Source organism: Sphingomonas sp. QA11 (genome assembly GCF_028473665.1).
Taxonomy (GTDB): domain Bacteria; phylum Pseudomonadota; class Alphaproteobacteria; order Sphingomonadales; family Sphingomonadaceae; genus Sphingomonas; species Sphingomonas phytovorans.
Map to the genome: position 1 here is coordinate 2786525 of NZ_CP098774.1, position 57671 is coordinate 2844195.

The 57671-nt window shown below is 62.7% G+C and carries 49 protein-coding genes, 1 tRNA gene, 3 pseudogenes and 1 other annotated feature (2 of these 54 running past the window's edge); of the genes and pseudogenes, 26 read left to right on the forward strand and 27 right to left on the reverse strand.

The features are described from left to right. From NDN01_RS12925 to NDN01_RS12935, 3 genes are all read right to left on the reverse strand, one after another. Positions 1 to 1064: the 5' portion of a carbohydrate porin gene (locus tag NDN01_RS12925; protein WP_272627979.1), read on the reverse strand. It extends 334 nt beyond the left edge of the window; only the first 1064 of its 1398 coding nucleotides appear in the window; it begins with the start codon at positions 1062 to 1064; the stop codon falls past the left edge of the window. 296 nt (positions 1065 to 1360) lie between these two features. Next, positions 1361 to 2992, reverse strand: coding sequence for an NRAMP family divalent metal transporter (locus NDN01_RS12930; protein ID WP_272627981.1), 1632 nt, complete (start codon positions 2990 to 2992; stop codon positions 1361 to 1363). Continuing rightward, positions 2992 to 3192: a hypothetical protein gene (locus NDN01_RS12935; RefSeq protein WP_272627983.1), complete on the reverse strand. Its 201-nt coding sequence runs from the start codon at positions 3190 to 3192 to the stop codon at positions 2992 to 2994. Before NDN01_RS12935 ends, NDN01_RS12930 begins: the two co-directional genes overlap by 1 nt. Positions 3193 to 3485: 293 nt before the next feature. On the opposite strand from NDN01_RS12935, the gene NDN01_RS12940 reads away from it, so the two are divergent. From NDN01_RS12940 to NDN01_RS12960, 5 genes and pseudogenes are all read left to right on the forward strand, one after another. After that, on the forward strand, positions 3486 to 3764 hold the full coding sequence (locus tag NDN01_RS12940; protein ID WP_272627985.1) for a metal/formaldehyde-sensitive transcriptional repressor: 279 nt from the start codon (positions 3486 to 3488) through the stop codon (positions 3762 to 3764). A gap of 128 nt (positions 3765 to 3892) precedes the next feature. Further along, positions 3893 to 4802 (forward strand): annotated as a pseudogene (locus NDN01_RS12945) (IS630 family transposase); the annotation flags it as partial. 43 nt (positions 4803 to 4845) lie between these two features. Further along, a protein-coding gene (locus NDN01_RS12950) for an IS3 family transposase (protein WP_272627987.1) occupies positions 4846 to 6071 on the forward strand; the annotation gives its coding sequence in 2 pieces (ribosomal slippage) (positions 4846 to 5131 and positions 5131 to 6071; 1227 coding nt in all). Continuing rightward, positions 5124 to 5240: a sequence feature (AL1L pseudoknot), on the forward strand. Its footprint overlaps the gene before it by 117 nt. A 40-nt stretch (positions 6072 to 6111) precedes the next feature. Beyond that, positions 6112 to 6312: pseudogene (locus tag NDN01_RS12955) on the forward strand (IS630 family transposase); the annotation flags it as partial. Between the two features lie 166 nt (positions 6313 to 6478). Then, complete coding sequence (locus NDN01_RS12960; RefSeq protein ID WP_272621831.1) at positions 6479 to 7342, forward strand: energy transducer TonB; 864 nt, start codon at positions 6479 to 6481, stop codon at positions 7340 to 7342. 41 nt (positions 7343 to 7383) lie between these two features. On the opposite strand, the gene NDN01_RS12965 is transcribed toward NDN01_RS12960, so the two are convergent. The 3 genes from NDN01_RS12965 to NDN01_RS12975 all read right to left on the reverse strand — a co-directional run bounded on the left by NDN01_RS12965 (position 7384) and on the right by NDN01_RS12975 (position 9318). Then, the gene (locus NDN01_RS12965) at positions 7384 to 7731 is read right to left on the reverse strand and encodes a hypothetical protein (RefSeq protein ID WP_272621832.1); all 348 of its coding nucleotides are present in this window, start codon (positions 7729 to 7731) and stop codon (positions 7384 to 7386) included. Positions 7732 to 8155: 424 nt separating this feature from the next. Continuing rightward, positions 8156 to 8389, reverse strand: coding sequence for a hypothetical protein (locus NDN01_RS12970; RefSeq protein ID WP_272621833.1), 234 nt, complete (start codon positions 8387 to 8389; stop codon positions 8156 to 8158). Positions 8390 to 8721: 332 nt separating this feature from the next. Then, positions 8722 to 9318, reverse strand: coding sequence for a TetR/AcrR family transcriptional regulator (locus NDN01_RS12975; RefSeq protein WP_272621834.1), 597 nt, complete (start codon positions 9316 to 9318; stop codon positions 8722 to 8724). A gap of 55 nt (positions 9319 to 9373) precedes the next feature. On the opposite strand from NDN01_RS12975, the gene NDN01_RS12980 reads away from it, so the two are divergent. From NDN01_RS12980 to NDN01_RS13005, 6 genes are all read left to right on the forward strand, one after another. Next, positions 9374 to 10807 carry an 8'-apo-carotenoid 13,14-cleaving dioxygenase gene (locus NDN01_RS12980; protein ID WP_272621835.1) on the forward strand — a complete coding sequence of 478 codons (1434 nt, stop codon included), beginning with the start codon at positions 9374 to 9376 and terminating at the stop codon, positions 10805 to 10807. Positions 10808 to 10920: 113 nt separating this feature from the next. Next, the gene (locus NDN01_RS12985) at positions 10921 to 12294 is read left to right on the forward strand and encodes a class II 3-deoxy-7-phosphoheptulonate synthase (protein ID WP_272628194.1); all 1374 of its coding nucleotides are present in this window, start codon (positions 10921 to 10923) and stop codon (positions 12292 to 12294) included. A 198-nt stretch (positions 12295 to 12492) separates the two neighbouring features. Next, positions 12493 to 13512 (forward strand): hypothetical protein, encoded by a 1020-nt coding sequence (locus NDN01_RS12990; protein WP_272621836.1) that lies wholly within the window; start codon positions 12493 to 12495, stop codon positions 13510 to 13512. A 72-nt stretch (positions 13513 to 13584) separates the two neighbouring features. Continuing rightward, positions 13585 to 14748, forward strand: a complete 1164-nt coding sequence (locus tag NDN01_RS12995; RefSeq protein ID WP_272621837.1) for a YncE family protein — start codon at positions 13585 to 13587, stop codon at positions 14746 to 14748. Between the two features lie 70 nt (positions 14749 to 14818). Then, positions 14819 to 15961 carry an L-lactate dehydrogenase gene (locus NDN01_RS13000; protein ID WP_272621838.1) on the forward strand — a complete coding sequence of 381 codons (1143 nt, stop codon included), beginning with the start codon at positions 14819 to 14821 and terminating at the stop codon, positions 15959 to 15961. Positions 15962 to 16033: 72 nt separating this feature from the next. Then, positions 16034 to 16108, forward strand: a tRNA-Glu gene (locus tag NDN01_RS13005). Between the two features lie 202 nt (positions 16109 to 16310). Here NDN01_RS13005 and NDN01_RS13010 read toward each other — a convergent pair. Further along, complete coding sequence (locus NDN01_RS13010; protein WP_272621839.1) at positions 16311 to 16517, reverse strand: helix-turn-helix domain-containing protein; 207 nt, start codon at positions 16515 to 16517, stop codon at positions 16311 to 16313. Further along, complete coding sequence (locus tag NDN01_RS13015) at positions 16514 to 16726, reverse strand: DUF2274 domain-containing protein (protein WP_272621840.1); 213 nt, start codon at positions 16724 to 16726, stop codon at positions 16514 to 16516. Before NDN01_RS13015 ends, NDN01_RS13010 begins: the two co-directional genes overlap by 4 nt. Positions 16727 to 16988: 262 nt before the next feature. On the opposite strand from NDN01_RS13015, the gene NDN01_RS13020 reads away from it, so the two are divergent. Genes NDN01_RS13020 through NDN01_RS13030 form a run of 3 tightly spaced genes read left to right on the forward strand, consistent with a single transcriptional unit; the run spans position 16989 to position 19654 of the window. Beyond that, entirely contained in the window at positions 16989 to 17873 is an 885-nt protein-coding gene (locus NDN01_RS13020; RefSeq protein WP_272621841.1) for an aldose 1-epimerase family protein, read from the forward strand. 20 nt (positions 17874 to 17893) lie between these two features. Further along, a complete protein-coding gene (locus NDN01_RS13025; protein WP_272621842.1) occupies positions 17894 to 18661 on the forward strand; it encodes an SDR family NAD(P)-dependent oxidoreductase in 768 nt (255 codons plus the stop codon). Positions 18662 to 18664: 3 nt separating this feature from the next. Next, positions 18665 to 19654, forward strand: a complete 990-nt coding sequence (locus NDN01_RS13030) for a glycosidase (protein WP_272621843.1) — start codon at positions 18665 to 18667, stop codon at positions 19652 to 19654. Here NDN01_RS13030 and NDN01_RS13035 read toward each other — a convergent pair. The 6 genes from NDN01_RS13035 to NDN01_RS13060 form a co-directional block, all read right to left on the reverse strand. Then, positions 19575 to 19892, reverse strand: a complete 318-nt coding sequence (locus tag NDN01_RS13035) for a 2Fe-2S iron-sulfur cluster-binding protein (RefSeq protein WP_272628195.1) — start codon at positions 19890 to 19892, stop codon at positions 19575 to 19577. The two genes, NDN01_RS13030 and NDN01_RS13035, sit on opposite strands and share 80 nt — an antisense overlap. Before the next feature lie 223 nt (positions 19893 to 20115). Continuing rightward, complete coding sequence (locus NDN01_RS13040) at positions 20116 to 22416, reverse strand: TonB-dependent receptor (protein WP_272621845.1); 2301 nt, start codon at positions 22414 to 22416, stop codon at positions 20116 to 20118. A gap of 409 nt (positions 22417 to 22825) precedes the next feature. Then, on the reverse strand, positions 22826 to 23875 hold the full coding sequence (locus NDN01_RS13045; RefSeq protein WP_272621847.1) for an aromatic ring-hydroxylating dioxygenase subunit alpha: 1050 nt from the start codon (positions 23873 to 23875) through the stop codon (positions 22826 to 22828). A 74-nt stretch (positions 23876 to 23949) separates the two neighbouring features. After that, positions 23950 to 24615, reverse strand: a complete 666-nt coding sequence (locus NDN01_RS13050; protein WP_272621848.1) for a nuclear transport factor 2 family protein — start codon at positions 24613 to 24615, stop codon at positions 23950 to 23952. Then, complete coding sequence (locus NDN01_RS13055) at positions 24616 to 25965, reverse strand: MFS transporter (RefSeq protein WP_272621850.1); 1350 nt, start codon at positions 25963 to 25965, stop codon at positions 24616 to 24618. A 90-nt stretch (positions 25966 to 26055) separates the two neighbouring features. Continuing rightward, on the reverse strand, positions 26056 to 27285 hold the full coding sequence (locus NDN01_RS13060; RefSeq protein WP_272621851.1) for a Rieske 2Fe-2S domain-containing protein: 1230 nt from the start codon (positions 27283 to 27285) through the stop codon (positions 26056 to 26058). 84 nt (positions 27286 to 27369) lie between these two features. Here NDN01_RS13060 and NDN01_RS13065 point away from each other — a divergent pair, with 84 nt between their 5' ends. Both NDN01_RS13065 and NDN01_RS13070 read left to right on the forward strand, forming a co-directional pair. Then, positions 27370 to 28329 (forward strand): LysR substrate-binding domain-containing protein, encoded by a 960-nt coding sequence (locus NDN01_RS13065; protein WP_272621853.1) that lies wholly within the window; start codon positions 27370 to 27372, stop codon positions 28327 to 28329. A gap of 147 nt (positions 28330 to 28476) precedes the next feature. Then, positions 28477 to 29412: a VOC family protein gene (locus NDN01_RS13070; RefSeq protein ID WP_272621854.1), complete on the forward strand. Its 936-nt coding sequence runs from the start codon at positions 28477 to 28479 to the stop codon at positions 29410 to 29412. 111 nt (positions 29413 to 29523) lie between these two features. Here NDN01_RS13070 and NDN01_RS13075 read toward each other — a convergent pair whose 3' ends face one another. Next, complete coding sequence (locus NDN01_RS13075) at positions 29524 to 30393, reverse strand: 3-keto-5-aminohexanoate cleavage protein (protein WP_443025247.1); 870 nt, start codon at positions 30391 to 30393, stop codon at positions 29524 to 29526. Between the two features lie 152 nt (positions 30394 to 30545). Between NDN01_RS13075 and NDN01_RS13080 the strand changes: the two genes are divergently transcribed. Together NDN01_RS13080 and NDN01_RS13085 are read left to right on the forward strand one after the other, a co-directional pair. Then, complete coding sequence (locus NDN01_RS13080; RefSeq protein ID WP_272621856.1) at positions 30546 to 31724, forward strand: cytochrome P450; 1179 nt, start codon at positions 30546 to 30548, stop codon at positions 31722 to 31724. A 20-nt stretch (positions 31725 to 31744) separates the two neighbouring features. Further along, positions 31745 to 33301, forward strand: a complete 1557-nt coding sequence (locus NDN01_RS13085; protein ID WP_272621858.1) for an amidohydrolase family protein — start codon at positions 31745 to 31747, stop codon at positions 33299 to 33301. Between the two features lie 108 nt (positions 33302 to 33409). On the opposite strand, the gene NDN01_RS13090 is transcribed toward NDN01_RS13085, so the two are convergent. The 3 genes from NDN01_RS13090 to NDN01_RS13100 form a co-directional block, all read right to left on the reverse strand. Beyond that, entirely contained in the window at positions 33410 to 34459 is a 1050-nt protein-coding gene (locus NDN01_RS13090) for an aromatic ring-hydroxylating dioxygenase subunit alpha (RefSeq protein WP_272621860.1), read from the reverse strand. Between the two features lie 123 nt (positions 34460 to 34582). Then, positions 34583 to 36193 (reverse strand): FAD-dependent monooxygenase, encoded by a 1611-nt coding sequence (locus NDN01_RS13095; RefSeq protein ID WP_272621862.1) that lies wholly within the window; start codon positions 36191 to 36193, stop codon positions 34583 to 34585. A 24-nt stretch (positions 36194 to 36217) separates the two neighbouring features. Further along, a complete protein-coding gene (locus NDN01_RS13100; protein WP_272621864.1) occupies positions 36218 to 37081 on the reverse strand; it encodes a fumarylacetoacetate hydrolase family protein in 864 nt (287 codons plus the stop codon). Here NDN01_RS13100 and NDN01_RS13105 point away from each other — a divergent pair. After that, a complete protein-coding gene (locus NDN01_RS13105; RefSeq protein WP_272621865.1) occupies positions 37062 to 37877 on the forward strand; it encodes a GntR family transcriptional regulator in 816 nt (271 codons plus the stop codon). The two genes, NDN01_RS13100 and NDN01_RS13105, sit on opposite strands and share 20 nt — an antisense overlap. A 532-nt stretch (positions 37878 to 38409) precedes the next feature. On the opposite strand, the gene NDN01_RS13110 is transcribed toward NDN01_RS13105, so the two are convergent. After that, positions 38410 to 39660, reverse strand: a complete 1251-nt coding sequence (locus NDN01_RS13110) for an NRAMP family divalent metal transporter (RefSeq protein ID WP_272621867.1) — start codon at positions 39658 to 39660, stop codon at positions 38410 to 38412. Positions 39661 to 39922: 262 nt separating this feature from the next. Here NDN01_RS13110 and NDN01_RS13115 point away from each other — a divergent pair, with 262 nt between their 5' ends. The 7 genes from NDN01_RS13115 to NDN01_RS13145 all read left to right on the forward strand — a co-directional run bounded on the left by NDN01_RS13115 (position 39923) and on the right by NDN01_RS13145 (position 48867). Next, positions 39923 to 43351, forward strand: coding sequence for a response regulator (locus tag NDN01_RS13115; protein ID WP_272621869.1), 3429 nt, complete (start codon positions 39923 to 39925; stop codon positions 43349 to 43351). An 8-nt stretch (positions 43352 to 43359) separates the two neighbouring features. Beyond that, complete coding sequence (locus tag NDN01_RS13120) at positions 43360 to 44184, forward strand: CheR family methyltransferase (protein WP_272621871.1); 825 nt, start codon at positions 43360 to 43362, stop codon at positions 44182 to 44184. Then, on the forward strand, positions 44181 to 44756 hold the full coding sequence (locus NDN01_RS13125; protein WP_272621873.1) for a chemotaxis protein CheB: 576 nt from the start codon (positions 44181 to 44183) through the stop codon (positions 44754 to 44756). The genes NDN01_RS13120 and NDN01_RS13125 overlap by 4 nt, the downstream gene beginning before the upstream one ends. Then, the gene (locus NDN01_RS13130) at positions 44753 to 45907 is read left to right on the forward strand and encodes a hybrid sensor histidine kinase/response regulator (RefSeq protein ID WP_272621875.1); all 1155 of its coding nucleotides are present in this window, start codon (positions 44753 to 44755) and stop codon (positions 45905 to 45907) included. Before NDN01_RS13125 ends, NDN01_RS13130 begins: the two co-directional genes overlap by 4 nt. Before the next feature lie 285 nt (positions 45908 to 46192). Continuing rightward, on the forward strand, positions 46193 to 46369 hold the full coding sequence (locus NDN01_RS13135; protein WP_272621878.1) for a hypothetical protein: 177 nt from the start codon (positions 46193 to 46195) through the stop codon (positions 46367 to 46369). A 213-nt stretch (positions 46370 to 46582) separates the two neighbouring features. Further along, a complete protein-coding gene (locus tag NDN01_RS13140) occupies positions 46583 to 47170 on the forward strand; it encodes a hypothetical protein (protein WP_272621879.1) in 588 nt (195 codons plus the stop codon). Positions 47171 to 47346: 176 nt separating this feature from the next. Next, on the forward strand, positions 47347 to 48867 hold the full coding sequence (locus NDN01_RS13145; protein ID WP_272621880.1) for a carbohydrate porin: 1521 nt from the start codon (positions 47347 to 47349) through the stop codon (positions 48865 to 48867). 28 nt (positions 48868 to 48895) lie between these two features. Here NDN01_RS13145 and NDN01_RS13150 read toward each other — a convergent pair whose 3' ends face one another. From NDN01_RS13150 to NDN01_RS13185, 8 genes and pseudogenes are all read right to left on the reverse strand, one after another. After that, positions 48896 to 49267: a hypothetical protein gene (locus tag NDN01_RS13150; protein WP_272621882.1), complete on the reverse strand. Its 372-nt coding sequence runs from the start codon at positions 49265 to 49267 to the stop codon at positions 48896 to 48898. Between the two features lie 247 nt (positions 49268 to 49514). Continuing rightward, positions 49515 to 49733, reverse strand: a pseudogene (locus NDN01_RS13155) (IS481 family transposase); the annotation flags it as partial. 195 nt (positions 49734 to 49928) lie between these two features. Next, positions 49929 to 51185, reverse strand: a complete 1257-nt coding sequence (locus tag NDN01_RS13160) for a CaiB/BaiF CoA transferase family protein (protein ID WP_272621884.1) — start codon at positions 51183 to 51185, stop codon at positions 49929 to 49931. Further along, positions 51134 to 52699 (reverse strand): carboxylesterase/lipase family protein, encoded by a 1566-nt coding sequence (locus tag NDN01_RS13165; protein ID WP_272621886.1) that lies wholly within the window; start codon positions 52697 to 52699, stop codon positions 51134 to 51136. The genes NDN01_RS13160 and NDN01_RS13165 overlap by 52 nt, the downstream gene beginning before the upstream one ends. After that, a complete protein-coding gene (locus NDN01_RS13170) occupies positions 52696 to 54531 on the reverse strand; it encodes a glycoside hydrolase family 127 protein (protein ID WP_272621888.1) in 1836 nt (611 codons plus the stop codon). Before NDN01_RS13170 ends, NDN01_RS13165 begins: the two co-directional genes overlap by 4 nt. Further along, the gene (locus NDN01_RS13175) at positions 54515 to 56659 is read right to left on the reverse strand and encodes a formylglycine-generating enzyme family protein (RefSeq protein ID WP_272621890.1); all 2145 of its coding nucleotides are present in this window, start codon (positions 56657 to 56659) and stop codon (positions 54515 to 54517) included. Before NDN01_RS13175 ends, NDN01_RS13170 begins: the two co-directional genes overlap by 17 nt. 10 nt (positions 56660 to 56669) lie before the next feature. Further along, complete coding sequence (locus tag NDN01_RS13180) at positions 56670 to 57620, reverse strand: ribokinase (RefSeq protein ID WP_272621892.1); 951 nt, start codon at positions 57618 to 57620, stop codon at positions 56670 to 56672. Between the two features lie 17 nt (positions 57621 to 57637). Further along, on the reverse strand, positions 57638 to 57671 hold the final stretch of the coding sequence (locus NDN01_RS13185) for a TonB-dependent receptor (RefSeq protein WP_272621894.1). The gene runs 2177 nt beyond the window's last position; only the last 34 of its 2211 coding nucleotides appear in the window; the start codon falls outside the window, past its right edge; the stop codon is at positions 57638 to 57640.

Sequence of the window (57671 nt, forward strand, 5' to 3'; positions counted from 1 at the left end):
TCATAGGGTTCCACCCCGCCATCGGCCACGCCGGCGCGCGCGAACAGGCCGATGCTGTCGGTAACCGACTGTTCGACATTCACACTGGCGCCCAGGCGCGTGCGCCGGCCGCGCACCAGCGCGGTATCCGGGATCGTGCCGGTCGCCGCCGCCAGCGCCAGGGCATCGTCGAACCGGCCGAACTGCCCGCGATTGCGGAAGAGAGTGACACGCACCGCACCGTCGCGACCGGCGATCCGGTGGCGATGCTCCACCTCAGCATCGATCTGATACTGGCCGAACCCGGTCTCCAGCGTTTCGCCATTGGGGATCTTGGAGAGGTTGAAGGCGCCGAGCCGCAACGTCCACGCACCCTGATACCATTCGGCCGCGATGCCGGTTGAATAGCCCCAGGCGTCGGCGGCATAATCGAAGGTGCCGGCATCGACGAGCGACCAGTTGAGGAAATCGCCGCGCGGATCATGCGCGTAGCGGTTGGTGTCGAAGATATCGCCGACGCCGAATTTTCCGGCGGTGATCACCAGCCGGTTGGCCGTCCGCGTTCCGCCGAGCTGGTTCTGCGCTGCCTCGACCGTCTCGACCGAACCGCCGAGATCGACCGTCTGGCGGAAAAAGGCGCGCTGGAGCCGGAAATAGGGTGTCTTGCGGCCGACCTTATAGGCTTCGGCGCTGGGGAACCCCGCGACGCCGAGCGTATCCGACAGGCCGAAGCCCTGGTCGATCTCCGGGTTCGTCCAGATCTCAGCGCCCTTCCACGGCCGCACGCCGACGAAGAGCGTGACGTCGATCGTTTCCCGCGCCTGGTTCGGCGTGAGGCTGTTGGTGCCCGAATAGGGCGAGGCGAAACCAGGCGTTCCCTGCAGCGTGAAAGTCGCCTGGCCGTGGATCGCGACATCCTGCGTCGCGTCGCGCGAAGGATCGGTCGCCTGCGCGATCGCGGGTGACGCGGCGAGGCCGGCAAGGAGCGTGATGGCGGCCCGCCCGTGCTTCAGGGCCCGGACGCAGCGCGGCACAGCGGCGTCGATCCTGATGCCGGCATCCGGCCGAATGAAGAATTTGGTCATGACTGACTCCAGAAGGCTATTCGTTACGTGCCGATGACGGCACCTGATCTGGTGGAGACGAATGTTGCGGAAACGCCTGGCGCGGGACTTCACCTCAGCCAGTGCGCCGCCAGGATCAGGGCCATGATCAACAAAGCGAGACCCAATCCGAACAGGATGTTGAGACGATAGGCCCGGCGGCGCCGGCACCGGCGGCTGGACGGCCGATTATTCCGGACGGCTTGCCGCCGGCCGCGGCGACGCATGTCGAGATCGCGCCTCGATGACATGGCCATGATTTCCCCGCCCCGGTCGCATCACTGATGCCGGGAGAGGGCAAGATGGACGATGCGGAACAGCACGAGGCCGCCAGCGACGACCAGGTAGAGCCGCAACACGCCCATCCACAGCCGCTCGCGCGTACCGAGCCGGGGTGGCGCCAGGAGAGAAAGCGCCGGCATCCGCCAGTCCGCCCGGCCGGTCCGGTCGATCACCTGACGCCGCCCGCGCTTCATCATCGTCAGCGCGAACCAGATCGCGAGCGACGCTGCCGAGCCTCCACCCAGGATGGTGAGGATGACTGACGCCCCCATGGCAGGGAACAGGACCGAGACGGTCAGGATCACCGACAGCATCACCAGCACCGCAATGACAGCCCCGGTGAAGAGGTTGAGCCACGGCCCGTTGCGCCAGGGGCCAAGCACCGCCTCGTCATTGCAGAGCAGCAGCAGGAAGACCGTCGCGCTGGGCAGCAGCACGCCCGCCAGCGTCTGGACCGCATTGGTGAGAAGCCCCAGCGGCGTGCCCGGGACCAGCACGAGGACTGCCGCAATCGCGATCAGCCCCGCGAAGACAAGATAGAAGCCGATCGCCTGGGCCGGGCTGCGATGCAGCGAATGGTTGATCTCGAAGACATCGCCGATCGCATAGGCGGTGCTGAGCGAGACAGCCGCGGCGCCGATGATCGAGGCATCGATCAGCGCGATGGCAAAGAGCTTGCCCATCAGCGGACCGGCATGCGCTTCAAGGCCGTGGGCGACGGCGGCGGCATCCGTGAAGTTGCCAGCCTGGGCAGTGCCCTGGAAGGCCGCGGCGGAGAAGGCCATCATCGCTACGCCACCAATGATGACGAGGACGATACCGATCCATAGATCGACCTTTTCATAGGTGATGAAACGCGGGCCGATCCGCTTGTCGACGACATAGCTCTGCTGGAAGAACAGCTGCCAGGGCGCGACCGTCGTGCCGACAATGGCGATGATCAGCAACATCACATCCGCGAGATTGCCGCCCTTCGGCATGCCCGGAATGAAGAAATCGCGCGCGATCTGGCCGGCTGGCGGATGCACCTGAAGCGCAATCGGCACGAGCAGCAGACTGCCGAGCACCAGCACCATCATGAAGCGTTCGAACCTGCGGAAACTGCCCGTGCTTGCGGCAGCGATCACCATGACGGCTGCGGCGATCACGCCCCAGACCCTGGGCAGGCCGAGATAGTCGAGCCCAAGCGCCACGCCGATGAATTCGGTGACGATGGTGAGCGCATTGAGGAGGAAGAGATCGATGACGCTGAAGGCGCCCCAGAAGCGCCCGAAACGCTCGAAGATCAGCCGGGCATGGCCGACGCCAGTGACCGCGCCCAGGCGGAGCACCATCTCCTGGTTGACGAACAGTACCGGCACCAGCAGCAGCAATGTCCACAACAGGCCGGTGCCGTAATTCTGGCCGGCCTGCGTATAGGTGCCGAACGCACCGGCATCATTGTCCCCCACCATGACGATGAGCCCGGGGCCGACGATGGCGAGCAGCGTCATCAGACGCCGCCGCCAAGGCGCCCCGGCGACGGCACCGCTGGCCGCGATCGTGCCGAAGGCGCCCAGGATATCGCCGACATGCGCATCGTCGAGCTGCGCGCGCGGTGACGACGCGATACGTGCCTGGAGATTCATCACACAGACTCCCGCACCGGCGTCGACCGGCGCTCGGGCGACGACACGCCGGCGGCGCGGCGGCGATCGTCCCAGAGGCAGCGCAGCGATCCGTCCGCCGCGCGGACCCAGCGCGCGATCGGCCGCTTGCGGGCAATGGGCGCCACCGCCCGAGTATCATAATTGTTGAGGCGCACGAGGCGCAGTAGCAGGTGGGTCATGGCGACCTCCTTTCCTTCCGGGTTCATCAAGATCGAGCCCGGAAGAGGTCGCGCCGGATCAGCGGTATCGCTGCTCCCGGCGAAGCCATCCGGACCCGCGCAATCCACCGATCGTCGACAAAGCCGCTACGCGACTGTCGCTCTCGCTGGACAAGGGGCTAGATCGGGTCTTCATCATCATCCTGTCTTCGGTTCTGCAAAGCGGTTGCCATGCAGACCGAGCCGCGCTTGGCGACTCGATGGACACGCCCTATACCTACCGGGGGTATAGTATCAAGAGGAGAATTTTGGCCGTGAGCCATGTCGAAAAGGAAAAGAAGAAGCTGCTCAACCGCCTCAAACGGCTGAAGGGCCAGATCGAGGCGATCGAGCGCGCGATCGAGGAGGATCGCGAGTGCGCGCGCGTGCTCCAGCAGGCGACGGCCTGCCGCGGCGCGCTCGACGGATTCATCGGCGAGGTGATCGAGGATCATATCCGGGAGCACATGCTCGACCCTGCCGCGCCGCAGGGCGACCCGCGGACACAGGCAGCCGAGGAACTGATCGAGATCGTCCATGCCTATATCACCTGATCCGGCTTTCGCGCCGAGATCTGGCGCGGAAACGCTGGGCTGGAGCTCCGATCTACCAGCCATCACGGTCCAAGATGGCGGCTTTAGTTCGGCGCCTAGCACTACTCTGAACGACGGGAGCAAGCGAGATGGGGCGAGGTCGGCCTGTTGAGGTCCTGATTTTGACGGCGGATGAGCGCGAGTATCTGGAGCGTCAGGTACGACGCCATCGGGTGACGCGCTCGCTATCGGAGCGTTGCCGTATCGTTTTGCGCTGCGCCGATGGCCTGCAAAGCAAGCGAGTGGCAGCGGAACTGGGCGTTAGCGAGCATATGGTCGGCAAGTGGCGTCGGCGGTTTGTGGACGAGCGCATCGATGGGTTACTCGATGAGCCACGATCCGGCCGCCCTCGCTCGATCGACGACGATGCTGTCGCGGCGGTGATCGAACGGACGTTGCGAACGCTACCCGCTGATGCGACCCACTGGTCGATCCGTTCCATGGCGGCATCGGCTGGTCACTCCCATACGACGATCCGCCGGATGTGGAACGCCTTTGGGCTGCAACCCCACCGGGCGGAGACGTTCAAGCTGTCGACCGATCCGCTGTTCGTCGACAAGGTCAGAGACATTGTCGGCCTTTACCTTTCGCCGCCGACCCATGCCCTGATCCTGTGCGTCGACGAGAAGTCGCAGATCCAGGCGCTCGACCGTGAGCAACCCGTGTTGCCGATGATGCCCGGCATGCCCGAGCGACGCACGAACACCTATGTTCGGCATGGTACGACGTCGTTGTTTGCCGCCCTCGACATCGCCACCGGCGCAGTGATCGGCAAATGCTACAAGCGACATCGGGGCAACCGAGTTTCTCGATTTTCTCAAACAGATCGACGGCAATGTTCCAGACGGCCTCGACGTTCATATTGTCATGGACAATTATGCCACCCACAAGACGCCGACGATCAAGGCGTGGTTAGCGCGCAGGCCGCACTATCACGTCCATTTCACCCCAACATCGGCGTCGTGGATCAATCAGGTCGAGCGCTGGTTTGAACCGCTCCGGGTTTGCCGGAGGCTCCAACTCCTGAGAAGGTGGAGCCTGTATGAGCAAGACGACGAACAAGTTTGCACCTGAGGTCCGCGAGCGAGCGGTACGGATGGTGCTGGATCACGAGCACGATCACCCGTCGCGATGGGCAGCGATCATATCCATTGCCGAGAAGATCGGTTGTTCAGGCCACACGCTGCTGGAGGTGAAGAAGGCCGAGGTGAACAGCGGCAAGCGGGCGGGCGTCCCGACCGAGGTTGCCGACAAGGTGAAGGCGCTGGAGCGCGAGGTCCGTGAGCTGCGGCAGGCCAACGAGATTCTGCGCAAGGCGTCGGCATATTTTGCGCAGGCGGAGCTCGACCGCCCGTTCCGGCGATGATCGCTTTCATTGACGATCACCGCGATGCCTATGGGGTCGAGCCGATCTGCCGCGTTCTGCCGATCGCCCCATCCACCTATCACGAGCGCGTCGCGCAGCGACAGGATCCGACACGCCTGTCGGCGCGGGCGCAGCGCGATGTCGCCTTGAAGCCGGAGATCGCGCGCGTATTTGCCGAGAACTTCGCGGTCTACGGCGTACGCAAGGTCTGGCGGCATATGATGCGGGAGGGCTTTCCGATAGCGCGCTGCACCGTGCAACGGCTGATGCGCGAGATGGGCCTGGCAGGGGTGATCCGGGGCAAGCCGGTGCGCACGACCATCAGTGACAAAGCGGCGCCGTGCCCGCTCGATCACGTCAATCGCAGGTTCTACGCGCCAGCGCCGAACATGCTGTGGGTGTCGGACTTTACCTATGTCGCGACCTGGGCGGGGTTCGTCTACGTCGCCTTCGTCATCGATACCTACGCCAGGCGGATCGTCGGCTGGCGGGCCAGCAGGACGGCGCATGCCAGCTTCGTCCTCGATGCCCTGGAGCAGGCGCTTCACGATCGCCGGCCGGCCCATCGGGGCGGCCTCATCCATCACAGCGATCGGGGCTCGCAATACGTGTCCATCAAATACACCGAGCGCCTCGCCGAGGCCGGGATCGAACCCTCGGTCGGCAGCGTCGGTGACAGCTATGACAACGCTTTGGCCGAGACGATCAACGGCCTCTACAAGGCTGAGGTGATCCACAGGCGCGGGCCGTGGCGCAGCTTCGAAGCCGTCGAATACGCCACGCTCGAATGGGTCGACTGGTTCAACCATCGCCGGCTGCTGGAGCCTATCGGCAACATCCCGCCTGCCGAAGCCGAAGATCAATATTATGCTGCCGCAAGCAACCTCGATATGGCAGCGTGACTCACAACCCAAGGCCTCCGGCAGACCCGGCGCGGTTCAGTTCGCCGAGCTCACCCGCAAGCAAATCCAGCGCGGTGTTCACACCTCAACTGCCCAGTTGGAGGCCGATATCCGCAGCTTCATCGAGCGGCATAATGCCAACCCAAAACCCTTCCGATGGACAAAATCCGCTGACGATATCCTCGCCGCGATCAAACGATCCTGCCAAAAGACCGAGCAAAATTTATGTCCCGAACTTTAGATTCAGATGACTAGTGAGGAGCAGTTTGGCCCCTGCACCCGAGCAGGGTGCGATCGCCAGCGCCCAAAGCCAGCCATAGGCATCGCTGTTTAGCAGAAGCGACATTCAATCCTTAACCGGCGGCGGTCTATATTCTCCGGGTTAGGCTTAAGACGGGGTCGGGATCATGAATCGGTTTAGCTGCGCCTTGTACAAGGGGCTTGCGGTTACATGCAGCTCCACGCTGATGGCGGGAGGTCAACCCGTTGCAGCGGAAAGCGGCGATGGATGGAAGGTATTTCAGAGACCCTACGGCTGCGGAATAAGCCGATCCGGAACGAGTGACCTGTCGCCTGATCCCGTATTTTGGCGGCCCTTCCGAGGCAAGACCACAATCCTTCTTAAAATTGATATACCCAAGGGCGAAGTTGCGACGTCGGGTAACGCCTATGGTTTTGTAGAGCTGGATAAAATTCGACGCATTCCAATGCACATTAGCTGGGGAAGTGAGATCGACCCGTCAAAGACAGACTGGCCGTCGAAAAAACTATTTTCGATGAAATTGGAAAAAGACGCTGAGCGCGATTTTGGCCATGCTCTAACAATTGCAAATTCTGGTCGAGTAATAGTGAAGAACGATCAGATTGCGATTACTCTTCCCGACTTGGCAGCATGGCAACAGGCGGATGGATGCCTCGAAAGAGTAGGTTCAGCGCTTCTCACGTCCGCACCCCCTCCATATCGCGACGGCTCGCGACCCGATCGCAATTTGCCAGTGCCGCGCGGGGCTGGATCTTGGATCAATTCCAATGCCTATCCGCCGAAAGCATTGGAAAATAACATGGAGGGCGATGTCAGAATAACGGTAATAGTAGATAAATACGGGTATCCATTGGAATGCAATGTTACTCAGGGCTCTGGGACAAACATTCTTGATGATGCCACTTGCCCGCATATCATTAGGGCAGCTCACTTTTATCCGGCCCTTAATACTGTAGGCATCGCTTCGGACAGCAAATGGGAAACCATCATTAAGTGGCGCGTACCATGAAACACACGAATTTACGCAGCTCGTGGCTTTAATTCTCACGATTATTCTTCTACAGGTATAAAGTCACACCTCCCCAGAAGCTGGCAGTTGCCTATTCGCCATTTTTGCCGTTCAGCAACACGAACAACGAGCGCTGCATCTGATAGCGGACCGGTGGGATTCGGCAGGGCAAGCTGCCCGGCCGGGTGCGCCCAAACCTTACCTTGCGCGAGTTGGACTGGGTTGCGCTGAACCTGCCCTTCGTTCACGTTCGAAAGATGGATCGACCAGCAAAACCCACGCGAACCTTTGCGGGCCCATTGATAGCAGTCGTGATCCTCGTGGTAGTTTTCGGCGGCACCGTCCTGCTCGCACTGGGTGACGCCTGAGATCGCATCGACCTCCAGCATTCAGTTGGGGTCGTTAAGTAGGCAAAAGTAATTGTTCGCAAGCAGACTTCCTTCGTTTCCGCGGCCGCGTTCGCTGACGAAGATTATCGGGGACCGCTTCAACATTGAGCGCTGAGCACTCTGAACCACTGCGTTGACGTAGTGAGCGTCCAGCCTCCGCGCGTTCAGCAAGTGGTGGCCAAGGACCGCTGACTCCTCTTTGCGGCCAAAAGCAGACAATTCGCCAACCACGAGTTACAGACATCCCGGCCCGATAGAGGAAACCGCGCGTGGAACGGAAACGCTCGTACGCGGCATCACCCGCGTCGGAGGACGGTCCTTATCCCGCCAGATCTGCAGACTATTCGGGCTGAGCTCTTACACCGCACGGGTCAGCGAGTAACGGCCAAAGCCACACCCAGCGTCGGAACGGCAACAGAAAGACTCAGTCGCGAATTTTGAGTGTGTCGCCGTCGCGCTCGATCAAGCTTGCGCCACCATTGTAGCGAATATGATTCAACGCCATTCGCAGACATTTCTTGTCGCTGTCGATTTGCCGCTCGACCCACCGACGCCACGCCGGGTCCGCGAGCGCGATGCGTTCTGCATCGAGAATGCTCGCATCGTGCTCGACCCGAAGGTCTTTGATAAGCATGATCCAGCGGTTGCGATCTTCCATACGACACACGCTAGATCACCGAATGGCCGCTTTCCATCACTCATTACCGTTCCCGACCAAGCTCTGCCGGGCGGCAAGCGCGAGGTTTTCACCATTAGGGCGGACCGCCCTTCAGAACCGGCCCATCGGTGACAGGGGTGGGGTTCGCGTAGCGGGCGCGGAGAATGCTGAGAAGGTCCTGCCGGCGACACAGGCGACTGGGATGACAAACACCACCACAAACAAACAGCTTGCCAGCGCAAAATGATTGAGGCCGGGAAAGACCTCTGCGCCCTCTGCGCAAACCCGTCTCGTTGCTGCGACCGGGGCAAGGACGTGAAGGTCGATCCGCCCTATTTGGGGTGAAGTGTCCGCACGTCGATCACCCGGTCGATCAGCGAATCGTCGACCGGAATCTGGCCGTCGAGCATCAGCATCGACAGCCCATGGACAAGCGCCCAGGCCTGGAGCGCGATGACCTGCGCGTCGCCGCCCTTCCCCTCGGCTACCATCGCCGCATTGGCGCGCAGGAAGGCCATCGCATCGTCCTCGTCCCGTTTCTCGTCTTCGTGCAGCGAATGCGGGGCCGAGTCGGGATTGGCGAAGATCAGACGGAACAGCCCGGGATTGGCGAGCGCGAAGCGGACATAGGCGGCCCCCGAGGCATTGAATCCCGCGACGCCGCCACTCGCCGCATCGAAGACTGCGTGCTGCGCCTCAGCCAGCCGGGCAAGCCCCTCCCCTGCCAGCGCCGCCATCAGCGCGCCCTTGTCCGGGAAATGACGATAGACCGCTGTCGCGCTTACCCCGACGGCGCGGGCGACCTCGCGCAGCGACAGGTCGTCGGCGGCGCGCGCCTCCAATAATCTGAGCCCGGCCTCGACCAGCGCCGAGCGCAGATCGCCGTGATGATAGGCCTTTTTCGGCGGGACGGATTTGGATGTTGACACTGTTACCTTCGAGCCATAATGTGAACACCGTAAACTTTGAGGCGTGGAGGCCATCATGGCAAGCATCATCGAAACCGCAATCCGCAGCACGGTGACCAAGGGCATCGGCGTGGTCGCCGAGTTCAACCGCAAGCGGATGGACGTGGCGACCGACCATCCCTTCCTGACCGGCATCCACGAGCCGATGCGCGAGGAACTGACGCTTGAGGACCTGCCCGTCACCGGCACGATCCCCGCCGCGCTCGACGGCCGCTATCTTCGGATCGGCCCGAATCCGATCGATCCGGATCCGGCCGGCCATCACTGGTTCACCGGCGACGGCATGGTCCACGGTATCGCGGTCAAGGACGGCAAGGCGCTGTGGTATCGCAACCGCTGGATCCGGTCGAAAAAGGCCGCCGCCGCCATGGGCGTGCCCGCCGCGCCGGGGCCGCGCCACGGCGTGTCGGACAATGTGAACACCAATGTGCTGGGCATTGCCGGGCGCACCTTCGCGCTGGTCGAGGCGGGCAGCTATCCGGTCGAGCTGTCGGACACGCTCGAGGAGCAGACCTTCAACCCGTTCGACGACACGCTGGCGGGCAGCTTCACCGCGCATCCGCATCTCGACCCGCTGACAGGCGAGCAGCACGCGATCGCCTATGACGCGACCAGTCCGGAAGTCGTGCGCCATGTGGTCATCTCACCCGAGGGCAAGGTGATCCGCGAGGAGCCGATCGCCGTGAAGCACGGGCCGTCGATCCACGACTGCGCGATCACGGCGCGCTACGCGCTGGTGCTCGACCTGCCAGTGACCTTTTCGATGAAGGCGCTGATCGGGGGGCACACATTCCCCTATCGGTGGAACCCGGAACATCAGGCGCGGATCGGGCTGTTGCCGAGGAACGCCAGCGGCGACGAGACGATCTGGGTCGATGTCGACCCCTGCTACATCTTCCATGTCGCCAATGCGTTCGACACGGCGGACGGCAAGGTGATCCTCGACGCGGTGGTTTATGACACGATGTTCGCGGACAGCGCCGTCGGGCCGGACGCAACGTCGCGCGGGCTTGAACGCTGGACGATCGACCCGGCGACGAAGACCGTCGAGCGCCGCACGATCGATTCGACGCCGCAGGAATTCCCGCGGCCCGACGAGCGGCGCTTCGGCCAGCCCTATCGCTATGCCTGGACGATGGGCCTGCCGAACAAGGACCAGGCATTCATTGGCGAGACCTTCATCCTCAAGCACGACCTGGAGACGGGCGCGCGCGAGGTGCACGAGTTCGGCGAAGGCCGCTATCCGGGCGAATTCGTGTTCGTACCCGCCTCCCCCGACGCAACCGAGGGCGAAGGATGGTTGATCGGGCTGGTCGTCGACCTGCCGAACGAGACGACGGATCTCGTCATCATCGACGCACAGGCCTTTGCCGACGCACCGGTGGCGAGCATCCGCATCCCGCACCGAGTCCCGCCGGGGTTCCACGGAAACTGGGTGGCCGCAGCCTAGCGCCTCCTCCCCGGGGAACCGGGGAGGAATGCCCCCAAAGTTTTCCTTGATTGCGGGAAAAGCCATTTTCCCGCATGGGAGCGCTCCAATTCCGCAATCACTGGACGAAGACCATGGCCGCAAAATGGGCCCCCGACAGCTGGACCAAGGCCGAAGCACGTCAGCTTCCGACCTATCCCGACACCGCCGCGCTCGATGCGGCGACCGAGACCCTGGCCAGCTTTCCCCCGCTCGTCTTCGCCGGCGAGGCGCGCAACCTGACCGCCGACCTGGCGCGAGTCGTCGAGGGCAAGGCATTCCTGCTGCAGGGCGGCGACTGCGCCGAATCCTTCGCCGAGCATAGCGCGAACAACATCCGCGACACGTTCCGCGTGATCCTGCAGATGGCGGTCGTCCTGACCTTCGCGTCGAAGCTGCCGGTGGTGAAGCTGGGTCGTATGGCGGGCCAGTTCGCCAAGCCGCGGTCGGCCGACATCGAAGTGCAGGACGGCGTCGAGCTGCCCGCCTATCGCGGCGACATCGTCAACGACATCGCCTTCACCGCCGATGGCCGGGCGCCCGACCCGCAGCGGATGATCCGCGCCTATAGCCAGTCGGCGGCGACGCTGAACCTGCTGCGCGCCTTTGCCGGCGGCGGCTATGCCAATCTGGCGCAAGTGCATCGCTGGACCCATGACTTCATGGGCCGCAGCCCCTGGGCGAAGAAATTCTCCGAGACCGCCGACCGGATCGGCGAGGCGCTCGAGTTCATGGCCGCCTGCGGAATCAACCCGGAGACGGTGCCGCAGCTTGCCGAGACTCATTTCTACACCAGCCACGAGGCGCTGCTGCTCAAGTACGAGCAGGCGCTGACCCGGCAGGATTCACTGACCGGCGACTGGTACGACACCAGCGCGCATTTCCTGTGGATCGGCGACCGCACCCGCTTCGAGGGATCGGCGCATGTCGAATATCTGCGCGGGATCGGCAACCCGATCGGCATGAAGTGCGGCCCGAGCCTTGAGCCCGACGCGCTGCTGCGCATGCTCGACACGCTCAACCCGGCACGCATTCCTGGCCGGATGACCCTGATCACGCGCTATGGCCATGACAAGATCGAGGCCGGCCTGCCCAAGCTGGTCCGCGCGGTGCTGCGCGAGGGCCATCCGGTGGTGTGGAGCTGCGACCCGATGCACGGCAACGTCATCAAGGCGGCGAACGGCTACAAGACGCGGCCGTTCGACCGGATCCTGGCCGAGGTGCGCGGCTTCTTCGCGGTTCACCGCGCCGAAGGCTCAATCGCGGGCGGCATCCATGCCGAGATGACCGGGCAGAATGTGACCGAATGCACCGGCGGCGCGGTCGACGTGACCGAGCAGTCGCTGGCCGACCGGTATCACACGCATTGCGACCCGCGACTCAACGCCGGGCAGAGCCTTGAGCTGGCGTTCCTGCTGGCCGAGATGCTGAACGTCGAGATGGCGGAGCGGCGCCGCGCTGCGGCCTGATCGCCGCATAATCATCACTGAAATCAATTAGCTGCATCCGGGCATCACGCCCGGGTGCAGTTTTTTCGTGCGCCCTCGAAAATAAAGTACACAAATCACAAATCTTGGATGCAATTCTTCCATTGCACCAGGCTCACTCGCATGACATTCAATATCCTATAGGTTCGTAAAAGAACCAGAACCAGGGGAGAGCATGTCATGAAGAGATTGTTCCTGCTTGCCGCCGCCGCTGCGCCGCTCGCGCTGCTGTCGATGCCGGCCCATACCCAACAGGCACCGGGCCAAGCTTTTGCCGTCGACGCGCAGCCGGCGATGCCGACCAAAACCACGCGCACCGGCAAGCACGTCAACCGCATCATCGACATGTGGATGAAAGGCCAGCCGGTCTATTACACCCAGATCTCCGGCGGCGGGTACGAAGAGGGCAAGAAGCAGGCGGCGACCAAGGCCGACTATATCACCTATGAAATGGAGCATGGGCCGCTCGATTTCAAAGAGCTGCACGACTTCATGCGCGGCCTGGTCGATGCCGGGCCGACCCGCACCGGCCACCGCACCCCCGCCGTGATCGTCACGCTGCCGATCCAGGGCACGCCCGATGCCGTGCGCGCCAACACCTGGATGATCCAGCAGGCGCTCGCCGCCGGGGTGCACGGCATCCTGCTGTGCAACGCCGAATCGCCCGAAGCGGCCAAGATCATGATCGAGGCGGCGCGCTATCCCTTCGCGCCCATAGTGCAGGGCCTCGCCCAGGGTTTCCGCGGCAATGGCAGCCAGGCATGGGCGTCGGAAGTCTGGGGCGTTTCGCAGAACGAGTATCTGCGCCTGGCCGAGCCCTGGCCGCTCAACCCCGATGGCGAACTGATCTTCGGCGTGAAGATCGAGAATCCCCGCGCCGACGCCAATGTCGAATCCACGGTGCGCACGCCGGGACTGGCCTTTGCCGAATGGGGACCCGGCGACCATGGCTTCTTCCTGATGGGCGCACCCAAGCCGCGCGCGCCCGGCGCCGCCTTCGAGGGGTATCCGCCGTCGATGCTGGCAGTGCGTGCGCGCGTGCTGGCGGCGACCAAGGCGAACGGCTTGCGCTTCCTGAATTCCTGCGGAGAGCGGGACGTGATCGACCAGATCAGGGATGGCGTGATGATCTGCACCGGCGGTGACACGCCGGCCGCTGACAAGGGCCGGGCCTATACCAAGCGGACCGATCCTTCCTGACCCGCCGCACCACGATATGGGCAGGCCGCGCCGGGAGGGCGCGGCCTGCATTTCAATGAAAGAGGGACGCCCATGATCAAGACCAGGATCAGCCTTGCCGCCGTCGCCATCGCGCTGGCGATGCCCGCCGGACTTTCGGCGCAGATCGCCGTCTCCGCCAATGACGGCAAGCAGCTTCGCCCCGGCGACACAGGACGGACCGCCGACAGCGTCTCCGTGATCGACCTGCGCAGCTATCCACCGAGGACGATCGGCACGGTCGCGGCACCAGCCAGCATGATCGGCGCGCCTGCCGCCGTGGCGGTAGCACGCAACGGCGGCTTCGCGCTGGTTTCCGCCGCGCAACGGCTGAAGACTGACGGCACGCTTGAGCTGAACGACCAAGTCTCGGTGATCGATCTGGCAAGCATAACCGCGCCCGCGGTGGCGCAGACGGTGCAGGCCGGCCCGGGCGCGAGCGGCGTGACCATCAACCGCGCGGGCACGCTTGCGCTGGTCGCCAGCACGGGCGACGACACGGTCTCGATCTTCACGATCAGGGGCAAACACCTGACGCCGGCCGGCAAGGTTCAGCTGGCCGCCAAGGCAAGGCCGACCGACGTGGTGTTCCTGCCCAACGGCAAGGGCGCAATCGCCGTCGCGCAGAGCGCCGGGCAGCTGGTGCGGCTTTCGGTGGCGGGCGATAGCGTAAAAATCGCGGGCGAGCCGATCTCCACTGGCGTGCAACCCTATGGCGTCACGGTGAGCCCCGACAGCCGCTACGCCTATAACACCAACCTGCAGGGCAATGCGCCGCCCGCCGGCACGACGACACCCCGCGGGCCGCGCGTCGGCACTGTCACCGCGACTGACCTCGCGACGGGCCATGTCGACTCAGTCGAAGTAGGGTTCACGCCCGAACACCTGACCCTGTCGCGCGACGGACGCTATCTGGCGGTCGTCGTCCACAACGGATCGGGTGGAACGCCGGGTTCGCCGGGCTATTGGCCGAACGGCGCGCTGAAGATCTATGGCGTGAAGGGCACGACGCTGACCCCGATCACCGAGGCGAAGACCGGTGCCTGGTGCCAGGGCGCGACCTTCAGCGACGATGCACGGACGCTGTTGCTGCAATGCGCGCTCCACAAGAACATCGAGGTGTACCGGTTCAACGGCAAGGCACTCACCCGGGACGAAGCGGCGACGCTTCAATTCGACGCGCGCCCGGGCGCGATCGCGACCGCGAACAGCCGATGACGAATGCCCTGCCCGGCCCCCGCGCAACAATGACATTGCCGGGGTCGGGCACGGTACCTAGACCTGTCTCGTGACACCGGCCTGCATCGACGATTTCCGACTGCTCGCGAAAGCGCGCCTGCCCCTGTTCCTGTTCGATTACATCGACGGCGGTTCCTACTCGGAATCGACCATGCGCGCCAATGTCGAGGACCTGCAGCGGCTGAAGCTGCGCCAGAAGGTCATGACGGACGTGTCGCGGATCGACCTTTCCACCACCCTGCTTGGCCGCCCCTCCTCCCTGCCGGTCGCGCTCGCGCCGGTCGGACTCGCGGGCATGTATGCGCGGCGCGGCGAGGTGCAGGCGGCGCGGGCGGCCGAGGCAGCGGGCGTGCCGTTCATCCTCTCCGCCTCCGCCTGTTGCGGGATGGAAGAGGTTGCGGCCGGCGTGACCCGGCCCTTCGCCTTCCAGCTTTACATGATCCGCGACCGCGAGTTCATGAAGGACATGCTGGCACGCGCCAGGGCGATCGGCGTCGAGACGCTGGTGCTGACGGTCGACCTGATCGTCCACAGCGCGCGCTACCGCGACGTGCGGTCCAGCCTGACCGGCAGGCAGGGCATCGAGGCGCGGCTTAAGCGGTTCTTTCAGATCGCGACCCGCCCGGCCTGGGCGTTCGATGTCGGCCTGTTCGGCGGACCGCATACATTGGGCAATTTCGCGCCGGTGATGCCGGAGGGCGCTGGGCTCGACCAGTTCACCGCCTGGGTCGCGCGCAATTTCGATCCGTCGATCACCTGGAAGGATATCGACTGGATCCGCCAGCACTGGGACGGGCGGATCGTGATCAAGGGTGTGATGGACCCGGCCGATGCGGTCGCCGCGTGCGGCGCCGGCGCCGAGGCGATCGTCGTTTCCAACCATGGCGGCCGCCAACTCGACGGCGCGCCCTCCTCCATCGCGGCCCTGCCGGGCGTAGTCGAGGCTGTCGCCGGACGGGCGGATGTGCTGATGGATGGCGGCATAAGATCAGGCGTCGACGTGCTGCGCGCGCTGGGCCTCGGAGCGAAGGGCGTACTGCTCGGCCGCGCCTGGGCGTATGCGCTAGCCGCCCAGGGCGGTTCGGGCGTCGCGCAGATGCTCGAACTGCTGCGCCACGAGATGGCGGTGGCGATGGCGCTGACCGGCCAGACCGACGTGAAGAACCTCTCGCCAGACATGCTGCTGCCCTGATCTGCATATTCGCGGCGCGCGCCATCTTGACGATGGGGTCTCCTCACCGTAGATGCGCCGCTCCGCAAGTACGGCCCCTTCGTCTAGCGGTTAGGACGTCGCCCTCTCACGGCGAAAACACGAGTTCGATTCTCGTAGGGGTCACCAAGCGTTATCAATGGCTTAGCTGGCGATGCGTACTTTTGGTGTGATATCCGTGTGATATCCGCCCCCGGACATAGCTGGATATTCGAGGGATTCGGATGCGGCAGATTGCTCCCGCAGGACGGCAAACCGAGACCGCCGCCAATTGGGCAGGTGTCCGCTGTTCGGATGCCTGAAGCGCCGTCGAACCGTGCGAACGAGCGTCCTAGCAATCGGTTTGGACTGCGAGAAACGCGCGGAGGTTCGCGACGGGGACGAGTCGGGCCCGCCCAACTTTGACCGTTCGGATGGCCCCTTCATCGATGAGTTCGTACACTTTTGACCGGCTAAGGCCGATCATCCTGGCGGCAACGTCGATTCGAACCGAAACGGGTTCGGGCTGCGTCCCAAGCCTCTGGGGAAGATCGGTCATTGCTGCTCACCTTGGTTGCGCCAAACGGCAAAAGCGCGATCGCTCTCGAGAAATCCGTCGAGCATCGCCGGGACACGGTCGTTCACAGTCGCCTCTGCTCCATAGAGTTTGGCATATTCCTGTAGCGCCCGATACAGCTCGGGAAGGACGGTCAGCACGAGCTTGACCGGCGTGCGATCGGGCAAACGCCTGAGCTTGAGGTCTACCATTACTGCTTCTCCTGCCAGGGTTTGAGGATGATATCCTGATGCACGACAAGCCTGACAGGGACGCCCGGCCGGACGGTGATCGTGGATTGCACTTGAAGATTGCGGGAGGTCAGCTGATCGCCCGCCCGCGGGTACGCTTTTGGCCGTGCCTTACCGAGATCGCGGCCCGCGAGGTTCAAAATCACTGATCCAGAGCAGGATCGATAACCCATGACGCATTTGTCACGGGCGCTTTGCCAGGACGGATGGCAAAAGTTTATCGATGCACGGTTGGACCCTTGTCAGCATTTCGTCGGCTTATCTCACCGCGGAAATCTCGACGCTCGGCGCCGAACTGCAATCGCTCGTCGATGGCTGTGGCAACCCGCTGCAATGGAACGGCGATCCCACCATATGGCGCGGCCGCGCGCCGATCCTGTTTCCAGTCATCGGCCTGCTGGAGAATGGACAATATCGCCTCAACGGCAACAACTACGCCATGCCCAAGCATGGTTTCGCACGCCACGCGCTGTTCGAACTCGCCGCGCATGACGATACCAGCGCGACCTTCCGACTGCGCGCGACGGCGGAGACCCGCGCGATCTACCCGTTCCAGTTCCAGCTCGACATCGCCTTCACTCTTGTCGACGCGACGCTAACCGTATCGGCCACCATCGCCAATCACGGCACTGAGCCGATGCCGGCCAGTTTTGGCTTCCATCCCGCGCTGCGTTGGCCCCTGCCCTATGGCGAACCGCGCGACGAGCATCGCCTCCTCTTCACCGACGAGGAACCCGCGCCTATCCGCCGCATCGACAGCGACGGTTTCCTTCTCCCGACGCTCGAGCCCACGCCAGTCGTCGGTAACGTCCTCACCCTGCGCGACGATCTGTTCGTCGCGGACGCGCTGATCTTCGATGCGCTGAACAGTCGCACCGTCGTTTATGGAGCGTCGACCGGCCCGCAGATCAAGCTCTCCTTCGCTGATTTTCCGACGCTCGGGGTGTGGACCAAGCCGGGCGCCGGCTTCCTTTGCATCGAACCATGGCATGGTTTTTCCGATCCTGTCGGTTTCGCCGGCGACATCCGCGACAAGCCCGGCATCTTCGAGGTCGCACCGAGCGACACGCGTACCATGGCGATGAGCATCACGCTCGTCGCACCCTAGCGCAACCTTTGGGAGAGAACATGTTCGGCAATCAGGTCGCGATCGTCACCGGTGGGGAATCCGGCATCGGTGCCGCCTGCGCCAAGACGCTGGGCGACGGCGGCGCGCGCGTCGTCATCACCTATTTCCGGGATGAGGCCGCCGCCCGCGCGGTCTGCGCATCGATCGGCGGGGATGATCGCGCCATCGCGGTGCAGACCGATGTCGGTGACGAAACCGCCGTGGCGCAGCTGTTCGCGGCGGCCGAAAAGGCCTTCGGTACGGTCAGCCTGCTGGTCAATTCCGCCGGTCTCAACATGAGCGGCGTGATGATCGCCGATATGGAACTGGCGCAATTCGATCGCGTCATCCGCTCCGATCTCTACGGGCCGTTCCTGACCTGCCGCCAACTGGTCCGCGGGCTGGAGGCGAAGGGCGCAAAGGGGCGCATCGTCAACATCTCGTCGATCCACGAACGCGCCCCGCGCCCCGGCGGGGTCGACTATGATTCGGCCAAGGGCGGGCTGTCGCAACTGACCGCGACGCTGGCGCTCGAACTCGCGCCCCGCGGCATAGCGGTGAACGGGGTCGCGCCGGGCATGATCCTGACGCCGATGAACCAGTCGGCGCTCGATCATCCGGAAGAACTCGCCGCCAAGGAGGCTGCCATCCCATGGCGCCGCGCCGGTCGCCCGGACGAGGTCGCGGCGCTGGTCGCGTTCCTGCTGTCACCCGCCGCCGACTACATCACCGGCACGACCGTCACGATCGACGGGGCGCTGTCCCTCACCGTCGCGCAAGGGGCCTGAGCGATGATCACCTATGCGGTCGAACAACTCGACACCGTCGTTCTGACGGGAGGTCCGCTGATCGGCGCGATGGATCTGATGAGCCCGTTCGTGTGGCAGGAGAAAGATGTCTATCGCATCATGGTGCGCGGTGTGCCGCACCCGCTCGGGCCGACCGATCCGACGGGCCTGATCCTCGGCGGCCACGGCAGCGACGGCCTGTCGTTCGCGATGGATGACCGGCCCGTACTGGCGCCCGGCCCAGGTCCTGACGATGCCGGCGGTTGCGAGGATCCTACCGTGCTGGTCAAGGCCGACGGCAGCTATCTCGTCTATTATACAGGTGTCGATGCCGCCCACACACAAGGTTCGATGATCCTCGTTGCCGGTGCGACGTTGGAGGCGCTTCACGAGAAGAAACTCGTGCTCAAGGCACCGCCCGGCGAAGGTAATATCAAAGAGGCGACGCTGGCCCAGACCGCGACCGGTGACTGGCGCCTGTTCTACGAATATGCCGCCAATGAGGCGTCGCGCATCGGCATGGCGCGTGGTTCGTCTCCGGAAGGCCCATGGAATAATCTGCCCGATCCGTTCGGCATCCGAGAGGACAGTTGGGACAATTGGCATCTCTCGACCGGGCCGATCATCCAATTGCCCGGTCAGGATCCGGTGATGTTCTACAACGGCGCCACACATGACGCGCGCTGGCGGATCGGCTGGATCAGTTTCGATGCCGATTTTACGCGCGTCACCGGGCGCGGCCTGGAGCCGATGCTGATGCCGCCCCCAGCGACCGACCGAAGTGCTACCGACATTGCCTTCGCTGCATCGACGGTCATCATGGGCGACCGGATCGCACTTTATTATTCGCTTGAGGACCGCTTGCTACGCCGCGCGCTGATAGGACAGTACACAAGTTCAGCTCGACGGCTCCTCAATCCTCGGCAGCGATCCGCAAAACCAGCCCGTCAAGCGCATCATCGAACGGGATTTGGCATGACAAGCGCGAGGTGACATTGCGGTCCGCCGAACTATCGAGGAGATCGCTCTCATCGCTGTTTTTCGCGGGCAGTCGCTCGAACCAAGCTGGCTCGACGTGAACGTGACAGGTCGCACAGCTGCAACATCCACCGCACAACGCCAGTAACTCGTCTATGCCCGCGTCTCGGATGATCTCCATGACAGAGCGACCGGAACTCGCCTCGACGTGATGAACATCCCCATCTCGCGTCGTGACCACTAGTTGCGGCATGAATGTACCGTCGAGCAATCAATAATCCGGTAGAACCGCATGGCTTCCTGTCCTCTATTAACTGAGCTTACACATGATCGTCAGCCGATCGCGATGTGGCGGGAACAGTCAGCGTCGCCGCCCCCCGACGATGAGTATCGCCGCTTTGGCCGTGCCCAGCTCACGGTGAACAAATTGTCGGGCAAGCCAAATCTGCCCGACAACCCTTTCACGCCGGGGCCAATCAGAATTTGTACCGCGCCTTGATCCCATATGTTCGAGGCGCTGCCGGTCCAGCGACGTCATTGCCGCCCGTACCGGCCCCTGCCCCAGCGAGGTAGTATTCATTCAACAGGTTACGCCCGAAAGCCTGAAAGCTGAACCGTGAATTGGTAGGCGTCCAAGTCACCGCTGCGCTCACGACATGAAAGGCATCCTGCCGCAGGCGATTTTCCGGCTCCCAGAAATAGTGCGACTTGAATCCATCGCTCGCATTGAACTCCAAGCGCCCGATGTTCGTGTCGACCTCGTAGTTCACGCCGAGTACGTAGGAAAACTTCGGCGCATTTGGCAATTGACGGCCCGACAGGTCGCATACAGCGCTCGTGAAGCCACCTAACACGGTGCCTGTAACGACCCGGGGGGTTGTGCAAATTCCGCCTGGAAACTCACTGTATTTTGCATCAAGCAACTCCGCCGCGAGAGTGAAGGTCAAACCTTTTGCTGGGGCCAAGACAATATCAAGATCGACCCCTTTGATATGTGCTCTCGCCGCATTGTAAAGAAGCGACCCTCCTGGAGGTGCCGGCGGCGCTGTAGTGCGCAGCTGAATATCCTTGTAGTCATAGTAGAACGCTGACGCATTGACTTGCAGGACGTGATTGGCAGTTCGCGACTTGAAGCCAATCTCGAACGCGTCGAGAACTTCCGGGCGCGAGGCAGGGTTCGTAAAGCTTATCGGGTTGAAACCGCCCGATTTGAAACCCCGATTGTAGGACGCATAGAGATTGACCTCCGACGCCAGTTCCTGAGAAAGCACCGCACGATAGGTCACCTTTCCAAATGTAACGTCGGTGTCGATTCCATTCGGGAACCCGGTGAAAGGTTGTCCCGGCCTCGTCACCGTCGTCGACGGGAGAACAGGGATCGAGTTCGGTCGACCAGCCAGAGGCGTGAGAAGCCCATCAAGCGTCTTATTGTCGCTCGTGTAGCGTAGACCTAGCGTCACCTTGGTCGTCGGCGTAATTTCGTAGGTGCCATCCGCATAACCCGAATATGACTTGGTGCGTTGAATGCCGTCGGTGCGCGTAGGCACAGGCGCGACACATACCGTCCCGACGCACACGCCGTAGACGTCCGATATGATTTCCGTCCTGTCGCGATAATAGAAGCCGCCAATGATCCACGAAAACTTCGAATCGGAGTCCAACGATGCCAGTTGGAGTTCTTGACTGAATGTCTTCGCGGTTTGCAGCCCGCCGAGGAAGACCGCGCCTTGGCCGGCTACGAGGTTACCAAAGTTACCGCTTTGCACCGAAAGACTTGGCGAACGGTTATCGATGTAGCCAGTGGTGCTCGTAAGCGTCGCGAAACCGAACCGCTGCTCGATTTTAAGAGATACATTGTATTGGCGCTGCTTCGCCGAAGGGTCGATGCGTTCATTAATGAGGAATTTTCCACGGAATACGGATCCGTCGGCACCTACCGAACCTGGAAAGATATATTGGCCGTTACCCTGATCGGTTTTGACGTTGTCGTAGAACCCGCGCAATGTGACGGTCGTATCAGCGCTCGGGCGCCACTGCAGTTTCCCCTGTATCCCGAAGTCCTTGAACTTGTAGACGTCGCTCCCCGTGTAGAGGTTCCGGCCCCAACCATCGGCCTGGTTAATGTACACGACAGCGACGTTGGCCGCGAGCGTTTCGCTAATCGGCACCGAGCCATAGAAGTTGAACTGGGTCGTTTGGTAATTCGCATAGCTCGCCGATGCGTCGACCGCCAACTCGCTGCCAGGGTCGCGAGTAATGACATGGATCAGGCCGCCGGTGGTGTTGCGCCCATATAGCGTGCCCTGCGGCCCCTTAAGAACCTCAATTCGTTCGATGTTGTTGAAGGAGAACGCCGACGAGGCCGAGTTCGGCAGATACAGACCGTCAAGATACGTCGCGATAGGCACTTCCGTGCTGTAGCCCGCGCTTGTCGTGCCGACGCCACGCAAGAAGGCGTTCACGCCCACCAAGGTACGGGCCTGACTAAGGCCCGCCGTGATCTGTGGAAGATCGTTGGTGCTCTGAATGCCCAACTTGGTAAGCGTCTCGCCCTTGAACGCAACGATGGAGATAGGAACGTTCTGCAGGTTCTCTGAACGGCGATTAGCGGTGACGATGATATCGTTGACGCCGGCGTCATCCCTTGCCGGATCAATATCCGCCTTGCTCGATCCAGCACCAGCCTGGCTCGAAGGGAGCGCAGACTGCGCCTGAGCCATCGCCGGAATCGCGGCGATCAAAGCGCCCGATGCGAGCGACCACGGTCTAATACGCATTTTCCCCTCCCCGGAGCCGTTTTTATACGTCCGGCCCTATCGACGACCGAATCGAGACTCACCTTAGAAAAATAGTTTATAATCGCAAAGCGATTTTTTTCATCTCGAGCTCGTGCCTTATGTCTGGCAATTGCCTTGTCGATGCAGTGCTGAACCCCTGCGGCGCCAGAAAGACGGCTCATCTATGACCGTTGCGCCTCGTCACATTGCTTAATCACAAGGTCGAGATAATATATTTTTTGTAAGGTCTTCGCCCAACCGCAGAAGGGCCCAGGTCAAGAGGCGTTCCCGGCAAGGTCAGGGCCGCCTCACATCTCGGTTAAGCCCCTATAGTTGCTCGGTCGAGCTGGCCCTCGACGCTGCTACGAATGACCACAGAGCATCGTGGCGGCAAGTTTGCCCTGCCGCATCAGGTCTCGGCGCGCTGATCAACGCCGCATTTCGACTCCTCCGCGATCAGCTTCGCGAGCGCGCGTCGGGCCAGAACTCCAGCAGCGTCGCCGCGGAGAAGCAGCGGTTTCAAAGTCCAGAAGTCCTGGTCGCCCATCATCGCCTGCTGCGCCTCGATCATCGGCTTGTCCTCACCGCCGAACGCCCTTTCCACCACGCTGAGGAGACGAGCGTCGAGATCGGGCTCGTTGTGCCTGAAGGATCGCGTGCCGGCCCAGAAATAGTGGGTCGATCGATCCGTTTCGGGAGTCATGAAATGAACGGTGCGGATCTCACGCGCGCCTTCCCGTGGCGTTCCCGCTGGCGTCAGCCCGCTAATGTGCGTCATCAACGCCGGGGCATCCCAGATCACGTCGCTCCACACGTCAACGGGCTCATCCACCTCGTAGAGCGCGGCGAACATCGGCGACGGTCGATCCTGGCGCCAGGCACGCTCATAGTAGACACGGGAGCCTTCCTGGCGCGTGCGCGGCTTGACCGCAGCACTTGCCTCGTCGGCGTTGAACGTCGCCCGGTGGACGAAGGCGACGTGGGAGAGGTCGAGAATGTTGTCAGACATCAACTCGTAGTTCGCGCTCGTGTGCACATATGACGTCATGCGGGAATAGCCAGACTCGGGACGAAGGAAGAACAGGTCCGGAAGCAACGACACGTCCGCCGTCTCCGGATCGCCCATCCAGATCCACAAACCGCCATAGATCTCGATTAGCGCATATTTCCTGAGCCTCGCGGCGACGGGGGTCGCGCCGTCAGCCTGCGGATTGAACACGCACTTCCCTTCACGATCGAACTCGAGCCCATGATAGGGGCACTGGATGCGATCGTCTTTCACGTTACCCAGGTGGAGTGGCGCGAAGCGGTGAGGACACCGGTCCGACAGCGCGATGGCGTCGCCGCCACTCGTCCGGTATATCACCACCGGCTCGTTGAGGATCGTCCGCGCGAAGGGTGCATCCACGACCTCATCGGACCAGGCCGCCAAATACCAGCAACTTCTGAGGAAGGTCATACTTTTCTCCGTTATGCCACGCGCCGGCCAAGGAAAAGTGCGCCCGACCTGGCGCCCCCCCCCCCCCCCGGCGGCTAGCTCGCGAAGAGATGTCCGCGGTCTCCATGCGAAAGCCAACGCTGCAACCTCTCGTCCAGGGCTGCAATTTCCGGTCCCCGCGTCCCCGGCAGATCGCGGCTCACGTCAAACCCCATCTTCGTCTGAAGGTACGCGAGATGCCGATAGCCAATGGGAAAACCGTTCAAGATTTCGTCATCGAGTTCGAGGCGGGCGTCTGGGCGGACCGTGTCGATACGATCGATCTCATAGACGGGCTGGCGCAAAAGCAGCCGCCAGCGACCGTCGAGGACTTCCAAGGCGTCCATGAACCGCCCGTGGCAGGTCACGTCGACGTCGACGCCATCCAGCTTGCCCCGTTGCAGGATTTGCATCTTGGTTTGCGCGACCGCTCGCTGGCCCACGATCTCGATGCTCGATCCGCCGAGCGCATGCAGACCGATCACGCTGGCGTCGAACATCCTGCGACACCCGGCGATGAACTCCGGCGCGGTGGCGCTGAACCAGGTCGCATTCATCCGGCCGTCGGGATGCCACAGATCTGAGAATCGATCCCAATCGCCGGCATCGCGCAAGACGACCCAGTTCTCGAGCAAATCCCGGATGGCCGAACGATCCACGATGTCCTCAAGCGTGGACGATCTCTCGTAGGATCGTGCAAGCCGAGTATCTTCCTCCACCACTTATCGTGCCTCCTCAGTGTTTCCGGATGCTACGGGTATCCGCCAGACCAACAGCGCCGCGATCAGAGGACCACAGGCGAAAATCATCGAGACGGTGCTTCGCGAAAAACCCTCGGCGAACATCCAGCCGGCCATTGCCGGGGCGACGGCGCTGGCCGCGCGCCCCACACCTATTACCAGTCCGATGCCCGATGCGCGCTGCAAGGGGGCGAAGCTTGACGTCAGGATGCCGTAGAACAACCCGGTGCTCGCGACGCCGCAAAAGCCGTATATGCAGGCGGCTGTCATCAGGACAGCGAGTACCGGTGGTGCGTGGCCGAGTATGAGCAGTGCAACGGTGCAACCGATCATCATCAGTCCCGCCAGGCGGGTTGCCGCGAAGCGGATTGCGAGCAACCCTATCACGACGCCGCCGAGCATGCCCGTCGCGTGGGAGACGGCTGACACCGAACTCGCGACGGTCAAGGAAAATCCGAGGTCGGAGATCTGCTGCGGAAGCCAGTTGATGATGTAGAATGTCGTGGTGGCCATCAGCAGGTTGATCGCAATGAGCCTCGCGGTCGTCGCCGCGGCCCCCGCCGAGAAAAGCACCCGATATGGTTGCCGGACCGCTTCGACCGGCGCGGCCGGTACTGCCGCAAGCGGCCGGTGACCTAGGCGAGCGAGGACATGGTTGATCCGCGGAAGGGCGTCTGGTGCTCCGCAGGTCAGAAGGTATGCGGGTGACTCAGGCAGGAAAAGCAGAACGGGTATGACAAGGACAGCCCCGCCAATCGCGCCCAGCAGGAATATCCAATGCCAGCCCAGCGCAGGCAAGGCGGCCGATGCCAGGACACCGCCCAGAATGCCCCCCACGGGGAAGCCGATCGTCGCGATCGCCGCCACGGCGATCGGACGAACGCGGCGGTTGGCGAACTCCGCCGCGAACAGGGCAGTCAACGGGACCACCGCGCCGATCCCGAGACCCGTGACGAATCGCCCAGCAGCGAGCATCTGCGGACCTGAAGCGACGCCGGCCATCATTGACCCGAAGGTCATCGCGGCCAGACCGCCAAGCAGAAGGGGTCGACGTCCGAGCCGGTCGGCGATCGGAGATAGAAAGATGGAACCGATGGCCATGCCCATCAGGCTGCTCGAGAGAATGATCCCGAGGAAACCCTTACCCAGGTGCCATTCGCGCGTGACGGCGGGAGCCACCAGCGCCATCGCGAGGGCGTCGTAGCCGTCCAGAATCGCGAGGAGCATCGTCACCCCGAGAACGATGAACTGCCGACTGCGCATCGGCAGCGCATCGAGGGTGTATCCTGAGACGTCGATCCCGGACGTATCGCGCTTTGCCTCCATCTTCATCGGCTCAGTCTTTCCTGCCAGGCTTCGGCCGCGAAGAACTGCAACGAATCTCGACAGGGGCAACGATCAGACGCGCGGCATGCGGTGCAATCACGCCGATGCCGCTTCCGCGGTCCGCTGAGTATAGAAGTTGCCCGACGGCACCGTCAGCACTTCCTTGCCCGGTTCGTATGCGATGTTGATGGGATCCCCGCCGTTCTGCACTTTTTTGATCTCCCGGCGAAGGACGCGACGTTGCAGGCCGATGCCCTTGTCCGACGTGACGAGATGCTCCTGAGAGTGGCTGGGCAGGCCGTTGGGGCCTTGCGTCGACTGCGCCTCATAGTCGTTGGGGGCATCCTGACGTTCCTCGGCCGTCATTTCGGACCATGGCTTAAGATCGCCCAGACCAAGATCGGAGAAGGGACGCTTGAAATCCGGCCCGACCTTCAGGATGTTGATCGCGCGAACATGGTTGTCATCCACGGGAACGAAGATCGAGACATGTCCTCCGGCGCCCACGATCGCCCCCGGGTTGACGGTCATGTTGGGGGCAAGCCATGTAAGAATGCGCTTCATATGACGGCCATCGGGCAGATCGCGCTCCGCCCGGTATATGACGCCCCGGTCGATCTCCTCCCAGTCGACTTTAGGCAGAACAGCCATGCGCGCGTCGAAGTGCGTCACCCCGTTATTGGAGTGCAAGTAGAACACATGAAAGGGATCCATGTTGTTGTCATTGAGGTTGAGCCACGAATAAGGCACAACTTCGGGACCATTCAAATCAGCGTGGGCGGAGAAACTGTTGTCGAGCACATAATAGCGCTCATTCTCTTCTAATTGCTCAAGGTGCTCCAGCTTCGGCAGTAGCGGCATCTTGTCGGGCGGCCCCATATAGGTCCAAATCGTGCCGTATTGCTCGCGAAGGGGATACCATGGCTGGCGAGCCGACGCCCGGTTCAGGCCGCCCTTGGGCTCGCAAGGCTGGTCAAGACAGTTTCCTTCGACGTCGAATTTCCAGCCATGATAGCAGCAGCGGATACCCCCCGACTCTACCCGACCATATAGAAGCGATGTGCCACGATGCATGCAGTGGGGGAAGAGCAGGCCCGGACGGCCGTCCTTGTCGCGAAACAGAATAAGGTCCTCGCCCAGAATGCGAATCTGCTGGGGTCGGTCTGTCACGTTGTGAGACGCGCGAACGGGCAACCAGTAGCGGCGGAAAAATTCTCCGCACGGCGTCCCTGGGCCGACTTCGGTCAGCAACTTCTCAGCGGTTGGCTGCGGATGGCCATAGGCGGTGCCGGTCAGTGGCTGTGCGACGGCCGATGCGTCAGTCATGGAGGGCATCCTTTCCCATATTATTCACAGCCGGGATGCTAGGCTTCGTGGAAATCCGTGACTAATGCCTATAACGCTTCAGCAATGCCTGAAAATTATAGTGAGAGTGAAGTGAGGCTAAGTCAGATCAGGAACTTCGTCGCGGTCGCCGAGCGCGGCAGCGTTCAGGGCGCAGCCCGGCAGATGGGAATCACGCAGCCGGCTGTCACGCGCAGCGTACGCGAACTGGAGCAGGAACTCGGCGCGACGCTCTTCGAGCGAACGGGATCCGGCATGGTTCTGACGAAAATTGGCCAGACCGTCCTGCGTAGAGCCAGCGGAATAAAGTCCGAGGTCGAGCGAATTGGCGAAGAAGTCGCCCAACTGACAGGTCGACGGGTCGGAACCGTAACGGTCGGTCTCTCTTTCGTCGCGCACGCGGGATTGCTCCCCAAGGTCATCGACGCCTTTCGAAGGCGCGAGCCGGACGTCCACGTGACAATAAAGGAAAGCCTGTTCCAGAACATCGAAGCGGAGATCAGCAACGGAACCGTGGATTTCTACGTGGGCCCCATTCCACCGGCTTACGCTCTCCACAGCAAGATGTTGATCGAGCCGCTCTTCGAAAACCGTCGACAAATATTCTGCCGCCGGGGGCACCGGCTGGCCGGGGCTAAATCGCTCTCCGAACTGACGGAGGCGAGGTGGGTTTCGATGTCCGTGGCGCAGAATCCGATGGACGATCTCGCCGCCCAATTCAGCTTGCACGGGTTGCCCGCGCCGCAGGCCGTCGTGCGCGCGGAGACGATGTTGAGCATGATCTTCATCGCCGGTTCGTCCGATCTGCTCACCGCGCTGCCTCAACAGCTCGACCGGCTGATCGGAATAAGAAGCAGCCTCGTCCGCATACCGGTGGCGGAGCAACTGGCATCCTCAAGGATATGCATCGTGAAACGGGCCTCGATCCCGCTCGCGCCCGCCGCTGAAATTCTAAGCGATCTCTTCAGACGCGCGGCAATCGCCCACGCCGCGACGTTGCCCGGCACTGAGGCGCTGACGCGCTAGCGGCAAACCCCCGCTGAGGACATTGCGTCATGCGCGCCGGGCCGAAATCCATTAAACTGTAGATAATATATTTTTTTCTGATATCGATGCTTCCTTTAGCAGGGTTTACGCGACGCAGTTCGCGAGACCGAGAACTGGGAGGATGAGGTGACAATAGCAAAGGCGCTCGACGTGGAGGCGGTTCGTTTTTCGGCGCCAGATCTGAGCCAGATGCACCAATTTCTGATCGATTTCGGTTTGCTGGATGCGGACGATGCGGGTGACGGGCTATTGCGGATGCGTGGCACGGGCAGCGCGCCATTCGTTCACGAGACGATTGAAGGAGCGGCGGGCTTCGCCGGGCTAACCATGCGCGTGCGGAGCCTGGATGATCTCGAAGCGCTTGCGAAGATCGAAGGCGGGGCGGTCGAAGCTGCAACTGGCCCCGGCGGCGGTTTCAGAGTCGCATTGCGCGATCCGGACGGTTTCGTCGTGGAAGCGATTGCCGAGAAGGCACGCGCGCCTGAACTTTCTCACGGCTCACGCGACTCTTGGAATGTAATCGCGCGCCGCGAGCGCGAGGGACGCGCCAAACGGCTAGCAGCGGGGCCAGCCAACGTCATCCGCCTGGGCCATGTCGTGCTCAATGTGACAAACCTGGCCGAGAGCTGGAAATGGTGGCAGAGTCGATTCGGCTTGCTGGTTTCCGACGAAGTCCGCACGCCGAACGGTGACGTTGCCGCATTATTTATCCGGTGCGATCGTGGGAGCGAAACGGTAGATCATCACACGCTCAATTTCGCGTCGGTCCCGGGACTGCCCGCACAATTCCATCACGCAGCATTCGAGGTCGCCGATCTGGACGACCTGATGGCCGGCAGCAGGCATCTCGAAATCAAGGGGTATCATCACGATTGGGGGGTGGGCCGTCACATCCTGGGGAGCCAGGTGTTCGATTATTGGAAGGATCCATGGGGCCATCGCGTCGAGCATTGGACCGATGGCGACTTGTTCGACGCGAGCGTTGCGCCGAACATCACCGATATCCCGACGATGATGGGCCACCAATGGGGCCCAGACGCCCCGGCCGATTTCGCCGCCTGAATCGATATCGGCGAGGATCGGACGTCCCGGTCCTCGCCACTAGATAGCCTCATCGTTTTTCACGCGGCGCACCCGATATGATGCACCTTGATATTTTATTGGGGTGGTGAATCAAAAGGCGACCTTGTCGCCGCCTTTCAGGTGCAGGATGTCACGGGCTTCCGCCGGCGTGGCGACTTCGAGCCCCAGCCCCTCGATGATCTGGCGCACCTGCCGAACCTGCTGCGCGTTGCTTTCGGCGAGTCGCCCGGGGCCGATCCACAGCGAATCCTCGAGCCCCACGCGGACGTTGCCGCCCATCGCCGCCGCCATCGCCGCGACCGGCATCTGCGCGCGGCCGGCAGCCAGCACCGACCAGCGGTAATCATCGCCGAACAGGCGGTCGGCGGTGCGCTTCATATGCAACACCTCGTCGGGATGCGACCCGATGCCACCGAGCAACCCGAACACCGTCTGGATGAACAAAGGCCCCTTCACCAATCCTTCGCTGTAGAAATAATGGAGGTTGTGGAGGTGCGACGTGTCATAACACTCGAACTCGTACCGCGTGCCAGCCTCATTGAGTGTGGTCAGGATGTGTTCGATATCGGCGTAAGTGTTGCGGAAGACGATGTCGCGCGTCGACTCGAGCATCGCCGGTTCCCAGTCGTGCTCGAACGACTTGAACCGCTTGAGCATCGGGAACAGGCCGAAGTTCATCGACCCCATGTTGAGGCTCGCGACCTCGGGCCGCCAGGTCGCGGCAGGGCGGATGCGCTCCTCGACGGTCATGCCGGGCGCGCCACCGGTGGTCAGGTTGCAGACGACGTCGGAGCGCTGTTTAATTGACCGCAGGAACGGCTCGAACAACTCGGGCGCCTGGCTCGGACGACCGTCAGCCGGGTTGCGCGCATGCAGGTGCACGATCGCCGCGCCCGCCTCGGCCGCACCGACAGCGGCATCGGCGATCTGTTCTGCAGTGACGGGTAAATGCGGCGACATCGACGGCGTGTGGATGCCCCCCGTCACGGCACATGTAATGATCACCTTTCCCACTATTATTTCCCTCGACTTATAAGCATTTTTGATAAATATATTTATTGCATCCTCAAATCGAGAGCGCCAGTCATTTTTACAAGGGAGCGGAGAGGAATATGAGCGCGATAGCCGCAGAGACGCCCGCGTTGGACATCGACCTGTTTTCCGACGCAAGCCTGCAGGATCCCTTCGAAGACTACAGAACGCTGCGCGACGCCGGACCGGTCTCCCGGCTCGTTCGGCCTGACGTCTACGCCATCGGGCGGTTCGCCGACGTGCAGGCGGCGCTCAGGGATTCTGACCGACTGATCAATGGCGAGGGCGTAGGGTTTAGCGAAGCCTTCAACGCTCCAAAGGGTATGAACGTGATCCAGTCGGATGGCGACCTGCATCGCCGTCTCCGCCTGACCGTGATGCGACCGCTTTCGCCAGGCCGTCTCAGGGAGGTGCGACCCGACCTGAAGGCCATGATCGTGGAGCGGGTGAAAAGCCTGGTTGGCCGAGGATGGTTCGATGCCATGTCCGAACTCGCCCGCTTCCTCCCCGTCGAGGCGGTCTCGCATTTCGTCGGACTGCCTGCGGTGGGACGCGAACGGATGCTCGACTGGGCAGCCGCGGCGTTCAACGTCATCGGTCCCGATCAACATCCCGCCGACCTGATCTCGTTGCGCGAGGCGATCGGCTTCATGGCAACCCTCAGCGACGATACCGTGCGCGACGGCAGCTGGGCAGGCGAATTGTTCGCGGCCGCGAAAACCGGACGATTGTCAATGCAGGAGGCGATGGCTGCAATCAGCGCCTACGTCATCCCGAGCCTAGACACGACTATCCTCGCGAAAGGCCATCTACTGGCCAACCTCGCGACCTATCCCTCGCAATGGGAACTGCTCTGCGCGCGTCCCGAGCTCATCCCCTCGGCGGTGCTCGAAGGCGTCCGCCGCGACTCAGTACTGCGGTGGTTTTCGCGCGTCGCCGTGGAGGATTATAGGGTCGATGGCGCGATCGTGCCCAAGGGGTCGCGCGTGATGCTGCTCTATGGTTGCGCCAACCGCGACGAGCGCCATTACGAAGACCCCGATCGATTCGATATCGCCCGCGACTCCCGCGATCACCTGGCCTGGGGAACCGGCCAGCACATGTGCGCCGGCATGCACCTTGCGCGAATCGAGATGGAGGTGCTGCTCGAGGCGATGGTCGAGGCCGGCGTCAAGCTGGAGGCTGGTAGCCCCGTGCCGGGCACCAATCGTGGGCTGTACGGGTTCACATCGCTGCCCTACCGCATAGAGAAGGCCTGAAACGCCCGGGTTTTCACGATATGAACGCCATCACCCATCCAAGCGCCTGTCCATGCTGCGCCTATGCCTATGCGCGGTCGGCGTTCCGATACTCGGCGCTCGACTGGATCCGCCCCGGGGCGAAGGCACGGCGAGCGGAGACGGCGGCGCGCGCCGCGCCCACGCTCGGCCGGTTGTACATCGACGGCGTCACCGTGGTCGATCCGCGCGACGGCGGCAAGACGCCCGGCATGACGATCGTGATCGATGGCAACTACATCGCCGCGGTGGTGCCGACCGTCGATGCCTCCGCCGACCGCGTGCAACGGGTTGATGCCGCCGGCAAGTTCGTCGTACCCGGCTACAACGACATGCACAGCCACGTGCTCGAGCTCGCCGACCCCTCGGGCAGCCTGGCGCTGATGCTCGCGGAGGGCGTGACCGGGTTCCGCCAGATGTCGGGCTCCCCCGCCCTCCTCGCCAAACGCCGCGACGGCAAGCTGCCGATCGGCCATGCCGCGCCGCAATTGCTGCAGACACCGGGATCTATTCTCACTCCGTTCAACGCCGCGTCGCCCGATCGGGTGCGCGAAGAAGTCCGCAAGCAGAAGGCTCAAGGGGCAGATTTCGTGAAGATGGGGTTTGCCAACCCTGACGCCTTCTTCGCCGCGATCGAGGAAGGGCGCCGCATCGGCATTCCCGTGCTTGGCCATTTGCAGGAAGGCACTGATCCTGTCGAAGCCACTGCGGCCGGGTTCCGCTCAATCGAGCATCTCGGCCCGGGCAGCACGGTCTGGGTGCGCTGCTCGATAGACGAAGAGCGATTACGTGCGGAAAGCTATCGGCGCGAGATCATCAAGCTGCCACCGTTCAAGATCCCGTTCCTCGAACGGATCGTGCTGAAGAAGTTTGAACGCATGCTGGTCAACCCTTCAGCTTTCTCGCAGGCCGTCGATGTCGATCGCCTGCGTCGCGCGAGCGAGAGCTTCAGCCGCGCGCGCGCCGAGGACATGGCGGCGCGCTTCGTCGACGACGGCAGTTGGCAATGTCCGACGCTGGTCCGCATCCGGACGCAGAGCTTCGCCGACGCGCCGGAATATCAGCAGGACGAGATGCTCGAGTACCTGCCGCCCAAGAGCGTCAGACGCTGGCGGGACGTGACCGCGTTGTGGGCCGAGCGCGACGAGCACGTACGCGGAACATATCGCACGATCTATCCGCGGCAGCTGGCGCTGACCAAGCTGCTCGCCGATGCCGGGGTACGGATGATCGTCGGTACGGATGGCGGCTCATTTCTCGGGCCTGGCCTGACGTTACGGCAGGAGTTCAAGGAACTCAGCGACGCCGGCATCGCGCCGCTTGCCATCCTGCAGATGGCGACGGTCAACGCCGCCGACTACCTGTCGCGCCGCGACACGCTGGGGCTGGTCGCCAAGGGCTATGACGCCGACCTGGTGCTGCTCGATCGCGATCCGCTGGCGGCGGTGGAGAATCTGCACGAAATCGCCGGAATCGTGCGCGCGGGACGCTATTTCTCGCGTCGCGAATTAGACGCGCTAAGATCAGAGGTTGCGAAAGGTCGCGGCTTTCTTCGATAGGGCTGGAGCTGCCGCCTCCCGCAAACTGTTCGTTCGACGCGAGTTCGCATATTCCGGCGACGTCCTACAGAACGAAACGCTGTTCAGCGACGGGGCGTGTAGCGCATATCAGCCAATATTCCGGTTGATGGCCAGTTCAGACGCTTCCCGGGCAATCAGTTCGTCCATTCGCCTTCGCACCTTCACGGCTCCCTCGTCCGTGCGGAGTAAAGCGGGTCGAAGCGACCAAAAGTCCCGGTCTCCCATCCTCTGCTGCTGCGCGGCGATCATCGGCTCGTCCTCGGACGAGAAGATCCTCGCCCGTGCGGTACGGATGCTCTCATTCAGCGTGACGTTATCGACACCGAAATTCCGTGTCGAGGCAAAGAAATAATGCGTGCTCACCGACGTGTTCGGGGTGAAGATATGAACGTTTTCGACGTTGAGCGCGCCGGCACGGCTGCCGCCGGTTTCCACGGCACCGCTGACAAGCTTCATTACGCCGGGCGCGGTCCAGTCCACCTCCGTCCAACTGTCCACCCGATCCGTCTTCTCGGGAAGGAATTGTCTGAACAACGGTGTCGGAACATCATCGACGACGTGCCAGTAGATCGAGATTACCCCATCGTCTCGCTGCATAACCTTCGCGCGAGTGCGTGAGATCGCTCCTCCGCCAAGCGTGTCCGGATGCAGGTAGTCGGTGTGCGAGAGGTCCAGAATATTGTCGACGAACAGCTGATAATGCCCGTGACCGTTGATGTACCCGTTGTTGAAAGAAGCCTCGGTCGCGCTTGAAAGGAACGACAGATCCATGATGGACATCGGGTCGGCCAGCGCAGGGTCGCCCATCCATATCCACAGGATCCGATGAGCCTCCGCAACCGGGTAGCTGCGGACGTCGAGCGATCTGGTGACCGGGCCGTGAGGATTTCGGACGCACCTGCCGGCGCCGCCGAAACCGAGCCCATGATAAGCACACACCACCACGTCGCCGTCACGCCGGCCCATGCTCAACGGGGCGAAGCGGTGAGGACAGCGATCCAGCAAAGCGTGCGCTTCGCCGGCCACATCGCGGTAGATATAGACGGGCTCGTCGAGCAGCGTTCGAGCCAGCCCATGCTCGACGGTCACCTCGTCCATCCACCCAGCCATGTACCAAGCATTGCGGAGGTAGGTCATGCGTCGTCTCCCACCGCTGCGTCCAGTGCGAAAGGCGCGCGGATAGATGCAGCCACGACGCTGCGACTGCGTGCGCCGAAGGGCTTCCCAGCCGCTATCATCGGAATTGCGATGTGGGAGAGGTCATGCGCCCCGCGCGACGGCCTTCCGCCCCGTCACCACGTCAAGCACCGCTGCCCATCGGTCGCCGCGCCAGGCAACGTGCTGATCAGGCCGCACCAGCGCCAAGCGCGCTCCATAGAGCGCCGCGACATCGACATCATCCAGCTGAATGACCTTGAGCGGCACGCCTGCCTGACTCGCCTGTGTGACGGCAGTCGCGACGTCGGCCGGATCGGCGCGGGTGTCCGCGAGCAACGTGAAGCCGTCTCCGAACAGATCGTAAAGTGATCGGCCATCCGCGAGCCAGGCATGCGGCGCCAGGCAGCCGGGACGAGCGGTTGGGACGTAGTTCTGGCTATCGCGTTCGGGGATAGCAGTCCCTTCTTCGACCAAAACCGGCGAGTCCGCGTAACAAAGGCCCAGGACTGTTCCCAGCGTGCGAAACTCGCGCGCCTTGCTTGCCTGGATGCCGCCGCCGACCTTGGCGCGGATCGCCTCCCCGACCGGGCCATCGTGTTCGATCTCGGGAGGCGGTGGCGCAACATAGATGGCGTAGTTCGCCATCGCCTCATCCATCACCGCGCGGTGTACCGGCCTGCGCTCCGCCTCGTAGCTGGCAAGCAACGCGTCCCCGCCCCAGCCATGAAGGACAGCGGCGATCTTCCATCCCAAGTCGACTCCGTCGCCAACGCCCATGTTCATGCCATAGCCGCCGGCCGGCGGATGAAGGTGGCACGCGTCGCCCGCGAGAAAGATCCTGCCCTCGGCATATTTGTCGGCGAGCAACTCGCTCGCCGTCCAGCTGTCAGCGCTAAGTATCTCGAAGGGAAGGTCTACACCGGTACGTTCACGGATCAGGCTCCTGGCTTGATCATCGCTCAAGGATGTACCGGGTTTCGCGCCTCCGGGGCTGAAGAACCAGAGATCGTCGACGTCCATCGGCCCGACCGCGCTAAAGCCATCCTTGCCGATCTGCCAGTAGATTGCCGCAGGTCCGAAGTCGTGCTGCGTCGACATGCCCGGGGCACGGAAGATGATGTTGTAGTGATGGGACAGGCCGTGCTGTCCCTCCAGCTTCGCGCCGATGAGATTGCGGACCGCGCTGCGGCCGCCATCGGCACCGATCATGTACGCAGAGCGAATCTGAAAATCGGAATCGGAGCGAAGCGTCACCGTCACGCCCCCGTCATCCTCCTGGGCGCTCACGAAAGACGTGTCGAACCGCACCTCGACATTTGGAAGCTCGCGCACCTTTTCAAGCAGAACCTTTTCGAGCTTGTACTGCGGCACCCACTGGCCATGCTCGGGATAACGCGGATCACGTTCGGGTGATGCGTTGAACGCGTTGCCGAAACGCGCGAGCTCGTGTCCTCCAGGCCCGATGCGCGTCACGAACACCATGTTGTTCGGATAGTCGATGCCGAAAGGAGCCTCGTGCGCCAAATGCTCGGCGATCCCCCAACGACGCAGGTGCGTGCGGGTGCGCACATTGGTCGTCTTGGCCCGGGGCGCCACTCCCACACGGGAGTTGCGCTCCACCAGCACTACGCGCGCACCTCGCATGCCCAACTCAATCGATGCCGCCAGCCCGACTGGTCCGGCTCCGACGACTACAACGTCGGTCTCTATCATCGTCCGCTCTCCTGAAGCATCGGTCTAGGCCGCCGGCACGACCACCTTGTTCTCTATGGCGCCCACGCCTTCGATCTCGCATCGCACCACATCGCCCGGCTTGAGAAACTGCGGCGGGGTCATCGCCACCCCCACCCCGTCGGGCGTGCCGGTCGCGATCAAGTCACCGGGATCGAGAGTGAATGCCGTCGACAGATAGCTGATCTGATCCCAGATATCGTAGACCAGCTCGCTTGTGTTGCCGTCCTGGCGCGGCTGGCCGTTGACGAACGACCGAAGGCGCAACGCGTGCGGGTCCGGTATCTCGTCGGCAGTCACGATCCAGGGACCTATGGGCCCATGCGAGTCGAAAGACTTGCCCACGGTGAAGGTCGGCGAATGCTTCTGCCAATCCCTAGCCGACACGTCGTTGCATACCATGTAGCCGAACACGTGAGCTGCCGCATCCTCGGACTTCACACCCTTCGCCGGCCTGCCGATCACGACGCATAGCTCGACTTCATAGTCCAGCATCTGCGTTACGCCCGGATCGGTGTCGTCATATGGACCCACCACGCAGCTCGTCTGCTTGTTGAACCAGAACTGATGATCCGGAATGGCCACTCCCAATCTCTTGGCCTCTTCGATGTGCTTCCGATAGTTCATGCCGATGGCAAGGAACTTGCCGGGCCTCTCCACTGGGGCCAGCAACGCCACCTCGGCTAGCGGCGCATGTGACGGCCCGTTGTCGTGCAACTCACGCACCTTCGCCAAGGCCGCCTCCCCACCAGCGATCAGCGACAGCATCGTAGGATATATTTTCTGGAGCGAGGCGAGGCTCACCACCCCTTCTCCGCGCACCACACCGAGCGCCGGGCACCCCCCATCATTGAAGCGCACCAGTTTCATGCTTGACCCCTCCACCGAAATCCGGCCGTGTCTGACCAATCGTTCACGGAGCCTTGCCACTAACAATTTTTTGGAGCAATATATATTTATGTTGAGATTGATCGATAGCGAAGCCGCTGAGCGGACAGGTCCACGGAGCCAAAGCAGCGCCGCCTATGCGGCGCTCAAGGCAGATATTCTTGCCGGCCGCGTCAGTCCGGGCGAGAAACTGAAGATCAACGATATCGCCGCGCAACTCGAGGTCAGCCCGGGCGCGATCCGCGAGGCCCTGTCCCGGCTCGTCCCCGAAGGTTTCGTCGTCTTTCGCGATCAATATGGGTTCACCGTGGCGCCGATCTCGATCGAAGATCTTCTCGACCTCACACGCGTGCGCTGTGACATCGAAGAGATCGCGCTCCGTAGATCCGTCGCGGAGGGCGATGCCGCATGGGAGGCAAATGTGCTCGGGACCGCCCATCGGCTGCGTCGCACGCCTCGCGTGATCGACGACACTCCTAACATGGAATGGCTGGCGCAACACGAACAGTTCCACCGGGCGCTGGTCAATGGCGCAGACAGTCCTCGGCTACTGGCGCTGAACGCACAGCTCTACCAGCAACTCGAACGCTATCGCGTTCTCGCGTGGAACGTCGACCGCTCTCGCGACGTCGATGCCGAGCACCAGGGCTTGGTCGACGCGGCGCTCGACCGCGACGCTGACGCGCTGGCCAAGCTCGCCCGCGCCCATTTCGACAGAACCGCTTCCTTGATCGTCGAAGCATCGCGCGGAAGCAGCGCCGTCAATTCAGCTGGCTGAACCAAAATATTGGTGGGCGCCGGCCACACCGGTGCTCAGCTGACGAACTCTACTACTAAAATGGCCTCTTCAATAACCCTGCCAGTTCGTCTTCCGTCCGGGTGAGCCCGATACCAATCGATTACAGTCTATGGGGCTCGTATAGGCCCAGCGCCTGGAGCGGCGGCGCCACCATCTCTCGCGCCAATGCGCCACGGCCGGCTTCCATCGTCGCCAGATCGCTTCAGCGGATGGCATTCTGCAGGAAGCGGCAACGGTGCCTTTGCGCATCACCACATCCCGATCTCGGTGCGGTCTTGTCAATGCTCACCATTTCACTTTGGCGGACTGCCTGCCGCAAAATGATCAACGTGACGGCGAGCAAGGCGACTAAACCAGCCCGGCTGCTGGACCGGATCCGCGTCAGCGGGCCATCAACGCCCCGAGCAGGGCCGTGATCGCCAGCGCAATACGCTGCCCGCCGCGCCAACCCATTTAGCGGGGCCCACTCAACGACATTTCCGCGCGCGCCGGTTGTTCGACATGCGCTGCTTTAGCCTGGAAAGGCGACCATCGCGACCGCGGCCGCCCCCATCACGCCGGTTGCAAGCCAACCGAAAAACTTGAGCGACGTGGAGGCCACGAACTCACCCATGATGCTTTGTTTCGATACGACGATCATCAGTCCGATGAGGACGGGCACCGCCACCACGCCGTTGATCACCGCGCTCCAGAACAATGCCTTCATTGGGCTGACAGGAGACCAGTTGATCGCGAGGCCGAGCAGCATGCCAAGTGTGATCACAGCGTAGAAGGCCTTTGCCCGCATTGGCTTGTGCTCGAGGCTGGCGTTCCAGCCGCCGATCTCGCAGATCCCATAGGCCGATGAGCCCGCCAGAACCGGCACCGCCAGCAAGCCGGTTCCAATGATGCCGAGACTGAAGACGGCGAACGCCAGATTGCCCGCAACAGGTTTGAGCGCCTGGGCGGCGTCGGCGGCACTCTGAATGTCGGTCTTGCCGGCGGCGTGCAGCGTCGTCGCGGTGCCGAGAATAATCGCGAGCGCGACGATGCTGGACACCGCCATGCCGACAAAAGTATCCCACCGGATACGACTGAGCGCATCGGGCGCCTGTGTCGGCTTCTTCTTCAGCGGCTCCCGTTCGTCACTCTGGTCGAGGTCCTCGACCTCCTGCGCCGCCTGCCAGAAGAAAAGATAGGGACTGATCGTCGTGCCAAAGATGGCAACGACCGTGGTGACCGCTCCTGCCCCGACAATCGTTGGAATAACCAGGCCTGTCGCCGCTGCGTGCCAGTCGACCTTCACCATGAAGATCAGCGCGATATAGGCGAAGAGGACGAGCGTGAGCCATTTCAGGATGTTCACATACCGGTGATAGGGCACGAACAGCTGGAGGAGCAGCGAGAGGATCGCAAAGAAGATGGTGAAACCGTGAGTCCAGCCGCCGACGACCAGCGAAGACGCCTCGCCCATCGCGGCGAGATCCGCGCCGACATTGATCGTATTGGCAATGAAAAGCAGCCCGATCAACAGGATCACCAGCCAGCGCGGCATGATCTTGCCGAGACTGTTCCCCAAGCCCCGCCCCGTTACGCGCCCGACTCGCGCACTGGCGAGTTGCACGGCGACCATGAGGGGATAGCACAGCGTCATCGTCCACATCAGACCGGTGCCAAATTGAGCCCCGGCTTGCGAATAGGTTGCGATCCCGCTCGGGTCATCGTCGGCAGCCCCCGTCACAAGCCCCGGGCCAAGCCGCTTGACCTTGTCGAGGATGCTCATGCTTTTGCTCCACTCGCTCTATCGTAAAGGGAGCAGCCCAGTGACCATGCCTTCCCTTTATGTTTCACGAGCGAAACGCTGCTTATGAGACGGAGTTGCGCAAGCCGACCGAATTCGCATTGATCGCGATTAAGTTAGCCAGGACATTGGCTCACAACCGGATAACAGCTCGTCGTTACACCTTTGATTTTACTGCGCGATCGGCGATAGGCTGCGCCCGGGACACCCAATTTTCGAGATGTGAATGGCTTCTCTTCCCTCAATGAGAATTTCTGCGGCGCCGAAATCGGGAGTCGAGGCACGTGTCGCGGCGGGTCTCGCCCTCGTGATCCTCTTCTTTGTGGCAAGCGGCTGGATAGCCTATTCCAACATCAGCGTGCTACGCGACGATGCCGCCAAGATCCAGCATTCCTACTCGGTCATTGCCTCGCTCGACGAGTTGCTCTCGACCGTTCAGGACGCGGAAACCGGCCAGCGTGGATATCTGCTGACGGGCAAGGACACATATCTAGCCCCATACGAGGATGCCCTGGCACGTGTCGGATCGGAGCTTCGTGGTATAACCTCTCTCACCAGCGACAATGCCTCCCAGCAGGCAAGCATCGTGACGCTCAAACGCCATATCGACGCCAAGCTCGCCGAACTGAAGCAAACCATCGACCTGCGTCAGCACACCGATCTCGCCGCCGCCCTCGCGGTCGTCACGAGTGATCGTGGCAAGCTCGAGATGGATGCGATCCGGACTCAGCTCGATCTGATGCAGCGGGAAGAAGCCCGACTGCGCCAGCTTCGCGTTGACGAAATGGCCGCGGCGTATCGGACGGCCTGGGTCAGCGGGATATTGTCCGGCCTGCTCGGCATCGCACTAACTCTTGTTATCGGCTTCCTCATCCGCCGGGCGTCGGCCGCTCGCGAGCGGCAGCAATGGCTTCAATCGGGCCAGGTTGGCCTCGCCGGCGCCATGCTGGGCGATCTGGCACCACAGCAGCTGGGCGAGAATGTCCTTGCCTATCTCACCAGATTTCTCGGCGCGCAGGGAGGCGCCGTCTTCGCTGATGATGGGACCGGTTACTATAGCCGTGTCGCGACCAACGGCGTCCCGGCCGACGCGAAGATCGTCGAGCGTTTTTCCCTGAAGGATGGCGTGCTGGGGCGCGTGGCCGCCGATCGGACACCGGCGCTTCTCAGCGACATCCCGGATGGTTACCTGACCATCGGCTCCGCGCTCGGGCAGGACAAGCCGCGGCACCTGACCATCTCGCCGGCCACCGCCGATGACGTCGTCCAGGGTGTGGTCGAACTGGGTTTCCTCCAGCCCGTCAACGACCATGCAACCGCGTTTCTCGACCTGGCGTCTACCTCGATCGGTATCGCGCTCCGCTCGGCCAGGTTCAGGGCCGAACTGCAGAACCTGCTGGAGGAAACCCAGCGGCAGTCCGAGGAGCTGCAGGTTCAGTCCGAGGAGCTTCGCGTCTCGAACGAGGAACTGGAGGAACAGGGCCGCGCGCTCAAGGAATCCCAGGTCCGGCTCGAACAGCAGCAGGTCGAACTCGAACAGACCAACGCCCAGCTTGAAGAGCAAGCCCAGCTCCTCGAAGCGCAGCGCGACGACCTCACGCGATCGAGCGCCGCAGTGGAATTGAAGGCCCGTGAGCTCGAACAGGCGAGCCGATACAAGTCGGACTTCCTCGCCAACATGTCGCACGAACTGCGCACGCCGCTGAACTCGCTGCTCATCCTGTCCAAGCTGCTGGGCGACAACCCACATGACAATCTGACCGAAGAACAGGTCAAATACGCCCGGACCATTCAGTCCTCCGGCAACGACCTGCTAGCGTTGATCAACGACATCCTCGACCTGTCCAAGATCGAGGCCGGCCATGTCGAGGTGAAGCCGGAGACTGTCTCGCTCGATCGCCTTGCGAACGACTTGCAGCAGACCTTCCAGCCGGTCGCCAATGAGCGATCGCTCCAGTTCGATATCTCACGCACCGCAGCCTGTTCGCCGACGATCGACACCGACCGGCAGCGTCTCGAACAGATCCTGAAGAATCTGCTCTCCAACGCGTTCAAGTTCACTGAAGCCGGCAGCGTCCGCTTCTCGGTCGAACAGGTCGACGCCGGCCACATCGCCTTTGCCGTCACGGATACCGGCATCGGCATCGCGGAAGACCAGCAGCGCGATATCTTTGACGCCTTCCGGCAGGCCGACGGTACGATCAGCCGGAAATATGGCGGCACCGGTCTCGGCCTTTCGATCTCGCGCGAGCTATCGCGACTCCTCGGCGGAAGCCTCGCGCTCGCCAGCACGCCGGGAAAAGGCAGCCGCTTCACACTGACGCTGCCGACGACTTACGACCCGGCGCTGGTGGCGCCCCGCGATGAGCCGAGACTGTCCGAGAAAATGCCGGCAACCATGCGACCGCTGAGCCAGGAGGTGGCAGCGACGCCGGTGCCGCTGCCGCGCCGGGTCGAGGACGACCGGGCCAATCTGGTCAGCGCGGGCCGGATCCTGCTGGTCGTCGAGGATGATGAGAGCTTTGCCGGCATCGTCCGGGACCTGTCGCACGAGATGGGCTTCCAATGCCTCGTCGCCGGCACGGCCGGGGAAGCGCTCGAACTCGCGCGTCAGTTCAAGCCAAGCGCGGTGGTGCTCGATGTGGGCCTGCCCGATCAGTCGGGCCTTGCCGTGCTTGATCGGCTGAAGCGGGATGTCGCCACGCGGCATATTCCTGTCCATATCGTCTCGGCGAGCGACCATACCCAGACCGCGCTGTCGCTCGGCGCGATCGGCTACCTCGTCAAGCCAGTGAAGCGCGAGGAATTGGCCGGTGTCCTTGAGGCGTTGGCGACGAAACTGGCACGAACCGTGCGCCGTATCCTCATCGTCGAGGACGATCCCGTCCAGCTCGATGCCGTGCAGAGACTACTGGCGAGCAGCGATGTTGAGACCGTCGGTGTCAGGACGGCAGCCGAGTGTCTGGCGCTCCTCAGGGAGGAAACGTTCGACTGCATGGTCCTCGACCTGACCTTGCAGGATGCGTCGGGCTTTGCGCTCCTGGAGACCCTGAGCGGCGAAGGAACGCACAGCTTCCCGCCCGTCATCGTCTATACCGGGCACGATCTCTCCTTGGACGACGAGCAGCGACTGCGGCGCTATTCTGACTCGATCATCATCAAGGGCGCGCGTTCTCCGGAGCGCCTGCTCGACGAGGTTTCACTCTTCCTGCACCAGGTCGTGACCGAGCTTTCGCCCGAGCAGCAGAGGATGATCCGAAAGGCGCACAACCGCGATGCCATCCTGGAGGGCCGGCGAATCCTCATCGTCGAGGACGATGTCCGCAACGTCTATTCGCTGACCAATATCCTCGAGCCGCGCGGCGCCGTCGTCGAGATCGCGCGGAATGGACGAGAAGCGATCGATGCGCTGGAGAAATCCGCCGGCGACGGTGCACATCCTATTGCCCTTGTGCTGATGGATGTGATGATGCCGGTCATGGACGGTCTCACCGCGACGCGCGAAATCCGGAAGGATCCGCGCTTCAGGAAGCTCCCGATCATCTCGCTGACCGCCAAGGCCATGCCCGACGATCAGCAACGCTGCATTGAGGCGGGGGCAAGCGACTACATGGCCAAGCCGCTCGACGTGGATAAATTGCTTTCCCTCGTCCGCGTCTGGATGCCGCGATAAGCTCTCCCATGACCAACGAGATCGAGGATATCGAGATAAGGCTGCTGCTCGAAGCGCTGCGTCACCGCTATCACTATGATTTCCGCGGGTACGCGTTTGCGTCAATCAAGCGACGTCTGCGGCAGGCGCGCGAGCAAATGGCGTTCTCGACCTTCTCCGCAATGCAGGAGCGCCTGCTGCACGACGAGTCGATGTTGCCCAGGCTGCTCGGCTACCTCACCGTCCAGGTCAGCGAGATGTTCCGGGATCCTTCCTATTTTCGGGCACTCCGCGAAAAGGTGGTGCCCCATCTGCGTACCTATCCATCGCTCAAGATCTGGGTCGCGGGATGCAGCGCGGGCGAGGAACTCTATTCTCTCGTCATTCTCTTCCGCGAGGAGGGGCTCGAGGAGCGAAGCTTGTTCTACGCGACCGACATCAATCAAGCCGCGCTGGAGGCTGCATCAAAGGGAATCTACCCACTCGACCGCATCAGCAAATTCACCGAAAATCACCGTTTGTCCGGAGGCAAGTCTTCACTCTCCGACTATTACAGCAGTGCCTATGGTGGTGCGGCCTTCGACAAGAGCCTGCGCGATCGCGTCGTGTTTTCGGATCACAGCCTGGCGACCGATGCGGTGTTCGCCGAGATGCAGCTGATTTCGTGCCGCAATGTCCTCATCTACTTCAATCGCGATCTGCAGGACCGCTCCATCGGCCTCTTCCGCGATTCGCTGCCGCGAAATGGCTTCCTTGGCCTCGGCTCAAAGGAAAATCTGCGCTTCACCTCGCACGCCGCCGCCTTTAGCGAGTTCGTGCGCGAGGAGAAGATCTACCAGAGGCGGGACGCATGAGCGATATCGTGCCAGGCGCCGTCGTGATCGGGGCGTCGGCCGGCGCGGTCGATGCCCTGTCACGGATTTTGCCCGCCCTGCCCGCCGACTATCCGCTACCGATCCTGATCGTGGTCCATATACCGCCGGACCGACAGAATATTCTCGCGCCGCTGTTCCAGGCCAAATGCCGGATGGCCGTCCGCGAGGCGGAGGACAAGGAACCGGCACTTGGCGGCGTCATCTATTTCGCCCCGGCAGACTATCATCTGCTCGTGGAGGCAGAAGGCACGCTGTCTCTCTCATCCGACGAAGCAGTCCTGCACTCCCGTCCATCAATCGACGTCTTGTTCGAAAGCGCTGCCGACGCCTTTGGCGCCGCGCTCATCGGCGTCGTCCTGACCGGCGCCAATCCGGACGGCGCGAAAGGGTTGAAGGCCATTGCGGACGCGGGCGGCACCGTGATCGTAGAGGATCCAGCCAACGCCTACGCGGACGCGATGCCTTTGGCCGCGCTACAGGAATGTCCTCTCGCAACCATCATTCCCCTCACCGAGATCGCGAGTCATCTCATGAAAGCCTGTGAAATATGACACGCGAGGCCGAACCGGTGTCCCTGCTTCTGGTCGACGATCTCGAGGAAAATCTCCTCTCACTGGAGGCATTGCTAAGGCATGACGACCTCCTTCTGTTGAAGGCGCGATCAGGCGAAGAGGCGCTGGAAATATTGCTGAAACACGATGTCGCGCTCGCGTTGCTCGACGTGCAGATGCCCACCATGGACGGCTTCGAACTCGCCGAGTTCATGCGCGGCAGCGAGCGCACGCGACATATCCCCATCATCTTCGTCACGGCTGGACGTGCCGACAACCAGCGTCGTTTCCGGGGATATGAGGCCGGTGCGGTCGATTTCATCGAAAAGCCGATCGAAGCCGATATCCTGCGCAGCAAGGTCGATATATTCTGCGACTTGTACCGCCAGCGCCGACAGATCGCGGCACAGCGCGACGCGCTGGAAAACGTATCGCAAGCCCTTAGGGACGCGGACCGACATAAGGATCAGTTTCTCGCGGTCCTGGGGCACGAACTGCGCAACCCGGTCGCCGCGCTGCAGGCGGGCGCGCACCTGCTGAAGAAGCACGCTGGAACCGAGAAGGCCGAAGCCGTTCGCGAAAGTATGGAGCGGCAGCTTTTTCATCTCTCGCGCCTGGTCGAAGATCTTCTCGACATTTCGCGGATCAGCGAGGGCAAGATTTCGCTCCGAAAAGAGCGGGTCGCGCTGGGCACGATTCTCCGCTCCGCGATAGAGGCGAGCGAGCCCAACATCGACGCAGCCGACCATGTCTTCACCACCGATGTACCGGACGAGCCGATCTGGCTTGATGCCGACCATACCCGGATTGCCCAGGTGGTGGCCAACCTCCTCAACAACGCTGCCAAATACACACCCAATGGAGGCGTTATCTCCCTGGCCGCACACTGCACGGACCGGCATGCAGTGATCACGGTCACCGACAACGGTGTGGGTGTACCGGCGGAGATGCAGTCCCGGATTTTCCAGATCTTTGAGCAGGTGGAAGATCACCGCAGCCAGGCCGCGGGCGGCCTGGGTATCGGGCTTGCGCTTGTCCGCCAGATTATCGGACTGCATGACGGATCGATCGCGGTGAATAGCGAAGGGCAAGGCAAAGGCAGCGTATTCCTGGTCAGGCTCCCGCTCGGTGACCAACCGCCGTCGTTATAGACGTGATGAAATGACCATCACGTCTGTCAGCCCCCAATGCTCCTCTTGTGGCTCACAGGCATCGTTCGTCTCCCAGGTTTGACCTGAAATTACAGGCCGCCCCGAAAAGGCCAGGATGGGCTCGGATCTCCATGTACATTCGCACCGTGGAGGAGAGCAGTGCCGTTATATACACCTCACACGTGAAACCATGTTCGCTACGACGGAGACGGGAACAAGTCGCGCGCTGGACGATTTAGTCCTTCGATAACATGCGAATGTCTATCGCGAAATTTGGAGAGTGATATGAGTGTCAAAGGCGAAATCAAGGAAGCCGCCGGCTATGTGAAGGAAGAGCTTTACGAGCACGGCAAATCCCCCGAAAGCCAGAAGAAGGCCCAGGAAGGCCGCGATTTACGCAATGAGGGGCGCATCGAGGACGGCAAAGCGCCTAAAAGCTCCAAACCTGGCACCGGCAAATAATAGAAGTACCGCCCGATGGCGCGGCATTTTTTATCGCGCGAGCGAGCGCGGGCACCGAGATTGTCGATGGCTCGTGAATGAGGCGCAACAGCGTACGAATTATTCGTCCAAACAAACAAGCTGAGAGGATGAACATGGGAAAAGGTATTTTGCTTTGGCTGCTCGGCATACCGCTACCAATTATCATCCTCCTTTTGCTGTTTTGGCACTGAGATGGCGGCCGATTCTCGCAGCCGGCTCGATCCGGCACTTTATCCCGTTGGAACGCTGGAAAATGCCGGCGGTACGGCGGTTTCCTGGGGTGCGATCCTTGCAGGCACCGTCGCCGCGACCGCATTGACGCTGACCCTCTTCACCCTCGGTTCGGCCTTTGGGCTCGCCGCAGTTTCACCCTGGCCTGGTGCGGGCGTCAAGCCGACCACATTCACGATCGGAGCGGGCATATGGCTGATCGTCACGCAGTGGCTCTCGTCGATGCTGGGTGGCTATATGGCCGGCCGGCTGCGCACACGTTGGATTGGTGTACATACTGACGAGGTCTTCTTCCGTGATACGGCGCATGGTTTTATGACATGGGCGCTCGCGACCGTGATCATCGCACTTGTGGCCCTTGCCGCGACATCGATCACGTCGCTCGCCGCACCAGTTCCCGAGGTCGAGATCACGAAAGAAGCGGCGGATGCAGCGCGTAAAATCGCCGCGACCTTTGCAGGCTTTGTCGGCATATCGTTGGTGGTCGGCGCCTTTGTCGCATCGGTGGGCGGCGCGGTCGGAGGCCGGCTAAGAGACCTGCATCCCTAAGGTTATTAAGAGCAGAGTGCGCCTGCTCGGCATCGGCTGAGCAGGCGCTGAGGGCTGCTTTAAATTCTAAACCGTATCAGGCCTTACATATCGTCACATATCGTTGGCTTCCTGATCGAGCGGCGATACGGTCCCGTCCCCAAGCCGCCTGCCGTGCCGGCCATGGCTGCCGCTATTTGGCAACACGTTCTGCTTTCATCCGTCCCTACTTTCACTGGACTCGACCGGGCGACCTGCGCGCTCGCAATAATTCAAAAAGAACTCAAAGCAGTCGCGCTATCGGCGCAGGTATTGGCCGCTTTTTCAAGCAGCTGCTTGTCAGGGAGGGTTATAGAAATGAAATATGGTTCCGTCGCCAGATTACCGGAACATATCGCTCGGTTGCCCCGTTCCAAGTCCAGAAAACAAATCGACAGGGATTGGGTGTGGACCGACAAGGTGTCAGCCTATTAAAGATCTTTGCGATCTTCTGCACCCTGCCCGTCGCGTTTCCCGGTACGCCGGCAACAGCGCAGGCCATCACTGATCCCACTAAACCGCAGCCGCCAGCCGCACCGCCTCCTCCCAAGCCCGCTCAGGGACCTCCCTCGCCCTTCACCTTCACGGCAGCCTATACCGCCGATCTGGTCGATACCGTTTCCGGCGGCAAGAATCCGGGACCGGGCTATATTCACCTTATCAAGCTCTCGGCGGCTTATGACGGAAACCTTGCCGGACATGCCGGATTGAGCGGCCTTGTCAGCGTGGTCAATCTCAACGGCTCGACCTTCACGACCTCGAAGGTCGGCGGCGTGCAAAGCATATCCGCCTCGGAAGCCCAACCGGCCGCCACGCGACTCTACGAAGCGTGGCTGCAACAGGAAATCCTGCAAGGACGCGGTGGGGTGAAGGCGGGGTTTGTCGACATCAATACCACCTTTGATGTCCAGGAGACCGCGGCGCTCTTCCTCAATGCCTCGCACGGCATCGGACCCGATTTCAGCGACACCGGCCGGAATGGGCCTTCCGACTATCCGACGCCCGCCCTGGCGATGACGGCGTTCTATCGACCCGCCGATGGCTGGACGGCGCAATTGGGTATCTTCGACGGTGTCGCCGGCGCTCCCGACCATAAAGCCGCCTTTCTAGCCGTGAAGCTGGAGGGGGCATTGATCGTCGGCCAGGTCGAAAAACGCTTTGGCGACGCGGCACGCGTCGAATTGGGGGCGTGGACCTACACCGCGTCATTCCCGGCCCTTGACCAAGGACCGGTTGGCGCCACCCCACGCGCCTTGCGCGGGAACAGCGGCCTTTATGGCCTTGTCGAAGGGCGATTGTTGAACGCGCCGGGTGATCGCGAAGGGGGACTGAGCGGCTGGGTTCGTATCGGCATTGCCAACGGCGCCATCAACGAGATCGACAATTATCTGGGAGCTGGCCTCGTCTATACCGGTCTGATCAAGGGACGTGACAAGGACGAAATCGGCATTGCCATCGCCAGGGCTGGTTTCGGATCCCCGGCACGGTCCGCCGAAGCGCGGCTCGGCAATGATCTTGGCAGCGCTGAAACCGATCTGGAACTGACCTACCGCTACGCGTTCAAGGACTGGCTCAACATTCAGCCGGATATTCAGTATGTCATTAATCCCCACGCGGATCTGCATCTGCCCAACGCACTTGTCTTTGGTCTGCGCTTCGCATTTACCTATTCAAAATAGTCGGCCCGACAGGTGGGATCGGTCTCTATTACGGTCGAGCAAGAGGGGATGGGGCGGCAATCACGGCCTTTACGGGAGAATTGATCGGACAGGCTTTGCCGCGATCGAAACAGGCACGCACCGCTTCCCCGTCCACCATGGTCCAGGCAACACGCGCTACATACCGGGTACAGGCTTGGTCGGCACTCCGGTAGATCGCGCCGACGGAAGCATGCGCGGTTTGCAGCCGATCTCCACTGACCCCGATATGCTCCAGACGCACGCCGGAAGGCGACAGCAATGTCGTCCGTACTCTTCGGCAGACACGACCAGCAAGTTCCATCCCGTTTTCGACCTTGTAGGCCACAGGTGCGCCGAGGCTGAAATACGGACTGCCCGAGGCCTGTGTCTGAATATCCACGGTTGACCCCGAGCTTGCGCAACCCGCAAGGCATAGGGCGCCGCCAAGATAGGCACTCATCGCCCGACCTGTGATCATCGCTCGCCTCACGACATCACCTCCATATGCTGCGTTCAAAACTTCACCCCATGTTTCAAGAGGTTCTTGCTTTGCAAATGCGCCGCAGCTCCTGAGCATCTGCCCGGTCAGATCGCAAAACGCTTGGTGCTTCCTTAAGGCTCCTTCTCTCTTTTGCGAATTTCCGAATATCCACAGCTTGCAGATTGTGGCGGGGCCACGCCACTTTCCGAGGCGTCTTTTCCCCGAAGACTCTCAGATCGGCCGTCGATCGGCGCTTCTTCCACTTGGCAACAGTCTTCTGGTTGACCCCGTGCCGCTTCGCCAGCGTCCTCAGGCTCTCTTGACTATGTTGTGCTCGACGGACCGCCTCTGTCGTTGTGGCGCTCCCGTGGAGTACCTGGCCCATAGCGCTTCCTTCCAGTTGATGGTGAATAGCGCACCATCAAAACCCGGGATCAAACACATCGTAGTCGCTTCGCCGCTCCACGGCCGATATGGACCTCACCACGTCAAAGCCCGTGCGACATCGGCGAGGAACGATGGCGCGAGAACCTGGCAAAGACGCGCCACGTGATGCGGCGTGACAGATATCATCCGTCCGCTACGCCGTTATCCTCCCATCGGATTCCGTCGCCGGAATCTCGTCGTCATGCTGCCCCAGCATCGGCGCCGCGAATGGCTTCGGCCCCGGCGTACGCCCGAATTTGATCGCCCGCGTGACTCCGCGATAATAGCCGAGCACCGGGTGTGCGATGCTGGAAACCATATCCTCGACACGCACTTGCGGGTGTTCAAACATTTCCTCGATATGACGAACGGCGGAGCACGGCACGGCGTCACCGAAAATCCGCTCCCATTCGAGCGCGGTTCTCGCGGCAAGTGCGGCGTGCAGTTGCGGGACCAGTTCGGCGGCATGTTGGGCGCGCCTGCGTACGGTGTCGTAGCGTTGGTTGTTCGCCAGCTGGTCAAGACCCGTTAGCGCACACAATGCTTTCCAGAAATGCGGCGTGTTGGCCGAGAGGTAAAGATACCCGTCGCCGGTCGGATGGAGCCCGGTAATTCCGCCGGACCGCATGTCGCGCGAAATATCATGTGCCTCCCCTTCCGCCTGGATCATCCGCGCCGACTGCATCGTCAGCGCGCTGCGCAGCAGAGAGACCCCGACATATTGCCCCTTTCCGCTGCGTTCGCGCTCGAATAGGGCCGATGAAACGCCCGCCGCGACCAGGGCTGCTGCGTAATAGTCAACTGGCGAGCCGTAGGTAAGCTCGGGTACCGGTGGCTTGCCCTGCAGCACGCACATCCCGGTCATCGCCTGGAGCACCTGATCGTACCCCGCCTTGCCGCTTAGCGGGCCTTCCTCGCCATAGCCGCTGACCGCGCAATAGATCAGGCGCGGATTGATCGCTTCCAGCCCAGGATAATCAATGCCGAGTCGCTCGGCGACGCCCGGTCGGAAATTGTGGACGAGTATATCGGCCCGCGCGATCAGACTCATCAGCGTCGCATGATCGGCTTCCGCCTTGAGGTCGAGCACGATGCCGCGCTTGCTGCGATTGACGCCGAGGAATGCGCGATTCTCGCCGTCGAGCGTGGACGGATAGGCACGCAGATTGTCGCCGGCGGGCGGCTCGACCTTGATCACGTCGGCGCCCTGATCGGCCAGCAACGAACAGCCATACGGCCCGGCGATGTAGGCGCTGAGATCGAGCACGCCGATGCCCGAAAGCGGCCCGCGCGGGCCATCGCGCGCAGGATTGTCGAACGCGGAGACAGAGGGCGAAAAGGAGGATGCCTTCGTCAAGATCAGGTTCCCGGTTGGGTGTAAGGTACAGGGGCGAACAGCGCGCGCTGCCACCGGCGCGGGTCGTTCTCGACGCGGCTCGCGATATCGAAGATCATCGTGGCGCGGCGCTGCTCGTCATAGCTGGACCAGGCCGACAGTCCGGCAAGGTTGGGGTTGCCAGTGCGGGCAAAGGCGACGAAACGCCGCTGCATCAACCACGCCAGCGCGCGGGTGTCCGGGCCGGTACCGGTCAAGGCATCAGGCGCATCGAGCGTGCCGAAGACAAGCCCGATATCGATCCCGTGGAACGCCCCTCGGCTGGGGTTGGTCGGTGACGCGAAATCGACCTGATAGACGTAGGCCGGCCGGCCGGCACGGGCGCGCACCTCCGCCTCGATCACTTGCGGTCGCCAGCTGCGCCCGTCCGTGGTGGCGGCATAGAAGATATCGGCGGGAGACGCTGCAGGCATATGCGCGCGATAGGCACTGACGACGGCTTCAGGCGACAGGTCGACCGGCAGTTCGGCGGCGATACGATCGGGCAACGCCTCCCAGGTCAGCGCGCGCATCTCAGGCGAGGCGGGGTCGGAGAAATCACGGGTCTCGTCACGTGTCCCACCGAGCATCAGATCGACATCGAGCCCGATCGGATGGGCGTCCGGCCAGAAGGGATGGCGCGTCAGCCAGCGGTCATCGAGCACAGAGCCCATATAGATCGCACCGCGCTCAATCGGATCGTCGGCATCGAGCGCCTCGATCAGTTTTTCGACAGGCTGGTCGAACAGGCGTCGGGATTCGGTGTCCTTCAAGCCGAGCCGCGCGAGATAGGCACGGGCGCGGCGGGTCGCGTGCACCGGACCCGAGACGGTCACCTGCTGCCCGCTCATCGTGATCGCACGGCGGAACAGGCCACGCGCGGCGGGCATCGCCATCAACGTCGCGATCTTGGCGCCGCCGCCCGACTGGCCGATCAGGGTGACGCGCGCCGGATCGCCGCCGAACGCGGCGACATTGTCACGCACCCATTGCAGCGCGAGCACCAGGTCGAGCTGGCCGGCATTGCCGCTGTCCGGGAAAGCCGCGTCCAGTCGGGCAAGGTAGAGATAACCCAGCGCGTTGAGCCGGTGATTGACCGTCACCACGACGACCTCACCTGCTGCGGCGAGTTGGCGGCCATCGGTGATCGGGTCGTTGGCGCTGCCATAGGCATAGCCGCCGCCATGGATCCACACCATCACCGGCAGGCGCGCGCGCATGCCGGGCGCAGGCGTCCATATGTTCAGCGACAGGCAGTCCTCGGCCTGTGGACGCCGCTTGCCGCGCTGCGGGCAGGCCGGGCCGGACTCGGTCGCGCGGACCGTCTCCGCCAGCACCGGTGCGGCGGTGGGCGCCCGAAAGCGCCTAGCTTGCCCGTATCGGATACCGCGGAAGGCCGCGACGCCGTTCCGCCGTTCGCCGACGAAGCGCCCGGCCCGGCAGGCGATCACCGGATCGCCCGCCCCGTGCACTACGCCGGTGGCAAGCATGGTAGCACTTCCGGCTATCATCGCGCGCCGCGTCGGAGAGGCGAAAGCACCCGGCGTCATGCGTCGCCCTCCGCCAGGCCAAGCCAGGTCAGCCGCCACGCGCCGTCCTGTCGCCCGCCCGCGCGATACCAAGGCTCGAACACGATCGATGCGCGACCTGCCGGCTCCAGCCGGATCGTGTCGCCATCGGCGACGGCCACCGGCGCTCCAGCGAAGCGTACCGTCTCGCTGCGTTTGAAGCCGTCGACCAGACCTGTTGCATAAGCGAGCGGCCCGCGGCTGACCGCGACGAAATCATAATGCATCACTTCCTGCGCGACCGGCACATTGCCGGGTGCGAGCGATTCTTGCACGTTGTGCTGCGTCGCGTGATGCACCCTGACGGGCATCGGCACATCGAGCGTGATGACATCGCCCGGCGCCCAGTCGCGCTCGATGCGCGCATAGCGGCCCGGGATCGCCACGATCGTCTCGTCGCCGACGCGCAATGTCGCATACTCGGCCCAATTGGGAATGCGAACGTCGACCGCGAAATGTGCAGGCGACACGGGCGTCACCTCGATCGCGATCGGCCCATCGAACGGATAAGCGGTTTGCTGGCGAAGCTGAACGACACCCGCTTCCGGCAACGTGATCTTGGCGGAGGATTCGCCCAACAGGTTGATCGCGATCGCCCCATCGACGGTCACGCCGTAGGCGATCGCCGGCAGTTCCTCCAACGCTATCGCCCCGCTCGACTTGCAGCAGCGCCAATAGGTCGTGTGTATCCGCCGTCCGTTGGGGAAGGAATAATAGCACCAATCCTCGCCGTCGGGCGCCTGCGCGCCGAGCAGGTCGTTGTAGGCGCTGCGCTCGATCTCCTGTGCGAAGGCGGCGTCGCCCAGGATCGTCAGCAATTCGCGGTTGAGCTGGATCCACGCCATGGTCGAACAGGTCTCGACATAGGCTTCGGGGCTGAACACGCCGGCGGGATTGAACACCTCGCGCGAGCGATGCGCGACCCCGCCCCATGGCCCGCCGCCGAGCGTCAGGTGATGCGAGCGTACCGCCTGCCAGATGTTGCGCACCGCAGCGAGATATCGTTGCTCACCCGTCGCGCGGTTGAGCTTGGCGAGCCCGACCAGGTTCCACAGCAGCTGATATGCCTTGCCCGTGGCGATCTCGGATGGATCGGCACCGGCCAGCGCCGCGCTTAGCAAGCGGTTGTGCGGTTCGCTTTCGGCCTGCGCGACCACCAGCCGCGCGAGATCGAGATAACGCTCCTCGTCGGTCGCGAAAAAGAGCTCGACCGCAGGATCGAGCAGCACGGTCGCCGACAGGCCGAAATGGTTGCCGAGATCGGTGATCGCGATCCCGCCCTCGGTCAATGTGCGCCAGCATAGATCGCCGATGCGTGCAGCGGCATCGCGATAGCGTTCATCGCCGACCGCCTTCCACAACTCGACCAGGCCGAGGACCAGATAGGAGTGCGTCCAGATATCCCAGGTTCGCAACGCCGGCGCCCCGTCCCAGGTCACCGGCTTGGGCGGCTGCGGCACCATGAAGCGGCGCGACGGCGCGTAATTGCCGAGATAACCGTCCGCATCCTGGCGCTCGATCAGATAATCGGCGACGCGCAGCACGCGGCCGAGCAGCGCATCGTCACCGGCGCGGACCGCGGCGCGGGTCGCGGCGACCAACCACTTGCCGGCATGTTCGCCGTACCAATCGCCTTCCTCGTCGCCCGCCACGACCTCCGGCGCGAACAGGGCGATCGCCGGGCTGCGCTCGTCGGTGATGAAATGCGAGAGCCGACCCTTGCGATTGGCCTCGACCGCTTCGCCGAGTAGCCCACCCAATGTCGCCGCGTCGGGCGGCGCGAGGCGCATCGCCGGCTCAGCGATCGGCGGCACAACGGAATCCGATCCCGGCCGAACGATCCTTGGCGGGCGCCATCAACAGCAATTTGCCGTGCTGGTCGAGGCGGTAGGCCGGCGGAAAATACCAATGCGAGGTCTGCGGCTGGTAGGCGCTGCCGCCGCGCAGCACGCCGCCCCGGATGCGGTCATCATGATATTCGTCGGTCCATTGCCAGACGTTGCCGACCAGATCTTCCACGCCGAATGGACTCGCACCCTCGGGATGCGCGCCGACGTCGGCCGGCGCCGGCATGACGCGGTCGAGCGACGGCGCGGGCACCGCGGCCTCGTCCCATTGATTGCCCCAGGGATAGCGCCGGCCGTCGGTCCCCTGCCCGGCATATTGCCATTCCCATTCGCGCGGCAGGCGCTTTCCCGCCCAGGCGGCATAAGCGCGCGCATCCTCGAGCGAGACCCAGACGACGGGCTTGTTCTCCCAACCGGCGGGCGGCGCGCCGTCGTGCCAATGGGGCAGGAAATTGCGACTGTCGGCGGGCGCGTATCCACTGGCGTCGAGGAACGCCTTGAACTGCGCATTCGTCACTGGGAAGCGGTCGATCCAGAAGGCGTGGATGGCCATCCGCCGACGATGATGACGGCGCGGGCCGTCCTCCCAGGGATACTGCACGTCGACGCCCTCGATCGCGTAGCCCTCAATCTCGATCCCATGCACCGCGAAGTCGAAGTCGCCAGCGGGGATCGCCACCATGCCTTCCGGCGCATCCGCATAACGGGCGGTCGGCGCGATAGGAACAAGTTGTTGCTTGGCCGAGGTCCAGCCGGCGGACAGCGAGGCGAATGGCGTAGCGGCATGGGCACGCATCTCAGCCTGGAACGCGTCCAGCCCGTCGACCATCTGCCCCTCTGTTACCGCGAGGATCGCGCCGAAGCCGCGCCCGGCAACTTCCAGCGTCAGGATCGCGCGGTCGCCGTCGAGTCGCGGATCGAGCGCAACGCCATTCCAGACATCGACGTAGCGAGTACCCGCGACATGCAGCACCGCGAGTTGCTCGCCTCCGACGGCGTATTCATTGCGGTTGATCAGCGTCCAGAGGATCCGCCCTTCGCGCGGGAAACGGCTGGCGAAGATCCCTGCCTGCAAAGTCCGCTCGTACGGCCGCCAGTCGGGGCTGACCATCAGCGGCGCGAAGAAGCGCTGCACCATCGCCACCCGGCGCAACGTCTCGGCATCGCGCGGCGTGAACATGTTGACGAAGCCGAAGACGTTCTCCCACGCGACGTAGCCGACGCCGTTGAAGAAGGCGTGTTGCAGGTCGTTGGTCCGCGAGCGGCTCCAGCGGTTCTCGATATTGATGATGTGCCGTGGCTCAAGCCATTTCAGCTTGAGCACCGTCGGGATGCTCTCGTCGGGGACGCGCTTGGTCCAGCTCTGCAAGTTCCAACCAAGGATATGGTCGCCGGCTTGCGATGTCGTCTCGGGCTGCAACACCACCGCCCGCCCCGCCGCCTCGCACGCCTTGTGGAAGGCGAGCGGTACGCCGCTATAGGTGTCGCCGTTGATACCGTCGGCGCCGGTCGCCGCGACGATCGCCGCCATCCGCTCCCAGTCGGGCGCACCGTCCGGCCGGGTGCCATTGTCCCATGGCATGGTCGGCAGGAATACTTTGACCCCGCGCCGGTGGAAGTCGGCGACGACCTGCTTCAGTCCCTCGATGCCGCCGGGCAACGCATCGACCAGGTCGAACTGGCTGCGGTCGTCGACCCCGATATTGGGATAGATGTACCAGATGAGCACGCTGTCGACGGTGCCGAGCCGCGCCTCGAGATCGTCGAGATAGCGGTCGACGGTGTAGCGCCCCGTCTCGGGATCATAGAAATAGCGGTCCTCGACCATCAGCAAATTGTGGACGAAATTCGTCTGCGACCATTTGAGGTCGGGGCGGCGATAGAAATCGTCGTCGAAGCCGATACGGATCAGATGTTCGCGGCGCCACTCGATCAGTCCCTGCACCCATTCGTCCGCCGCGCCGTCGGCATCGATCTTCCAGCGTCCCATTTCCTGGAACGGCCAGCCCGGTACCTTGCCCGGTGTGGGCAGATAGGGACCGGTGAGCGCGTGCGAGAATTTGACGTCGCTGGTCGTATGGATCGGGTTGGTCATAGGTCTTTCTTCAACGCGCCGGGTCGATGCCGCAATAAGCGGCGAGATCGTCGCGGTCCTGCTGGCAGGCAATGGTCAGGAAGGTGTCGACGTCGCTACGCTGCGGGATGCTCGATTGCGCACCCGCCCGGGTTGTGACGAGCGCCGCCGCGGCGGCGGCACGGGTCAGGGCAGCCCCCAAGTCGAGGTCTTGCGCCAATCCCGCGGCCAGGACGCCGCAAAAGGTGTCCCCCGCTGCCGTCGTGTCGACCGGCGTGACGATAAAGGCCGGCTGGAGCAGATAGTCGTCGCCGACGCGCGCGCAGGCGCCGCGTCCGCCGAGCGTCACCACCGTGGTCGCGACGCGGGTTCGCGCCAGACGCTCGGCGATTGACCCATGAGCACCGACCAGCAGCCCGAGTTCATCCTCATTGACGACCAGCACGTCCACGGCATCGAGCAACGCGGTGGGCAATGCCTGCGCCGGCGCGGCATTGAGCATCACCCTGACGCCACGATCGCGCGCCGTTAGCGCAAAGGCAGACACGGTCTCGACCGGTGATTCCAGTTGCATCACCAGCCATTTGATGCCGTCGAGATCGGACAGATCGTCCGCGCGGAGATCGGCATTGGCGCCCGGCGCGACGGTGATCGCATTTTCCGCGGCATCGGACACGGTGATCAGCGCCGCGCCGGTCGATCGCGACGAGCGGCGGACGTCGAGTTCGACGCCCATGCTCGTCAGCGAAGCGGTGATCAGACGCGCGAGGTCGTCGTCGCCAAGTGCCACCAGCATCCTGGTCGCAGCGCCGCCCGCCCGCGCGGCAGCGGCTGCCTGGTTGGCTCCCTTGCCGCCGGGGAAGATCGCCAGGTCGCCGCCGAGCACCGTTTCGCCGGCCGCGGGGATGCGGCCGGCGCGCACGACGAAGTCGGCATTGGCGGAGCCGGCGACCAGGATGCGAAAATCGGATTGGTCGCCCACAGTCTCCTCCCCTCGGCTCAGAAGTCGCGGTGGAACGTGAGAGACACCGTC

Bases quoted from the DNA above. Each gene is read 5' to 3' on its own strand.
- NDN01_RS12930 (WP_272627981.1), bottom strand. From the start codon at position 2,992: ATGAATCTCCAGGCACGTATCGCGTCGTCACCGCGCGCGCAGCTCGAC.
- NDN01_RS12935 (WP_272627983.1), bottom strand. From the start codon at position 3,192: ATGACCCACCTGCTACTGCGCCTCGTGCGCCTCAACAATTATGATACT.
- NDN01_RS12960 (WP_272621831.1), top strand. From the start codon at position 6,479: ATGAATCGGTTTAGCTGCGCCTTGTACAAGGGGCTTGCGGTTACATGC.
- NDN01_RS12965 (WP_272621832.1), bottom strand. From the start codon at position 7,731: ATGCTGGAGGTCGATGCGATCTCAGGCGTCACCCAGTGCGAGCAGGAC.
- NDN01_RS12970 (WP_272621833.1), bottom strand. From the start codon at position 8,389: ATGGAAGATCGCAACCGCTGGATCATGCTTATCAAAGACCTTCGGGTC.
- NDN01_RS12980 (WP_272621835.1), top strand. From the start codon at position 9,374: ATGGCAAGCATCATCGAAACCGCAATCCGCAGCACGGTGACCAAGGGC.
- NDN01_RS12985 (WP_272628194.1), top strand. From the start codon at position 10,921: ATGGCCGCAAAATGGGCCCCCGACAGCTGGACCAAGGCCGAAGCACGT.
- NDN01_RS12990 (WP_272621836.1), top strand. From the start codon at position 12,493: ATGAAGAGATTGTTCCTGCTTGCCGCCGCCGCTGCGCCGCTCGCGCTG.
- NDN01_RS12995 (WP_272621837.1), top strand. From the start codon at position 13,585: ATGATCAAGACCAGGATCAGCCTTGCCGCCGTCGCCATCGCGCTGGCG.
- NDN01_RS13010 (WP_272621839.1), bottom strand. From the start codon at position 16,517: ATGACCGATCTTCCCCAGAGGCTTGGGACGCAGCCCGAACCCGTTTCG.
- NDN01_RS13015 (WP_272621840.1), bottom strand. From the start codon at position 16,726: ATGGTAGACCTCAAGCTCAGGCGTTTGCCCGATCGCACGCCGGTCAAG.
- NDN01_RS13020 (WP_272621841.1), top strand. From the start codon at position 16,989: ATGCACGGTTGGACCCTTGTCAGCATTTCGTCGGCTTATCTCACCGCG.
- NDN01_RS13025 (WP_272621842.1), top strand. From the start codon at position 17,894: ATGTTCGGCAATCAGGTCGCGATCGTCACCGGTGGGGAATCCGGCATC.
- NDN01_RS13030 (WP_272621843.1), top strand. From the start codon at position 18,665: ATGATCACCTATGCGGTCGAACAACTCGACACCGTCGTTCTGACGGGA.
- NDN01_RS13035 (WP_272628195.1), bottom strand. From the start codon at position 19,892: ATGCCGCAACTAGTGGTCACGACGCGAGATGGGGATGTTCATCACGTC.
- NDN01_RS13040 (WP_272621845.1), bottom strand. From the start codon at position 22,416: ATGCGTATTAGACCGTGGTCGCTCGCATCGGGCGCTTTGATCGCCGCG.
- NDN01_RS13045 (WP_272621847.1), bottom strand. From the start codon at position 23,875: ATGACCTTCCTCAGAAGTTGCTGGTATTTGGCGGCCTGGTCCGATGAG.
- NDN01_RS13055 (WP_272621850.1), bottom strand. From the start codon at position 25,965: ATGAAGATGGAGGCAAAGCGCGATACGTCCGGGATCGACGTCTCAGGA.
- NDN01_RS13060 (WP_272621851.1), bottom strand. From the start codon at position 27,285: ATGACTGACGCATCGGCCGTCGCACAGCCACTGACCGGCACCGCCTAT.
- NDN01_RS13065 (WP_272621853.1), top strand. From the start codon at position 27,370: ATGCCTGAAAATTATAGTGAGAGTGAAGTGAGGCTAAGTCAGATCAGG.
- NDN01_RS13075 (WP_443025247.1), bottom strand. From the start codon at position 30,393: ATGTCGCCGCATTTACCCGTCACTGCAGAACAGATCGCCGATGCCGCT.
- NDN01_RS13080 (WP_272621856.1), top strand. From the start codon at position 30,546: ATGAGCGCGATAGCCGCAGAGACGCCCGCGTTGGACATCGACCTGTTT.
- NDN01_RS13085 (WP_272621858.1), top strand. From the start codon at position 31,745: ATGAACGCCATCACCCATCCAAGCGCCTGTCCATGCTGCGCCTATGCC.
- NDN01_RS13090 (WP_272621860.1), bottom strand. From the start codon at position 34,459: ATGACCTACCTCCGCAATGCTTGGTACATGGCTGGGTGGATGGACGAG.
- NDN01_RS13095 (WP_272621862.1), bottom strand. From the start codon at position 36,193: ATGATAGAGACCGACGTTGTAGTCGTCGGAGCCGGACCAGTCGGGCTG.
- NDN01_RS13100 (WP_272621864.1), bottom strand. From the start codon at position 37,081: ATGAAACTGGTGCGCTTCAATGATGGGGGGTGCCCGGCGCTCGGTGTG.
- NDN01_RS13110 (WP_272621867.1), bottom strand. From the start codon at position 39,660: ATGAGCATCCTCGACAAGGTCAAGCGGCTTGGCCCGGGGCTTGTGACG.
- NDN01_RS13115 (WP_272621869.1), top strand. From the start codon at position 39,923: ATGAGAATTTCTGCGGCGCCGAAATCGGGAGTCGAGGCACGTGTCGCG.
- NDN01_RS13120 (WP_272621871.1), top strand. From the start codon at position 43,360: ATGACCAACGAGATCGAGGATATCGAGATAAGGCTGCTGCTCGAAGCG.
- NDN01_RS13125 (WP_272621873.1), top strand. From the start codon at position 44,181: ATGAGCGATATCGTGCCAGGCGCCGTCGTGATCGGGGCGTCGGCCGGC.
- NDN01_RS13130 (WP_272621875.1), top strand. From the start codon at position 44,753: ATGACACGCGAGGCCGAACCGGTGTCCCTGCTTCTGGTCGACGATCTC.
- NDN01_RS13135 (WP_272621878.1), top strand. From the start codon at position 46,193: ATGAGTGTCAAAGGCGAAATCAAGGAAGCCGCCGGCTATGTGAAGGAA.
- NDN01_RS13140 (WP_272621879.1), top strand. From the start codon at position 46,583: ATGGCGGCCGATTCTCGCAGCCGGCTCGATCCGGCACTTTATCCCGTT.
- NDN01_RS13165 (WP_272621886.1), bottom strand. From the start codon at position 52,699: ATGACGCCGGGTGCTTTCGCCTCTCCGACGCGGCGCGCGATGATAGCC.
- NDN01_RS13175 (WP_272621890.1), bottom strand. From the start codon at position 56,659: ATGACCAACCCGATCCATACGACCAGCGACGTCAAATTCTCGCACGCG.